This is a genomic window from Streptomyces sp. NPDC107562, assembly GCF_055657325.1.
Map to the genome: position 1 here is coordinate 505,161 of NZ_JBVKBE010000001.1, position 57,139 is coordinate 562,299.

Genomic DNA, 57,139 nt, shown 5'->3' on the forward strand with positions numbered 1-57,139 from the left:
CGGCACCGCGCCGCTCGGCAACATGTTCCGCGAGATCCCCGACGACGAGGCGAGGGCCACCGTCGAGGCCGCCTGGGACCAGGGCATCCGCTACTTCGACACCGCCCCCTTCTACGGTGCGGGCCTGTCGGAGCTCCGCCTCGGCGAGGTGCTGGCCGGCCGTCCGCGCGACGCGTACGTGCTGAGCACCAAGGTCGGCCGCATCGTCCAGGACGAACTGGAGGACCCCGCCGCCCGCGATCTGGGCGAGAAGGGCGGTCTGTTCGCGCACGGCCGACCCCACAAGATGGTCGACTCCTACACGGCGGACGCCACCCTGCGCTCCGTCGAGGACAGCCTCAAGCGCCTGAGGACGGATCGTCTCGACATCGTGTGGGTGCACGACGTGGCCCAGGACTTCCACGGCGACCAGTGGCTGTCCCAGTACGAGACGGCCCGCACCGGCGCCTTCCGCGCCCTGCAGCGCCTGCGCGACGAAGGCGTCATCAAGGGCTGGGGCCTGGGCGTCAACCGGGTCGAGCCGATCGAACTGACCCTGGACCTCGACGAGCCGCGGCCCGACGCGTTCCTGCTGGCCGGCCGCTACACCCTGCTCGACCACGAGCGGGCCCTGCAGCGCCTGCTGCCGGCCGCCACCGAACAGGGCGTCGACATGGTCGTGGGCGGGCCCTACAGCTCCGGCATCCTCGCCGGTGGCCGGCACTTCGAGTACCAGGAGGCGCCGGCCGGGATCATCGCCAAGGTCGAGCGGATCAAGGGGCTCGCCGCCGAGCACGGCGTGAGCGTCAAGGCCGCTGCCCTGCAGTTCGCGCTGGCCCACCCGGCCACCGCCGCGGTGGTTCCGGGCGCCACCCGCCCGAGCCGTATCGCCGAGGACGTCGCCGCCGTCGGCGAGCGTGTCCCGGCGGCCTTCTGGTCGGCCCTGCGCGAGCAGTCGCTCATCGCCCCGGACGCTCCCACGCCCTGACCGTCACCCCACCCCTGCGGCCCCACCACCACGCGAAAAGGAACAGCACCATGGCCACCACCAGCGCCTCCGTCGACGTCCCCCGGTCCGCCGACGACGTCTGGCGCCTCATCGGCGGGTTCGACGCCCTGCCCGACTGGCTGCCCTACATCCCGAAGAGCGAACTCGACGAGGGCGGTCGTATCCGTCGTCTGACCAACGGTGACGGCGACGTCATCGTCGAACGGCTCAAGGCCTTCGACGACGAGAAGCGGACGTATTCCTACGCCATCGAGCAGGCGCCCTTCCCGGTCACCGGCTACCTCTCCACGCTGACCGTGCACGCCGTCACAGGGGCACCGGAAGCGGCACGGGTGGAATGGTCCGGCACCTTCACCCCCGTCGGTGTCGGCGACGCCGAGGCCGAGGCCCTCTTCCACGGCATCTACGCCGACGGACTGTCCGCGCTGCTCAGGGCGCTGGACGGGTGAGGGCCACCGCCCGGCACGGCAACCTGCCCCGGCGACGTCCGCGTCGCCGGGGCAGGGCCGTCCGCGCCCCGGCCGGGATCAGCCCGCCGGGACCTCGTCGACGAAGGACGTGCCCGCGCCGCGGTACCCGGCCACCTTGGTGGCCACCTGTGCCGGGGTGAGGACCTGGTCCTTGATGTGCAGGACGTAGTCGACCTGCTGGTCGTACGCGCGCGGCGTGGTCGAGGTCTGGCCGTTGAGGTCGATCAGCCACTGGTTGAAGTTGATCGACATGGGCCGCTCGGGGAGGTACGCGGCGTCATGGGTGCCGAAGTGCACGCCGTCGACGTAGTACGTGATGGCGTTGTTGTCGATGGTCACGACCAGGTCGTGCCAGCCGGCGAAGCTGGTGCGGCTCTCGCTGTGCTGGTTGACGGCCTGCCAGGGGTCGGGGTTGTACGTCTCCCACGAGGTCGTGTAGAGGATGTTCGCGGGCTCGCCCCAGCCCCCGTTGGGCAGATACTCGAAGTCGTACTCGGCGTAGTCGTCGGCCATCGGGGCCTTCAGGTCGTTGATGGTGAAGAAGGTCTGCACGATGTGGTCGCCGTCGGGTCCGGACTTCGGCGCGTCGGAGAACTTGACCCGGGCCGCGTACGTGCCGTTCCTGAACTTCGTCGCCCGGGTGAGGACTTCGGTGTGCCGGGTGGTCGCGCCCGTGCCCGCGGTGGAGGTCTCCATGTTCATCACCGTGTTGCCCGACTGGTTGACGAAGGTGACCTTGGAGGGGTCCCAGACGGCCCCCGGGACGCCGGGGCCGCCGGAGTTGGAGCGCACGCTCCAGCCGTGCGCCGAGAGGGCCGGGTCCGTGTGCCCGCTGTAGGAGAAGTCGTCGAAGAGCGCCTGGCCGCCGCCGGGGGGGTCGGTCGGATCCGTCGGGTCGGTCGGGTCGGTGGGGTCGTTGCCCTCGGGGGCGGTGCCCCACACGGTTGTTCCGGCGAGCTGGGCGGTGACCTTGGTCCAGTCGGCGTACGAGGTCTGGGCCGCGCCGAAGGAGTAGTCGTCGCTCTGCCGGAGCGTCTGCCAGGTGGACTGGTGGAAGCGCAACTGCATGTCGCCGGTGTCGGCGCCCGGTGCCAGCGTGCCGGCGGCCGAGGTGAAGCCGATCTCCAGGTAGCGGTCGGCCGTGGCGGTGGGGTGCGCGAGGGTTCCGAAGGTGCCGGTGATGCCGGCGCAGCCGCGCACGGCCCAGGAGCAGGCGAAGCGGTAGGAGGCGCTCGCCGAGTCGGCCTTGAAGTAGTAGCGGATCTTGACCTGGCTCAGCTGGACCGTCCCGGAGCCGGTGTTGCGCACCTTGAACCACGGCTCGCTCTGGTCCGCGGTGGCTCCCGAGGCGCTGGTGCGGTACTGCACGGCCACCCCGTCGGCGGCCGCGGAGGCCGTCGTGACGGGCAGGGTGGCGAGGGCGGCGCACCCCGTCAGCGCCGTCAGGGCGAGGGCCACGCGGGTGCGCAGACCGGTGGGGCGAGTGGGGGAACCAGGGGTGGGGCGAGAGGTGGGGCGAGTACTCATCCGTGGTCCTTTCGGTGACTCCCGCGCGCCGCGGGAGGGCAGGAGGTGGTGCACGGCGGTTCGCTGTGGTGCGGTCGGTGTGGCCGGGTCAGACGGCCGCGGAGGCCGGGCGGCTCGGCGGGACGGCGTGCGGCACGCCCAGCGCCGCGAGGCGGGCCTGGTGTCCGGTGAGCCGGCTCCGGAAGTCCGGCCAGTCGGAGGCCGGGTCCCACACCCGTTCGGCGAGGGCGCACAGGCGGGGGAAGCTGAGGTACTCGATGTGCGCGGGGGTCGTGACGAACTCGGTCCACAGCTGCCCCTGCGCGCCCAGGATGTGTCCGCTCAAGGCGGGTTCACCGGACGGCGGAGTGAGGTCCAGGGCGTGCACGGTGGCGAGGTCGACGATCAGACCGGGCTGGGCGGGGGGTTCCCCGGGGCCGGAGGCGCGGGCGTAGTCGAAGTACGTGGCGCGGTGGTCCGCGTACACCACGTCGTGCCCGTCGCGGGCCGCCGCCCAGGCATGGGCGGGGTCCCGCCAGCTCATGACCGTGCACCCGGGGGGCAGGGCCGTGTCGGTCTCCGCCCAGACGACGGGGCGCCGGCCCGCCCGGATCAGGTGCGCCGCGATCCTGGCCAGCAGCCAGCCGTGCAGTTCGCCCGGCCCTGACAGGCCCTCACGTGCCACCCGGGCGGCGGCGTCCGGGCTCGCCTCCCACTCGTCGGCCGGGCACTCGTCGCCGCCGATGTGGACGTACGGGGAGGGGAAGACGTCCAGCACCTCGTCGAGGACGGTACGGAAGAAGTCGATGACGTGGTCGCCCACGCCGAGCACGTTCGGGCAGACACCCCACTCGGTCCACACGTCGAGCCGCCGGCCGGGGCGGTTGCCCAGCTGGGGGTAGGCGGCGAGGGCGGCACGGACATGGCCCGGCAGGCCGATCTCGGGCAGGATCGTGACGCCGCGCTCGGCCGCGTACCGTACGAGTCCGGCCAGTTCGGCGCGGGTGTACGCGCCGCCGTGCGGGCGGCCGTCGAAGCGGTCGCTGCCCGCGGGGCCGACCATCGACTCGGCGCGGTGGCCGCCGACCTCGGTGAGCCGGGGGTACGCCGCCACCGGCATGCGCCAGCCCTGGTCGTCGGTGAGGTGCAGGTGCAGGACGTTGAGCTTGTGCAGGGCCAGCAGGTCGACGTAGCGGCGCAGATAGGACGCGGGCTGGAAGTGGCGGGCCACGTCGAGCAGGGCGCCGCGCCACGGATGGACCGGCACGTCCGTGATCTCCACCCCGGGCAGGTCCACGGGGCCGTGGCCGGCCGTCGCGGACAGGGCGTCGGCGGGCAGCAGTTGGCGTACGGTCTGGACGCCGCGCAGCAGGCCGGTGGCGCGGGCGGCGCGCAGCAGGACGCCGTGCGGGCCGACGGTCAGTCCGTAGCCCTCGTCGCCGAGTCCGGTGAGCGTCGCGTCCAGGGCCAGGACGAACGTGCCGTCGTCGGCGTGCTCCAGGCGTTGCCCGGTGGCCGGCGCGAGGTAGCCGCGCAGCAGGCGGGCGGCCGCCTCGGCGCCGGGGGTGACGCGCAGCCGGGTGGTGTGGTCGATGCGGTAGCGGCCGGGGCGTGGGGACAGTTTGCGGGGGCGGGGTACCAGGGAGAGTTCGGGGCGTGGCAGGTCCACGGGGTGCGTCTCCGATGGTCGGCGGGGCTCGTCGGGCGGGGGCATCGGTCTCTTGGTGAGGGTGACGGCGGTGGGGGTGGCGGTGACGGCCGCGCCGGCGTCGGCGGTGGCGCGCTGTCCGTCGTGGTGCCGTCCCCGTCCCCGGGGCCGGGGGCGGAACGCGGGTGTGTCATCCCTTGACCCCGCCGGAGGCGAGGCCGGAGGTGACGTGGCGTTGGAGGGCGAGGAAGACGATCAGCGCGGGCAGCGCGAAGAGGGTGGCGGCGGCCATGGTGGCCCCCCAGTCGGTGCCGAAGGTCGACTGGAACGAGGACAGCCAGACGGGCAGGGTGCGGCTGTCCTGCTGCTTGATGATCAGGAAGTTGGCGTAGGTGAACTCGTTCCACGCGGTGATGAACCCGAACAGCGAGGTGGCCATCAGACCGGGCGCCAGCAGCGGGAAGGCCACCCTGCGGAACGCGCCGAGCCGCGTGCAGCCGTCGACCTGTGCGGCCTCCTCCAGTTCCGGCGGGATGCCCGCGATGAACCCCCGGAGCACCACCACGGTGAACGGCAGCGTGATCATGAAGTAGATCAGGGTGAGGGTGGGCAGCCGGTCGAGCATGCCAGTGTCGCGGGAGATGATGTACACCGGGATGATCAGCGACTCCCAGGGAGCCATCTGCGCGAGGAACACCGCCAGCATGAACTGCCGGCGGCCGCGCCAGCGCAGCCGGGCCACCGCGTAGGCGGCACCGAGAGCGACGAGCAGGGCGAGCAGCACGGCGCTGAGGGTGACCAGGACGCTGTTGCGCCAGAACAGCCCGAAGCCGTCGGCCTGCACGGCGCGCCGGAAGTGGTCGAGTGTCCACTCCCGGGGGACCAGGCGGGGCTCGTACGACTGGATGTCGCGGGAGGGCTTGAGTGCCGTCGACATCATCCAGTACACGGGGAACAGACAGACCAGCACGGTCAGGGCGGCGGCGGCCCGCAGCGGAAGCCGGCGCAGCGCGCGGTGCGCGGCGTTCCGGCGTGCGGACGGGTGCGTCGTGGTCACAGGTGCTCCCCCTCCTGTCGGAACAACTGGCGGAAGTAGAGGACGAGGACGCCGCCCATGAGCAGGACGGTGACCATGGAGGCGGCCGAACCGAGGTCGTAGCGCTGGTTGGCGAGGGCGGTCTGCACGGCGTAGACGGGCAGGATGGTGGTGGCGTCGCCGGGCCCGCCGCGGGTCATCACCCAGATCTGGACGAAGGCCTTGAAGGTCCAGATGACTTCGAGGGACAGCACGAGCATGAACAGCGGGCGCAGGAGCGGGAAGGTCACCGAGCGGAAGATGCGGGCGGCGCCGGCGCCGTCGATGCGCGCCGACTCGTACAGCTCGCCGGGGACCGTGGTGAGGGCCGAGTAGAGCGTGATGGCCGCGAAGGGCACCGACTGCCAGACGATGAGCACCACGACGATGGTGAACGCGGTGCCCCCGTGGGCGAACCAGGGATAGCTCGCGAAGGAGTGGAACCCCAGGCCGGTCAGCGCCTCGTTGACGATGCCGAACTCCGAGTGGAAGAGCCACTGGAAGACGGTGGTGGCGGCCACCACGGGCACCGCCCAGACCAGCACCAGGGAGCTGAGGACCGCGGTCCGGCCGATCCTGCCCAGCCGTTCGATCATGAGGGCCACCAGCGTCGAGATGATCATGATCGCGACGACGCTGACCGCCATGAACACGAAGGTGCGGCGTACGGCCTCCCAGAACCGGGGGTCGGCGAGCAGCGTGCGGTAGTTGCGCAGCCCCACGAACTCGGCGTCGCCCAGGATGAGTTGGCGCAGCCGGAAGTCCTGGAAGGAGATGACGACGGCCCGGGCGAGGGGGTAGAGCAGCAGGTACAGCATGCCGAGGACGGCGGGCGCGATCAGCAGGTAGGGCCACAGGGAGCCGCGGTCGGCGCGGAGGGCCGGGGCGGGGGCGGGCGCGGAGGGGCGCCGTGCCGGGCGGCGGGTGACGGAGCGGGGTGCGGTCCGCTCACGGGCGGTCGACACGGCGTCTCCTTGTCTCGGGGCGCTGGGACGGACGAAAACCGGGGGCTCAGGAGCCGCTGTTGAGGGTCTCGGTGATGGTCCGCGACGCCTCGGTGGCCTCGGTGCGCGGATCGCCTCCGGTGAGTACGGCCGTCATGTAGTCCTTGACGGGGTTCTTGGCCTCGACGGCCGCCCACTGCGGTGTGTTGGGGGTGGCGTGGCCGTTGGCGGCGCCGACGGCCATCGCCGCCGCACCGGGGTCGGAGGCGACGGCACCCGCCAGGGACGTCTTGTTGGGCACGTAGCTCATGGCGAGGGCGAGCTTCTTCTGCCAGGCGTCACCGGCGAGTTCCTTGAGGAAGGTGAAGGCCTCGTCCTGGTGGGCGGCGACGGCCGGCACGACGAGGTCGGAGCCGCCGGTGAAGACGGCGCCCGGGGTGGTCGCGGTCTTGCCCGGGATCGGGAAGAAGCCCAGCTTTCCCTTCAGTTCGGGGTTGCTCTGCACGACGACGTTGGCGCCGCCGGGCGTGGCGATGATCTGGGCGACACTGCCCTTGGCCATCACCTCGGCCTGCGGCGGCTGTGCCTCGTCGGAGTCCTTGGGGCCCTTGCCGAGGACTTGCAGCCGGCGGTAGAACTCCATCGCGCGCAGCGCCTCGGGGCTGTCCAGGCCGCCCTTCCACGCGCCGCCGGACTCGGTGGCGAGGTCGCCGCCCTCGTCCCAGATGAACCCGGCCAGGGCGTACCAGTTCTGGCCCGGCAGGTAGATGCCCTGCGTGTCGCCCTTGTCGAGCTTCTCGGTGGCGGCGACCCACTGCTCACGGGTCTTGATGGCGCCGGCGTCGATGCCGGCCTCCTCGAAGAGGTCGGTGCGGTAGATGACGACGCGGTTGGCGGCGTAGTACGGGATGCCGTACTGCTTCCCCTCGTACGCGCCGGGCTCCGCGAGGCCCTTCAGCCAGGTGTCGCCGCCGAGTTCGTCGACCTTGGCGGTGAAGTCGGTCAGTCCGCCGCTCTGGGCGTACTGGGCGACCTGGGTGTTACCCACCTCGATGACGTCGGGGGCGTCGTTGCTGGCCAGGGCGGCGGTGACCTTCTCGCCGATGCCGTCCCACTCCTGGATCTGGATCCGCACGTCGATCTCGGGGTGGTCCTTCTCGAAGCCGGTCTCGAACTCCTTCTGGAAGTCCGCCGAGACGCTGTCGCGCATCAGCCAGACGTCGAGAGGGGTACGGCCGCCGGCGGCGTCGGCGGACCCGCTTCCGGACGAGGAACAGGCGACGAGCCCGGCGCTCAGCAGCATCGCGCCGATCAGGGCGGGGGAGCGGTGTTTCACGGTTCACCTCTGGAGAGCCTGGAGTCGGGAGGGGCACGCGACACCGACTTGACCAGTAGGCCGCCAGGGCTTTACCAGTCGGTGCGGGGATGAAAATGGCATGGACCAATGAAGGCGTCAACCCTCCCCGCAGAAACGGAAATTCGGCCGTGGATGCGGTTTCGTGCGAAGGGATCACCTGGAGGTGAGCTGTCCGGGCCGGGTTGACCAGCAGACCAGTTACGATGACCAGTGACCGTCCCGACGACGAACGAGGGTCCGTATGGAGATCGACGCCGCCGCATCCGGTGCGATGCTCAAGCGCGAGCGGGTCCGCGACGCGATCCTCGAACTCATCGAGGCGCGGCGGCCCGGCGACGCCATTCCCTCCGAGCGTGTCCTGTGCGGTGAACTCGGGGTCTCGCGCCCCACGTTGCGTGCGGCGGTCGACGAACTCGTGGTGGCCGGGCTGCTGGTCAGGGAGCACGGCCGGGGCATGTTCGTGGCCGCGGAGAAGATCACGCAGGAACTGATCTCCGACCGCAACGCGTTCAGTCTTCCGCAGGCCGGCGGCGTCTGGACCAGCCGGCTGCTGGAGTTCCGCACGCTGCCCGCCGGCGCCCGGGTCGGCCGCAAACTGCGGATCTCCCCGGCGGCGGAGATCCGGTACGTGGCGCGGCTGCGGCTGGTCGACGGCTCGCCCATGGCGATCGAGCACCTGCATGTCAGGGCGGACCTGGTGCCCGACCTGACCAGTGACGAACTGGAGCAGGGGGATCTGTACGAGCATCTGCGCGACCAGCACGGGGTTCAGGTCAGCGAAGCGGTGCAGTCCATCGAGCCCACCGTGGTCACGCGTGCCGAGGCCGACCTGCTCGACGTGCCGGAACTGTCCCCGGCGCTGCTCTTCGAACGCCTCACCACGGACACCCGTGACCGGCCGGTCGAGTACGTGCACTCGCTCTACCGCGGCGACCGCTACCGCATCGTCTCCCGCCTCGCCCTGGGCCCCCGCATCGAGACCCCCGCCCCCCGCGAGGGCCACCACCCCGGCATCCCCCCGGGCGACTTCACGGGCGGCGCCCCGGTCACGTTCTCCACCCGGGGCGTGGTCCAGCAGGGGTTGTGAGGGCGCTGACGCCCTCGGTCATCGCCCCAGGGCGCTCGGGGTCGGGTGGTGGGGGGCCGGTTGGGCTGGGTGGATGGGTCGGGGGGACCGGGGGGACGGGGAAGGGGGTGGGGTCGGGGGTGTGGACGTGATCGGGGGGCTGGGGCGGGTCGCGGGGCCTGTGCGGGGGGCGTCCCCGAGGACGCGGGGGAGTGCCAGGGCCGCGGCGACGAGGACCGCGGCGAGGGCGAGGAGCGCGGCGGGTCGGAGGCCACGGCGCAGGGGGCCTCGGGGCAGTGCCCGCGGCGGGTGCGGGTGCCGCAGCCGGCGGTAGGTGACCGAGGAGGCCTTCGCCGCCAGGGCGGCACGCAGGCGGTCCTCCGCGGACGCCGTCGCGGAGGTCGGGTCGGACGTCGTGCCGGAACTCATGCCGGATCCTCCAGTCGCCGTGCCAGGGCCGCGAGTGCGCGGCTGGCGGTGGACTTCACCGCGCCCCGGGACAGCCCGAGGGTCTCGGCGATCTGCGCCTCCGACAGGTTCGACCAGTAGCGCAGCACCAGCACCTCCCGCTGCCGTGTCGTGAGCCGGCCCAGGGCGCGCAGCACTTCCTCGTGTTCCTCCTTCAACAGCACGTGTTCCTCCGGCGGCGGCGCGGGACGCGGCCTCGGGGGCACGTGGGCGCGCACCGTCCTGCGGCGCCGCAGCACCGAGCGCGCGCCGTTGACGACGCTGCGCCGGACGTACGCCTCCGGGTCGTCCAGGCCGGTCAGTCGCGCCCCGTGGCGCCGGTAGAGCGCCGCGAACGCGTCCTGGACGACGTCCTCGGCCGTCGGGACGTCGTCCACGAGGAGCACCGCCAGCCGCACGAGTTCGAGCCTGCGGTGGTGGTAGAGCTCGTCGATCTCGAAGGCGGCGCGGGGGCCGGAGACCGGCTCGACCACGACGGCGGGGGTGGGTGCCCTGCTGCTGGAGAGGCGGCGCAGGAGCCCCCGCACGCCCAGGGCGGGGCGTACGGGGGTCCAGGGGTGGGTCGCGGACACTCAGCGCCCGGCGGGTGCGGGTGTGGGTGCGGGAGAGCCGTGCGGGGGCACCGGCGCCGGGACCGGACGGGGCTCACCCGGTGCGTAGACGCCGGGAGCCGCGGGCCGCGGTACGGGCCGGACGGGCGCGGGGGCCGGGGCCGGTGCGCCCTCGGCGGGCACCGGCTTCGCGGAGGCGGGCACCGAGGCCACCGGCTCGGGCTTCGCCGGCGCGGGTGCGGGCCTGGCGGGTACGGGGGCGGGCTTCGCCGGTACCGGGGAGGGCTTCGCCGGTGCGGGCGCGGGGGCCGGCTCGGCGGGGGCCGGAGCGGGCGCGGGGGCCGGGCCGTCGGCGTAGGACGCGGCCGTGCCGCCGATCGCCAGGGCCGCGGTGACGGTGGAGAGGGCCACCATGATCCGGGTCCGCCCACGCAAGGGGCGCGGGAGCGCCCGGTGCTTGCTGTCTGACATCAGTGCCTCGTCTTCGTGGTCTTCGTGTCCGTGGTCGTGATCGTGAACGGGCGCGGCCGTGAGCCCGTGCTTCCGGCCCCGCCCTCGCTGTGACAGACGTGCGTCCCCCGGTCAGGTTGCAGGTGCGGGGACGGAAATTCCTCACCTGTCGGGCGTACGGTGGTCAGGAGGCGGCACGAAGCGGAACGGAGTTTTCACGAGGGGAGCGGGCAGGAGATCCCGAACGTAGAGGTGTGCATGCGGAGGGGGTCCTGTGGAATCCGAGCGGAACGAGGCGTCGACGAAGTACGGCACCGGCTCAGACGAGACGGAGAAGGAACTCCTCGACGGTCTCCGAGTGGACGAGCAACGGCCCGAGAGGCCGATCCTGCTGAACGAGGACGGCACTCCCGTCGAGACCTGGCGGGACAACCATCCCTACGACCGCAAGGTGCGCAGGGCCGCGTACGAGCGGCAGAAGCGCATCCTGCAGATCGAACTGCTCAAGATGCAGCGCTGGGTCAAGGACACGGGTCAGCGGATCGTCGTGCTCTGCGAAGGCCGGGACGCGGCCGGCAAGGGCGGGACGATCCAGCGGTTCACCGAGCGACTGAACCCGCGCGGCGCCCGGGTCATCGCACTGGAGAAGCCGACCGAACGAGAGGCCGGCCAGTGGTACTTCCAGCGCTACGTCACCCACCTGCCCGCCCGCGGAGAGATCGTCTTCTTCGACCGGTCCTGGTACAACCGGGCCGGCGTCGAGCGGGTGATGGGCTTCTGCACGGACGACGAGTACCGTCAATTCCTCGTCCAGGCCCCGTCGTTCGAGAAGCTGCTGACGGAGGACGGCATCATGCTGGTGAAGTTCTGGTTCTCCGTCTCCCGGGCCGAGCAGCGCACGCGGTTCGCCATCCGCCAGGTGGACCCGGTACGCCGGTGGAAGCTCTCGCCGACCGACCTCGCCTCGCTCGACCGCTGGGACGACTACACGACGGCCAAGGTGGACATGTTCCGTGCCACGGACACCCCGCACGCGCCGTGGACGGTGGTGAAGAACAACGACAAGCGGCGCGGACGTCTGGAGGCCATGCGCAGTCTGCTCGACCGCTGCGACTACCCGGCGAAGGACCACGACGCCGTCGGCAAGCCCGATCCGCTGATCGTGGGCGCCGCCGACACCCTGCTGGAGGCCGGTGAGCGACCCACCGACCTGAGTCCCACGCCACTCGTCGGTCACCACGACGGCCCGGGGACCCATCCCGACGGCGGACCCGAAGGACCCCGAGGACAGGATTCAACTGATCCGGCGCTCGGATGAGCCAACCGCCCGGCGCGCACGTAAACGAAAGAGGGAGGGGCTGGTCCCGCCTCGCCCGCGTCGCCCGGCGACGCGCAGCTTGATTCGAGGAGAACCTTTCGATGAGTGCCGTACCCCTGCATGACCGGCTGGCCGGATACCAGCCTCTCGTCCTCGGCGCGTTCCGCATCGTCCTTGGCCTGCTCTTCACCAGTGAGGGAGTCGCCACCCTCTTCGGTGTCCTCGGCCGGGAGGCGAGTCCGGTGGGCGACTGGCCGTTCTGGTACGCCGGGGTGATCGAGTTGGTGTGCGGTGTCCTGGTCCTGCTCGGGGTGGCGACGCGCAGCGCGGCGTTCGTCAGCTCGGGCATCATGGCGTTCGCGTACTTCACCGAGCACCAGAAGGACGGCCTCTTCCCCTTGCAGAACGGCGGGTTGTCCCCCGCCCTGTTCTGCTGGGGCTTTCTGCTGCTGGTCTTCTTCGGCCCCGGCGCGCTGTCGCTGACCGGCCGGGCCCGGCGGGAGCGCGCGGCGGACGGCGCGCGGGTGCCCGGACCGGCTGTCTGACGCGCGCCGACTCCGGTGCCGTGAGCAGGTGACCTTCGGCGCGGCGAAGGGCGCGAAAGGGAGCGGACGGCGTGCTTGTGTGAGCCCTGTACGCGCCCCCCGCCGAAGGGATTGTCTTACCGCGGGGCAGGTGGCCGTTTCACGCCACGTACTGCTCCGATCCGGTCGTGCGGGGAAGGCAGGTGGTCGCTGGTGTTGTTGCGTGTGCCGACGTCTGTGTCCGAGGCGAGGGAGTGTCTGGCCGAGGGGGCCGTGCTGATCGGCGGGGCGACGCTCTTGTGGGCCACGTGGCAGCGGGACGGCTTCCCCGCGCTGGCGATGTCGCTGCGTGAGGTGCCCGAGGCCAACGTGCTGGAGCCGACCGCCCTGGGCGGCGCCGTGGTGCTGCAGCGGGTGGACGACCGGGTCCCCGACGCGCTGCGGCTGGCCGCCGCCCGCGTCGGCACCGGTGCGGTCCGGCGCAGCGCGACGGTCGGCGGCAACATCGTCGGCAGCACCCTGCGCTGTCTGCTGCCCGCGGCGCTCGTCCTGGACGCGCGGGCGACGGTGCTGGAACCGGACGGGGTCCGCGAGACGGACCTCGCCGAAGCGGTGGCCAAGCGTCCCGTCCTGCTCAGCCTGCGTTGGCGTACGCCCGTCACCAGCGCGTTCTTCAAGGTGGCCGGGGACGCGGGCGCGGAGCCGCCCCTGGTGATCGCGTCGGCGGTGCACGTCGAGGACGACGGCAGTCACCGCCTGCGCGCCGCCGTCCGGGACGGCTACGACGTGCTCGACGGCAGCGTCACGCGCACGGACGACGTCGAGGAGACGCTCCATGCGCTGCGGGCGACGGCCCTCGGAGACCTGCCGCCCGCCGCCTGGGACGTCGTGCACGCCCACATCGCCGCCTCGCTGCCCTGACCGGGGCGGCGTGCGGGCGCGTGCCGGTCGTCAGCTCATGCTGCCGGTGCGGGCCTGCTGCCACAGGTCCACGCTGCCGGAGATGAGGGCGTGGCCGTCGATCTCGGAGAGTTCCTCGTCCGTGAAGGAGAGGTTGTCCAGCGCGGCGACGTTCTGTTCCAGCTGCTCGACCCGGGAGGCGCCGATGACGAGGGAGGTGACGCGCTCGTCGCGCAGGGCCCAGGCCAGCGCCATCTGGGCCAGGCTCTGGCCGCGCCGCGCGGCGATGTCGTTCAGGGCGCGAAGACGCCCGAGGGTGTCGTCCGTGAGCCAGCCGGTGTCGAAGGACTTGTCCTGGGTGGCCCGGGAGTCGTCGGGGATCCCGTCGAGGTAGCGCCCGGTGAGCAGGCCCTGGGCGAGGGCGGTGAAGCCGATGACGCCGAAACCCTCCTCCGCGGCGACGTCGAGCAGGCCGTCGGTCTCGATCCACCGGTTGAGCATGTTGTAGGAGGGCTGGTGGATGAGGAGCGGAGTGCCCAGCTCACGCAGGATCGCGGCGGCCTGGCGGCTGCGCTCGGCGTCGTAGGAGGAGATGCCGACGTAGAGGGCCTTGCCCTGCCGGACCGCGGTGTCGAGCGCGGTCATGGTCTCCTCCAGCGGCGTGGTGGCGTCCAGCCGGTGGGAGTAGAAGATGTCGACGTAGTCCAGACCCATCCGCGTCAGCGACTGGTCGAGCGAGGCGAGGACGTACTTGCGTGAGCCGCCGCCCTGGCCGTACGGACCGGGCCACATGTCCCAGCCCGCCTTCGTGGAGACGATCAGCTCGTCGCGGTAGGGCCGCAGATCCTCGCGCATGAGCCGGCCGAAGTTCAGCTCGGCGGCCCCGTAGGGCGGGCCGTAGTTGTTGGCCAGGTCGTGGTGGGTGATGCCGAGGTCGAAGGCGCGCAGCGCGATCCGGCGCTGGGCCTCGAACGGTTTGTCGTCACCGAAGTTGTGCCAGTAGCCGAGCGAGAGGGCCGGGAGGTCCAGGCCGGAGCGGCCGGTGCGCCGGTAGTGCATGCCGCCGTCGTAGCGGCCGGCGTCTGCGACGTAAGTGGACATGAGGAGCGTCTCCAAGGTGCGCGGGCAGGGGTGAACGCCCTGATCAGCGAGTGGTTACCACCTTGCGGCACCGCGATGGCGAAGTCCAACGCGTCCCGTCCATCACACTGTGCGCTCCCATTTCTCAATGCCCGCGGGCACCCCGGCGCGATGCGTTCACGTCCGTCGGTACGCCGCCGTGCCCCCGGCAGTCCGTGCCGCGTTCTCCGATGCGAAGGGGGAACCCTGTTCAGCAACGGCGTTGACGCCGGGAAACCGACTTCCCCCAAGCCGTCATGCCCGCACCGGCCCGGAGGCTCTGCCGATGAACCACCGCACGCATCCCGATCCAGACCGCGATCCGGCCCGGCCGGAGAGCGCCCGCCTCCCGGAACCCGTCGCACCCGGCACCGTGACCGCGGACACGACCGCCCTGGACCTCTTCCGTCACATCGCTGCCGCGCTCGGGCCCGACGGCACCGAGGCCACCCCGCCGACGGCGTCCGACGGGAGGCCGCGGCGGTGAGCGCCGGCCGATGGGTGGGGCTGGCCCTCCCGCTGCTGTTTCTGCTCGCCGCGGCCGTCATGGCCGTCATGGTGGTGCGCGACGGACGGAAACAGGGCCGGCGGGACGACGAACACGGTGACTGACCGCGTCCGGGTCCGTGCGGCACGGTCGCGGACGGTGACGCCGGGAGGGGTGCGCGCGGCGCCGTGATCGACATGCGCGCTACTCCATTCGAATGCAGACTTGATCCGACAGAGCCGCCCTGAGAAAGCCCGCCCACTCTCCCCCCGGGAGGTGCCGTGGTCTTGATCGCGTTGCTGGTCCCGGCCCTACTACTGTTACTCCTTCTTGCGATGGAGGCCTTCGAGGACCTCGTGTTCCCGCCGCCGAAGACACCGCCGGCGGAGGAGGGCCTGGAGGATCTGCCGGAAGATCCGGTGTCCACGTGAACCGCCGAGCCCCCGCACCTCCCGCGTGCGGGGGCTCGTCGGCGTCGAACATGTGATCGCCTCTCGGGAGACCCCCTCCGGAGAAGAGGCGGGTGTGTGAGACTCCGCTCATGACAACCGTGGCTCAACTGCGCAAGGCCGCGCTGGCGCTGCCGGAGGTCGAGGAGGGCACCCACTTCGGCATGGTCGCCTTCTCGGTGCGGGGCAAGGGCTTCGCCTCGGTGACAAAGGACGGCCGGGTCCAGCTGCACCTCCCGGACCAGGAGGCGGAGGCCGCCGTGGCCGCGCACCCGAGCGGCGAGCGCCTGGTCCGGATGGGCACGCCGATCGGCTTCCTGGTGCCACTGGCCGACATCGGCGGCAAGGAGCTGAACGCCCTGGTGCGGGCGGCGTGGTTCGGTCGTGCCCCGAAGCGTCTCGCCGCTTCCCTGGCACACGCCGAGGCGTCGGCCGGCGGACCCGGCGTGGACCTGCCCGCCGGTATCGGCAGGCCGGCCACCCAGGCCCTGCTCGGGGCGGGGCTGGCGACGCTGGAGCAGGTGGGGCGACGCACGGAGGCGGAACTGCTGGCGCTGCACGGGGTCGGCCCGAAGGCCGTACGCATCCTGGCCCAGGCCCTGGAGGAACGCGGGCTCACCTTCCGGAGCTGACGGGACGCCGGCTCCGGGAACGGGCGGCCACGCTGCCCGTACACCCACGTGAACCGCTGTGGATGACGCATGCCGACAGCACCCTTGCCGCAGCCGGAAACCACCTGCTTCCATCTGGTTAGGAAAGTTTCCTATCGGTCACGCCAATGAACGGAGTTCAGATGAAACTGAGGCTCAACCTGTTACGCCCGGCCGCGGTGGCAGCCGCGATCGGCGGCGCGCTGCTCCTGACCACGGCCGTCGTCCCCGCCGCCTCCGCCGGCCCGACGGCGCATCAGACGGCCGCGCCGGTCGGCCGGTCGGCCTCCGACGACTCCACCGCGCGCGCCGCGGCGGACACGCCGGTGTCCCTCAACGGACAACTCCGGGTCTGCGGCACCAAGCTGTGCAACAGCCGTGGAAACCCCATCCAGTTGCGCGGCATGAGCACCCACGGCACCCAGTGGTACCCGCACTGTGTGACCAGCGGCTCCCTCGACGCCCTGGCCCAGGACTGGAAGGCCGACGTCCTGCGGGTCTCGACCTATGTGCAGGAGGGCGGGTACGAGACCAATCCCACGCACTTCACCAACCTGGCCAACTCCCTGATCCAGCAGGCGACCGACCGCGGCATGTACGTGATCGTCGACTGGCACATGCTCACCCCGGGCGACCCCCACGCCAACCTGAGCAACGCGCGGAAGTTCTTCACCGACATCGCCAACCGCAACAAGGCGAAGAACAACATCCTCTACGAGATCGCCAACGAGCCCAGCGGCGTGAGCTGGTCCCGGATCAAGAGCTACGCGGAGCAGATCATCCCGACGATCCGGAACATCGACTCCGACGCGCCCGTCCTGGTCGGGACACGCGCCTGGTCCTCGTTCGGTGTCTCCGAGGGCGCGAACGAGTCCGAGGTGGTGAACAACCAGGTCAGGGCGTCGAACATCATGTACACCTTCCACTTCTACGCCGACTCGCACCGCGACGAGTACCTGGCGACCCTGTCCCGTGCCGCCGACGCCCTCCCCGTCTTCGTCACGGAGTTCGGCACCCAGAACTACGCCGGTGAGGGCAACAACGACTTCGCCATGTCGCAGCGTTACCTGGACCTCATGGCGAGCAAGAAGATCAGTTGGACGAACTGGAACTTCTCCGACGACCACCGCACCGGCGCCGTGTTCAAGACCGGGACGTGCAACAACCCCGGCTCCTGGGTCGGTACCGCACCGCTGAAGCCCGCCGGCGTGTGGATCCGTGAGCGCATCAGGACTCCCGACGCCTTCCCGGTCGGCTGACCCTGATCCCGCGCGGGCGTCACCCTGCCGAGGACAGGGTGGCGCCCGTCAGGCCTCGCCCCCCGCCGCGATGCGAAGCCGGAGGGTGCGCGCCTCGGGGCGCAGCACGAACTCCGGCGACACGTCCGGGCCGCAGGCCCGTGAACCGAGCCCGTGCTGGGCCGCGTCGACGAACAGGTGGGTCGTCGTGCTGCCGGGCAGCTCGTGGGGATGCGCGGCAGCGGCGATCTGCTGCGAGGTGTGCCGGCTGAGGGTGAAGCCCGGGCGACGGCCGTGCACGTCGGGGACGGCGACCACCCGGAGGACCTCGGTGGCCCCGCTGGTCAGCGACAGGGAGCGCAACTGGGAGCGGTGCCCGGTCTCCTGCGGACGTGCGTAGTCCACCGAGAGCTCCCCGACGGTCGAGGAGAAACGGCCCGTACGGGCCGCGCGCATGCTGTCCGGGTAGGACTCGAGTGGGCCGAGGCCGAACCACTCGGCGCCGTCCACGGGAGCCGCGCCGTCGGGCAGCGCGAAGCCGATGCCGATCCGCGGCCACACCGTCCGCCAGCCGCTCGACGGCTCGATCTCCACGCGCAGTTCCAGTTCACCGTCCTCGAGCGACCAGACGGACTCGACCGTCACCGACAGGGCGGAGTTCGCCGCGGAGACCTTGTCGACGGTACGCAGGGCGCCCGGGGCCCGCTCCACCGAGACGCGCCGGGTGACCAGCCGGTCGAGACCGTCGCCGCGCCACAGGTCGGCGTCGGACGCTCCGGCCGGGCCGGCGTCGGTGTTCTCGACCCCCTCGGAGGGACTCGCGTCGTTGTCGGTCGGCGCGCGGAACAACTGCAACCGTGGTCCGCTCACGTCGCGGCCGGCCAGGCGGACCAGCGACCCGCCGGTGAACTCCGCGATGCCCAGGGACAGCGTTCCGTCAGTCGGCCGCCAGTCGGTCCGTGGTCGCACCGCGGGAACGGCGACACGTGTCGAGCGGTCCTGCTGGGCGGTGGCGACCACATGCCCTTGCGGTGCCCAGTCGCTCGCCTTCGCCAGCACCGCGTCGAGCGTCAGCCAGGTCTCGGCGTCGGAAGCCACCACGACCCGGGGCAGCCGCACCACCGCCGACTCGCCCGCGGCGACGGCGGGTACGTCCAGTTCCCCGGAGTCCACGAGGATGCCGTCGTGCTCGACACGCCAGTGGAAGCGCAGGTCACAGGTGTCGGTGGAGTGCCGCAGGTTGGTGATCGTGACCTCGTCGGTGTCGAAGCCGAAGCGGAGCGGCTGCACCACGGCCTTGAACTCGTGCAGGCTGGGCGTCGGTTCGTCGCTGCTCAGCAGCATGCCGTCCATGACGAAGTTGCCGTCGTGCACCACCTCCCCGAAGTCGCCGCCGTAGGCGTAGTACGGCGTGCCGTCGTCGGTCGTGGTCAGGATGCCGTGGTCGCGCCACTCCCAGACGAACCCGCCGTGCAGCCGCGGATACGCGTGGACCAGGGCCTCGTACTGGTCGAGCCCGCCCGGGCCGTTGCCCATCGCGTGGGCGTACTCGCACAGCAGGAACGGCTTGGAGCGCTGCCGGGCACTCTGTGCGGGAGTGCAGCCGAACAGCACGGACGGCGCGCCGTCGGTGCCGATCCGCTCGGTCTCCGGGACCGAGGCGTACATGCGCGAGTAGACGTCGGTGTACTCGCCCGTGTGGTCACCCTCGTAGTGCACCGGGCGTTCGGCGTCACGGGCGTGGACCCAGGCGGACATGGCGGCGAGGTTGGCGCCGGTGCCCGCTTCGTTGCCGAGCGACCAGATGACGATGCCGGGGTGGTTCTTGTCGCGCTCGACGGTGCGCTGGACACGGTCGAGGTAGGCCGCGCGCCACGCCGGGTCGTCGCTCGGGTTGCCCGCCCAGCCGACCTTGTCGAAGCCGTGGGTCTCCAGATCGCACTCCAGGACGACCCAGAAGCCGAGTTCGTCGGCGAGGTCCAGCAGCCGGGGATGCGGGGGGTAGTGGCTGGTGCGGATCGCGTTGACGTTGAAGCGCTTCATCCGCGCCAGGTCCTCGCGGGCGTGGTCCTCGTCGAAGACCCGGCCGCGCTCGGGATGCGTCTCGTGGCGGTTGACCCCGTGGAACACGACGCGGCGGCCGTTGACCAGGAAGCGGTCGCCGCGGATCTCGACCGTACGGAATCCCACCCGCAGCGCGATACTCTCCGTGGCCGACGACACGGTGGCGTCGTACAGCCGCGGCCGCTCGGCGGACCAGGGCTCCACCTCGGCGACGTCCAGCGGGGCGACGTCCTGCGCCGTCGCCCAGACCTGTTCGACCCCGAGTTCGGGGATGCGCAGGGTGACGGGGAACGCCGTCGCCCCGGCCGTGACCTCCGGGGTCACGAGTCCCCGTCCGGCGTCGAATCCGGTCCGCAGCCAGACGTCCTCGATGCCCCCGGCCGGCCGGGCCAGCAGGGTGACGTCGCGGAAGATGCCCGGCAGCCACCACTGGTCCTGGTCCTCGACGTAACTCGCCGCGGACCACTGGTGCACCCGCACGGCGACGACGTTGTCGCCCGTGCGCAGCGCGGACGTGACGTCGAACTCGTGAGTCAGCCGGCTGCCACTGGCGCTGCCGATCTCGATGCCGTTGACCCACACCTTGAAGAGCGACTCGACGCCGTCGAACCGCAGCACGACACGTTCGGCGTCCGACCAGTTCGCGGGCACCTCGAAGTGCCTGCGGTGGTCGCCGGTGGGATTCTCGTCCGGCACGTGGGGCGGGTCGATCGGGAACGGGAACTGGATGTTCGTGTAGATCGGCCGGCCGTAGGCCCCGTCGCCCTGGAGGACCCAGTGCGAGGGAACCGGGATGCTGTCCCAGTCGTGGTCGTCGAAGTCGTCGGCCGCGAAGTCCTCCGCCACCGACGCCACGGGTGAGTGACGAAAGCGCCAGGACCCGTTCAGGGAGAGCGAGGGGGCGTCGGAGTGCAGCCACGAACGGGCCGGGCGCAGCGCACCTCGCGCGGGAGTGATGTCCGAAACGTACGCGGAAGGCTCGGATGACAAGGAGTCGCAACTTTCGTCATAGCAAGGGGGGTTGGTCGTACTGGCCGTGCGGGAGGGCTACCGGAGCACGACCGTGCGGATCTCCCAGGGACCGAGGACGAGGTCGAGCCCGTCCGGCGCGGACGTCCGGGACAGCGGCCGGCCGAGCAGGTCGACCGTGGTGGCCTCGGTGAACGGGCCGCTCACCCGGACCGTCGACGTGGTGTCGCTCATCGCCGCCATACGGACCTCGACGCCGGCCCCGTGGTCGTCGTCGGTCACCCGGCGGATGCCGGAGACGAGGACGTCGCTGCCGTCCACCCGCACGCCACTCGCGTCGGGGGGCAACTGGCCCGCGGCGGCCGCGGTCCCGCGGGTGACGAGCACGTCGTTGCGGAACTCCTCGGCGAGGGCGACTGCGTCGGCCCCCTGCCAGCCGGTCGCCGACGGCAGAACGGCGAAGCGGTTCTCGATCCGCATCCCGAGGTCCTGCGCGCCCGGTGCGGGGATCTCGCTCGCCGCCGGTTCGTCGCGCAGCGGGTGGATGTTGACGCTGATCGACCCGATCGCGCGCAGCAGGGTGAGGGCGAGCGCGGACCCGTCGTCGACGAGTTCGTACTCGCTGGAGTGGTCGAGGAGCACGTTGGCGGCTCCGGCCGACACGAACGAACTCGCGGGGAAGGTCGGGAGCGGGTATTCGCCCCAGCCGCCCTCGGCGGTGAGGCCGCGCTCGGTGACGGCGAACTGCCCGGCGGAGGCCGATGTGGTGACGGGCTCGGGCAGCGGCACGTGGAGACGCAGCCGGTGGTCGGCGCTCCGGTTCAGGAACGACGTGGTGATCCGGACGAACGGCTCACCCGCGCGCACCTCCACCAGCATCTCCACCGGCGTCGGCACGGTCCGCCCGCCGCGCACGTCACGGTCGGACGAGAGCGCCTCGGGCCAGTCGTAGACCCGGGTGACCTTGAGCCGGGAGCGCAGCGGGCCGCTCTCCAGGAGGTCGACGGCGACCCGCGCCGGCTCCGACACGAGTACGTCCCGTGCCGGGGGCGCGTAGTTGTAGCTGTCGCCGCGGTCACCACCGTCGACGAGGCGGCCGACTCCGCTCAGCACGGTCCCGTCGACGCCGGTCACGCTCAGGGTCCCGTCGGCGGCCACCTCGACCTCGACCAGGCCGTTCGACAGCGAGCCGGGCGTCGCCGTGGCCGGCGTGAGACGCGGGGCCGGGGCGGCCGGCAGGTCGCTCGCCCCGACCCGGAAGCTCGTCAGGCCGGACGGGGGGACGCGCACGGGCACCAGCGCGGTGGCGCGGGCCTCCGCCAGCGTCCGTACCCGCCATTCACCCGGGTGGGCGGCGGCCGCGGCGGCGACCTCGCGACGCAGGATCAGCAGGTCGAAGGGCCCGCCCGTCGGCACCTCGGCGAGGTGGAAGACCAGTTCCCCCGCGGTGAGTTCGTAGCGGTCGATCAGCAGGCCGAACAGCTCACGGCGGTGGATGCGGCGCAGCACCCGCTCCAACTGGGAGGCGTCCATGCGCTCGTCGCTGAGCACGGTGGGGGCCTGGGAGATCAACTGCACGGGATGCGCGGAGCCGTCGGCGGCGGTCGCGACCAGGGTGGTCCCCTCCGCCGGGGCGACGACGTCGACCTCCACCAGCGCGGTACGCGCCGAGGGCAGCGTGCTGGCCACCAGGTGGCCGTCGCTCGGTACGCGGGCGGCGGGCTCCGCGAGCGCCGCGTCCCGGACGGCCCGTGCCGTCTGCGCGGCTTCGGCGAGCCGGGCCTCCACCTGGTCGCAGGTCTCGTCGGTGCCCGAGCCGACCACCGAGTCGTGCGCCGTCGACTCGATGATCTTGTGCCAGGCCAGCGTGAGGAAAGGCGCGTCGTCACGCCCGGACCACAGGGCGTTCACCCGCTCGGCGTGGTCGACGGTGCGCTCGGCGAGGGCCATGCGCTGCTTGAGCCCGAGCCGCACGGACAGCACGCCGGGGAGGATGTTGCCGCGCACATGGCTGCGCAGTTCACCGGTGACGACGGCGGTCACCTCGTCCCGCACATGCGTCCGGATGTACTCGTCGAGCGTGGCGACGGTGATGGCGCGTCCCTCACCCGCGGCCTGCCGCAGCCAGGACGTCAGCCGCGGGTCGGGCGCGTTGTGGTCGGTGCCGGCCATGGCCAGCACCGGATCGCCGCCCCAGCGCCCGGCCGTCATCTCGGCGTACTCACCGAGCGCGCGGCCGATCTGGTCGGGCACCAGCAGGACGTCGAGGCCGTTGTCGTAGCCGTCGAAGAGGAACTCGGTGCGCACCTCGGAGCCGTCGGGGGCGCGCCAGCGGAAGGCGTGGCCCTCGACGGAGCCGGGCACACCCCGCCACAGCGCCGCGTGCTCGATGCCGGCCCGCGCGAGGATCTGCGGCATCTGCGCGACATGGCCGAACATGTCGGGCAGATAGCCGATGGGCATCGCGCCGCCGAGGGCCTGCGCGGCCGCCCAGCCCATCTGGAGATTGCGCACGATGGTCTCGCCGGAGCACAGGAACTCGTCGAGCAGGATCAGCCACGGGCCGATGGCCAGTCTGCCCTCGCGGACCAGGGCCACGACGCGGTCCCGGTTCTCCGGCCGCATCTCCAGATAGTCCTCGATCGCGGCCATCTGACCGTCGACGGTGAACCGGAAGTCCGGGTGCGTCTCGGCCGTCTCCAGCACGGTGTCGAGGGCGGCGACGAGCCGGTGCCGGAACACCTGGAACGGCTCGTACCACTCACGGTCCCAGTGGAAGTGGGGCACGAAGACGGCGGGGTTCTGCATGGGGAGAGGGACCTTCTGTGCTGACGGAGGCGGAAGGACGGTCACTTGAGGGATCCGGCGGCGAGTCCGGTGCGCCAGAACCGCTGAAGGAGGATGAACACGATGATCACGGGCACGATCGAGACCAGCGAGCCGGTGATCACGGACTGTTGCAGGAGCGGGGCGCGGGCGGTCTGGCCGTTCCACTGGTAGAGGCCGAGCGTGATCGGGAAGAGCGATTCCTTCTGGAGCATCACCATCGGCAGGAAGAAGTTGTTCCAGATGGCGACGAACTGGAACAGGAAGATCGTCACCAGCGCCGGTGTCATCAGCTTGAACGCCACCGAGAAGAACGTGCGGAACTCTCCCGCACCGTCCAGCCGCGCCGACTCGATGAGTTCCTGAGGCACCGCGGCGTTGGCGAAGATACGCGCGAGATAGACCCCGAACGGGCTGACGATGCTGGGCAGGAAGACCGCGAGGTAGGTGTTGACGAGCCCGGTCGCCGAGAACAGCAGGAACAGCGGGAGCGCCAGCGCCGTGGTGGGAACCAGCACACCGCCGAGGATGACCGAGAACAGGAACTCGCGCCCCCGGAAGCGGAACTTGGCGAGCGCGTAGCCGCAGAGCGCGGAGATCAGGGTGCCGACGGCGGCGCCCAGCACCGCGTAGATGACGGTGTTCAGGGCCCACCGGCCGAAGATGCCGTCGCTCCGGGTGAACAGGATGCGCAGGTTCTCGAAGAGGTTGAAGTCCGAGAACAACAGCCCGTTGGTGGACGCGAGGTCGCCCTGCGGCTTGGTCGCCGCGACGATCAGGAAGTAGACCGGCAGCAGGAAGTAGACGGTCAGCAGGAGCATCAGCGCCATGACGGCCGTGCGGCTGACGCGGCTTTCGCGGATCGCGGGTCGGTCGCTCACAGGCCCGCCTTCTTGGAGGTCAGTCGCATGAACCCGAAGCTCAGGACGAAGGTGAGGACGGCGATGACCACGGAGATCGCCGCTGCCTGCTGGTAGTTGTTCCCGGACGCCACCGCGTAGGCGAGCATGTTCGGGGTGAACGTGCTGGAGATGTTCGAGGAGATCTGGCGCAGCACGGCCGGCTCGGCGTAGAGCTGCAGGGTGCCGATGATCGAGAACACCGTGGTCAGGACGATGGACGGGGCGATGATCGGGACCTTGATCCGCCACGCGATCGTCCAGTTGCTCGCGCCGTCGATCTTGGCGGCCTCGTAGAGCTCCTGCGGTATGGACTGCAGCGCCGCGTACATGATCAGCATGTTGTAGCCGGTCCACAGCCACGTGGAGACGTTCGCCGCCGACCACAGCACGGCACCCGGGCCGAGGAAGTCGGGCTCCAGACCGATGCCCTTCAGCAGGTCGACCACGGGGCTGAGCTGCGGCGAGTAGAGATACGACCACATGATCGCGGCGATGACCCCGGGCACGGCGTACGGCATGAAGGCGGTGATCCGGAAGAAGGACTTGAGCCTCAGCAGCGGGGTGTCCAGGAGCAGCGCGATGATCAGCGCGACGAACAGCATGACCGGCACCTGCACGACGCCGAAGAGCCCGATGCGCCCGACGCTGGCCCAGAACTCGCTGTTGCGGAAGACCTCCGCGTACTGCTCGAAACCGCCGAAGGTCGTGTACGACGTCCCGTACTGGCCTCCGGTGCGGCGCACGACGCGCACGCTCTGCCAGAGCGCGTAGCCCACCGGCACCAGGTAGAACAGCACGAACGGGAGGAAGAAGGGGATCAGGAACGCGACGACGGTGCCCGCCCGGGGGCCGCCGCCGTTGAGGCGACGGCGACGGCCTTCGGACGGCGCCACCGCGCGGGTCGCGCGGGGTGCGATGTCGGTCATGCCTGCGGTCACTTGCCCGCCGCGGCCGGGATCGCCTGGTCCTGCATCGACTTCAGCGCCGCCGCCTGGGCGGCCGCGAGCGCGTCGGTGAGCTTGCCGTCACCGGCCGCCGCCTTGGCCATCGCGTCCTGAAGTGCCAGGTTCACCGTCTTCTGCGTCGGACCCCAGGTGAAGCTGGTGTCGACCTGCTTGGACGACTCGGCGAAGACGTCGAATATCTTCTGGCCGCCGTAGTACGGCACACCCTTGGAGAGCGCCGGGAGTTCCAGTCCCGCGGTGGCCGCCGGGTAGAGGCCGCCCAGCTCGTTCTCCAGCGCGAGCGCCTCCGGGTCGGTGGTCAGCCAGGTGTTGAACTTGACCGACTCGTAGAGGTGCTTGCTGTCCTTCATGAAGGCGACCGTCGAACCGCCCCAGTTGCCGGACGTGCCGTTCGCGCCCCAGGTCGGCATCGGGACGATGGTCCACTTGCCGGCCTGCTTCGGGAGGTTGTCGCGGAACATGCTGTAGCCCCAGGCGGCGCCGATGTAGCTGGCGATCTGGTCCTTCTGGTACGCGGCGTACATCTGGGTGGAGCCGTGGGCGAGGTCGGTGCGCACCACGTCCTCGGAGATCAGCCCCTGCCAGTAGTCGGCGACCTGCTTGCTCTGCTCCGACTCGACGGTGACGCGCCACTTGTCGTCGGCGTAGTCGTACATCTTGGCGTTGTTCTGCCAGAGCAGTCCGTTGAACCACTCGGCGTTGTTCGGGTCGAAGTACGTGATGGTGAGGTCGGAGTCCGCCTTGTGCAGCTTCTCCCCGGCCGCCGCGTACTCGTCCCAGGTCTTGGGGATGTCGACGTCGTACTTCTTGAACAGGTCGTTGCGCACGAACAGGGCCATCGGGCCGGTGTCCTGCGGCATGGCGAACACCCCGGTCTCACCGAAGCTGGTCTGCGACCAGGTCCACGGCACGAACTTGGACTTGGCCGCGGCGGCGTCCGCGCAGGCCGAGGCGTCGACGAAGGCGTCCTGGGTGCGCAGGTTGGGGAGCTGGTCGTAGCCGACCTGCGCGAGGTCGGGAGCCTTGCCCGCCTTGAGCGCGTTGCCGAGGGTGCCGTACTGGTCGTTGGAGATGTTCTTGGTCTCGACCTGGATGTCCGGGTTCTTCTTGTTCCACAGGTCGACGACCTTGTCCATGCCCGGAACGGTGTTCCAGTACTGGAGCGTGACCTTGCCCTTCGCGGGCTCGCAGGAGCCCGCGGACGCGTTGTCGGACGAGGGGGATGAGGAGCACCCGGCGAGCACGGTGATGCCCGCCGCCGCGGCGGCGACGACGAGGCGGGTGCGTGTGACTGTCCTGCTCATATCTTCCGTTCCAGAGAGCGCCTGGCGGCGAGTGCTAGGCGGGTCGACGTTGACACCTGAGGCGGATTGCCTTCTGGTTGGAATCAGGTTCCGTGAGCGGTAACGTGAGCGCTCACGGGAGCGGTAACGGCGGGATGACGGGGGAGTTGTTGCGAAGTGATTGGGAGTGTGCGCTTCGGTGCGGCCAGGTGTCAAGGAATCGGCGCTCAGGCGTCGACGATCACGCGGAGGTGAGTGATGGCGGCGTCGGGGACGGGCCCTCGCAGGGTGACCATCGACGATGTGGCCCGGTCCGCCGGGGTGTCCCGGCAGACGGTGTCGAGGGCTCTCAACGACAAGGACGAGATCGGGGACGCCACCAAGCAGCGCGTCCTGGACGCCGCACTGGAGCTCGGGTACCGGCCGAGCAGGTTCGCCCGGGGACTCGTCCGGCAGGACACGATCAGCGTCGGGCTGGTGATCCCCGATCTGCTCAACCCGTTCTTCACCGAGGTCGCCGCCGCCGCGCTGGACGCGGCGCGGGCGCGTGGCTGGCATGTCGTCGTGTACGACACCGGGGACCGCATCGAGGAGGAGCGGGGCACGCTGGAGGTGATCGCCTCGCAGGTGGACGCCGTCGTGGGATACCTGAGCCAGACCGAGGCCGAGATCGACAGGCTGACCCGAGGGATGCCCGTGGTGCTCATCGACCGTGAGCACGACGCCGAGCGGTTCAGCGCGATCCGGATCGACGGCCGGGACGGCGTGCACGCGGCGATCAGGTATCTGGCCGAGTCGGGCCACCGGCGCATCGGCATGCTCGACCACGCGGGCCGGTCCGAGCCGAGCATCCGCCACGAGTGGTTCGCCGACGCCATGGCCGCCTGCGGACTGGACGCCGGGTCGGTCAGCCGCGCGGACCAGAGCGTCGAGGGCGGGGAGAACGCGCTGCGGGACCTCCTCGCCGCGCATCCCGACGTCACCGCCGTGTTCACCTTCAACGACATCGTCGCCATAGGAGCACTGCGCGCCGCGCGCCGGCTCGGGCGGTCGGTGCCGAAGGACCTCGCCGTGATCGGCTTCGACGGCCTGCAACTGGGCGAGCTGGTCGAACCGCCCCTGTCCACGGTCGCCCTGGACACCCGGCAGCTCGGCGCGCTCGCGGTCGAACAGACGGCCCGCCTGCTGACCGGAAGCGGCCGGCTGAGCGGGGACGAGCTGGTCGTCCGAGCGGAACTGCGCCGACGGGAGTCGGCGTAGACGGCGTCGGCCGGCCCGCCGGCGGCACCGGGAGCGCGGCTCCGCCACCCGCCAAGTGCCCCCGGCGGGAGCCCTGTCGGCGCCCGGGGAGGCGGACACCGAGGCCGGAGGAGAGGTTCGGCGGGCCGTGGCGGTCGTCAGGGAGCGCGGGCGCATAGGGTGACCGCATGTCTGCCTCTTTGAGCCCTGCGAGAACCCGTGCGGCACTGCGTGCCTCGGCGCGTATATCGGCGGAGCTGCTGCTGGTCCTCGTGGGGACCGCGGTGGTGCTCTGGCTTCTCGGCCGGATGTGGCCCATCGTCTGGCCCCTTGTCATCGGTCTGCTCCTCACCACGCTGACCTGGCCCGTGGCCCGGTTCCTGCGCCGGCACGGCTGGCCGCCGGCGCTGGCCGCGTCGGCGGTGACCGTGCTCTTCCTCGCGGTCGCCGCGGGAGCCGTGGCGCTCATCGCGGTTCCGGTCGCCTCGCAGTCGGGTGAGCTGACCGACGGCGTGGTCGAGGGCATCCAGCGGGTCCGGGAGTGGGCCGCGGGCCCGCCGCTGAACATCGGCGACGACCAGATCACCACCGCCCTGGACACCACGACCGACCGTCTCCAGAACAGCGTCGGCAGCTTGGTGACGACCCTCGCCACCGGTGTGGGCACCGTGGTCAACGGGGTGGTGACGGCCGTACTCGCCCTGTTCCTGATGTTCTTCTTCCTCAAGGACGGGCCGCGCTTCCTGCCCTGGCTCGCCCGTCAGCTCCCCGGGCGCCTCGCGACCGACGTCCCCGCGGTCGCCGAACGCGGCTGGGACACCCTCGGGGCCTTCGTCCGCTCGCAGGCGGCGGTCGGTCTGCTGGACGCCGTCCTCATCGGCATCGGGCTCTGGGTCCTTGACGTCCCGCTGGTGCTCCCGCTGGCCGTGCTCACCTTCGTGTGCGCGTTCGTGCCGATCATCGGCGCCCTCTTCGCGGGCTTCGTCGCCGTGCTCATCGCCCTGGTGTCGAACGGTCTGACGGACGCCCTGATAGTGCTGGCGATCATCGTCGTCGTCCAGCAGTTGGAGGGCAACGTCTTCCAGCCCATGATCCAGAGCAGGGGGCTCGGCCTGCACGCGGCGGTCGTCCTGCTCGCGGTGACCCTGGGCGGCAGCCTGGCGGGCATCGTGGGCAGCCTGCTCGCCGTCCCGGCCGCCGCACTGATCGCGGTGGTCTGGAACTACGTGCGCGAGCAGCTGTCCGAGCCGCCGCACGACCCGGTGGGCGTCCCCGGCCCCGGCCGCGGCACCGACCCGGAACCGGCGGCCGCACCGCTCGCCGGCTGACGGGCCTCGCCGCCCCGTCCACGCACAAGGGCCCTGCCGTTCCCGGCAGGGCCCTTGTGCGTGCTGAGGTGGACCGACCGCATCGGGCCCGGACGGTGCCACCGGCTCCGTGGCGACAGGACCCGGTGACGATTCCGCGTCAGCCCCTCACCACGGTCGTCATCGGGCGGGCTGTGGCGTGAGCCGGCTGGTCAGGAGGTGAGAGTCCAGCAGGGTGAGGTCGCCGGTGCGGGCGGCCTTCGCGTACGCCGTGAGCATGCGTTTGGTCAGGACGAGTGCCTCGGGGGAGCGCCGGGCGAGGGGTTTCGTCCAGGCGGCGACGACGTCGTCCAGCTGCTCGACCGGTGCCACCTTGTGGAGCAGCCCGAGCTGGTGGGCGGTGGCGGCGTCGAACACGTCGCAGGTGAGCATGAGTTCACGGATCCGCGCGGCGCCCGCCTCCCAGATCAGGCGACCCATGGCGCCGCCCCAGGCAGGTGCGAGACCGATGCCGACCTCCGGCATGCGGAACTGCGCGGTGTCCGCACCGGCACGGAGGTCGCAGTGCGCCGCCAGTGCGAGTCCGGCTCCGATGACCTTGCCGTGCAGGCGGGCGATGGTGACGGCGTGGGTGGACTCCAGGGCCTGGCACAGACGGTGGGCCTTGTCCGCGACGCGCCGCAGCGCCCCCGCGGTCGGGTCCGAGGCCAACGCCTCCTGGAATTCCCGGCGATCGGCTCCCAGGCAGAAGTCCTCGCCGGACGAGGAGAGCACCAGGACACGTATGTCCGGCCGTTCATGGAGGCTGTCGAGGACGTCGATGAGTTCGTCCAGGACGGCGGCGCTCAGCGTGTCGTCCTGGAGGAAGGGGTTGAGCCGGACGTGGAGGACGGGGCCGGTCTGCGTGACGTCGAGGGACGTGTGCGCGGACAGGGGGGCGGCGAGGGCGGGGGCGATCGAGGTGTTCATGCGAGGGCGACATCCAGGTTCAGCAGGCGCCGGAACGCGACGCGTGGGGCACGGGCGGGCCGGCGGGCGAGGGCGAGTCGGGGCAGGCGGGAGACGGTCCGGCGCAACAGGGTCTGGGCCTCCAGCCTGGCCAGCGGCGCTCCGAGGCAGTAGTGGATGCCCGCGCTGAACGCCAGGTGGGCGGGCCCCCGGTGGGGGTCGAACAGTTCGGGGCGGACGAAGCGGGCGGGGTCGCGCTGGGCGGCTCCCACCATCAGGTGGACCATCTCGCCCGCGCGCACCTCGACGTCCTCCAGGAGGCAGTCGGACGCGGCGATCCGGCTGATCACATGGGTCGGGGGGTCGTAGCGAAGTGCCTCCTCCACGAACGCCGGCACGAGGTCGGGCTGCTCGGTGAGCAGCTGCCATCTGCCGGGTTGTTCGACGAGGTGGAGCGTCATCGTGGACAGCAGGGTCGAGGTCGTCTCCAGGGCGGCCAGCAGGACGAACAGGGCGAGGAAGTAGACCGCCTCGTCCGCCTTGTCCTGGTCCGGTTCCATGGCGTCCCAGGTGCTGATCCACCGGGACACCGGGTCCTCGCCCGGATGGGCGCGCCGCTCGCGCACCAGGTCGAGGAAGTAGGCCCGCAGTTCGGCCATGGCGACGTCGGAGCGGGCCAACTGGCTGGCGGAGGGGAGCAGTTCCTGGGTGAACACCTGGTCGTGGGTCAGTTCGCGCAGGCGGGGCCAGTCCGCGCTCGGCAGTGCGAGCCAGTCGCCGACGGTGGCGACGGGCAGCTCCTCGCAGACCAGGGCGCCGAAGTCCGCCTCCCCGCCGTGCAGACGTTCGCGCACGCTGTCGAGGAGGCGGTCGACGATCTGGTTCACCCGGTGGCCGAGGCGGGTGATGGTGTGGCGGTCGAAGTTGCCCGCCGACCGGCGCACCCGGGTGTGCTCCGGCGGGTTGAGCGCGGGAAGGGTGCGGCTGATCTCCCGGGAGGAGGAGGCGCTCCAGCGGGTGCGTTCCCCCTGCCGTTCCCGCCAGCTCGTGTCCGGTTCGAGCCAGGCGCCGCTGCGCAGCACCTGGTCGCACGTGCCGAAGGTGGTGACGAGGAAACCGCCCCAGGGAGCGGGGCTGACTCCACCCCGGGCTCGGAGCTCTTCGTAGATCGGGAAGGGATCGGCCTGTCCTTCAGCCGTACGGAGGCGGGAGAACAGGGAGACGGTGGCCCGACGGTCGGCCGAGCTAGCCGTGGCAGTCCCCACGATGACGGCTCCTTTCTGAGGATCAGCCGCCATACGTACCCGTGGGGTGCTTGAAGCATCCAATAACACTGTGGTTTCTTATGGTTACTTACATCACTCGCCCCTCACCCATGCCCGGAAGCGGCTGAACATCCCGCCCTTGTGCTGGGTCGCCTCCTGGGCCGAGCGAGGCGCGGTCGTCTGCGGTGCGGCGGCGGACGGCTGAGGCGTCCGGCCGGGCGCCGAGGCCGTGGCCGCGGAGGCGGCCGCCGAGGGGACGGCGCGCGGCGTGAACCGGATCGGCACGGCCGTCAGGGAGCGGCTCCACGGCGCCGGTACCCAGGCGAGTTCCTTGAAGGGGACGCGCACCTCGATGTCCGGCAGGCGGTTGAGCAGGGACTCGACCGCCGTGGCCGCGATCATGAACGCCGGGTCCTTGGCCGGGCAGGCGTGAGGGCCGGCACCGAAGGCCAGGTGGGCCTTGGCGCTCAGCTGCTCGCGGTGCTCCGTCAGCTTCGGGTCGGTGTTGGCCGCCGCGAACGAGATCAGCACCGGGTCGTTGGCGCGCAGCGTCCTGCCACCGAGCTCGACGTCCTGAGTGGGGTAGTGCGCCGCGTAGTTGGCGATCGGCGCGTAGTTCCACAGCGTCTTCACGACCGCGTCCTCGATCGGGAGACCGGCAGGCCACTCCTCGCTGAGGTACAGGGCGCTGCTGGTGCCGATCGCGGCGGCCAGGGGCGCGGTTCCGCCGGACAGCAGGGTCACGAGCTGGTGCAGCACCTCCTCGTCCGTCAGCCGGGCGGAGTGCACCATCAGGCGGGTGGTGAGGTCCTCGCCCGGCTGGCGGCGCTTGAGGGCGATCAGTTCGGCGAGCGCGCCGCCCAGTACCTCGTCGGCCCCCGGGGCGCCCTGGAAGATTCCGGTGATTCCGGTGATGACACGGTCGCCGAGCTCGGGCGGACAGCCGAACAGGTCGCCGAAGACCAGCAGCGGCAGCGGCTGGGCGTAGGAGCTCATCAGCTCGGCCTCGCCGCCCGGGTCGGAGCTGAACCGGCTGATCAGGTAGTCGGCCGACTGCTGGACCAGGCGTACGAGCCGTACCTGGTCGACCGTGGCGAGACTGTCCGTGACCGCCTGCCGCAGCCGGGCGTGCGCCGCGCCGTCACTGAACAGGGCGTTGGGGCGGTAGCCCATCATGGGCAGCGCCGGGCTGTCGGCGGGGACGCGCCCCTCACCCAGCGCCTTCCAGCGGCGGGAGTCGCGCACGAACACGCCCGGGTTCTGCAGGATGTAGAGGCTCGCGTCGTAGCTCGTCACGAGCTCGACCTGGACACCCGGGGCGATGTCGACGGGGGCGCTGTGCCCCTGGGAGCGCAGTTCGGCGTAGTGGCGCTCGGGGTCGGAGCCGAACTCGGGTCCGTACAGCGGGGTGTTGCCGTGCGCGGGGCAACCGGCGGGTATGCCGGTCGGGTCGGACTGCTGGTGCATGCCGTGGCTCCTAGCCAAGTATGGACATGAGGTGCTTCACGAGGGTGATGAGGGAGTGCGCCGCCGAGTCCTGGCTGCGGACGTCGCAGTGGATGATGGGGGTCTCATCGGAGAGGTTGAGTGCCTCGCGTACCTCGTCGAGCGGGTAGTCGGGGGTCCCGTCGAAGCGGTTGACGCCGATGGCGTAGCCCAGGCCGAACTGCTCGACCAGGTCCAGGATGGGGAAGCTCTCGTGCAGTCGCTCGGGGTCCACCAGCACCAGCGCGCCCAGCGCGCCCCGGGACAGGCCTTCCCACATCTCCTTGAAGCGTTCCTGCCCCGGCGTACCGAAGAGGTAGAGGACGAGGGTGTCGCTGAGGGTCAGACGCCCGAAGTCCATGGCCACGGTGGTGGTCGTCTTGTCCGGAGTGCCCGACAGGTCGTCGAACCCCTCGCTGGCCTCGGTGATCTCCTCCTCGGTCTGGAGGGGTTCGATCTCGGAGATGCTTCCGATGAACGTGGTCTTCCCGACCCCGAAGTGGCCCATGACGAGGATCTTCACGGAACGGGAGACGGCTGGATCCAGATACACGCTTACGCTCCGAATCGTGTCTTCAGGCCGTCGAGCACGGCGGTGAGCAGTTCACGGTCGACACGTTCGGCCCGTGGCGCCGGGTTCCTCACGAAGATCAGGCCGTCCTCCGCCATCTGCGCCAGCAGGATGCGCACGATGCCGAGAGGCAGCCGCGTGTAGCCGGAGACCTCGGCCACGGACAGGAAGCCGTCGGCGATCAGGTCCATGACCGTACGGGCTTCCGGCGACAGGGTGCGAGCGGCGGCCGAGGCCCCTTCCTGGGCGGTGACGAGCGTGGTGTGCTCGTACTCGTGCTCCGCGGGCAGGCCACGCCCCTTCGCGATGACGAAGAGAGGGACTAAGGCCGACGTCAGCTCCAGTTCGCCGTCCGGTTGCTCAGGCATCGCCGGCCCTTCCTCCCTGCGGCACCTGCCGCGCCACCAGCGCAGGTATCGCGTCGCTGAGGCGCGTGGTGAACTCCTCGATGTCACAGTCGTGTTCGGCGGCGGCCGCCAGGAACGCGCCGGACCCGGCAGCGATCAGGAAGATCCAGCCGTGCCGGAACTCGATGACCGTCTGCCGCCACTCGTCGTCCCGCAGGCCGCCCGCGAACGGCGCCGTGGCGCGGCTGTAGGCGTGGATGCCGGTCATGGCCGCGGAGATGGTGTCCGCCAGGTCCCTGCCGATCCCGCTGCTCGCCCCCCGGGGCAGACCGTCGGCCCCGAGGAGCAGGGCGTGACGGGCGCCGCGCACGGAGGCGATCACCTTGTCCAGCTCGGCCAGGACGAATCCCGAACCGCCCGCCTCCTCGCGCCGCGTGGCGCCGCCGCCCCCCGCCAGGGCCGCGTCCGGGGCGCTCACCCGCGGCGCGGAGGTCAGGTTGTTGCCGAGCCGGGCGACCAGGCGGTTCATCCGGAACGAGATCTGCTGCATGTCGACGTCGGGCTCCGCGGCGGCGGCCAGATAGGCCCCCTGGCCCGCCCCGATCAGGAACACCCAACCGTGCGAGAACTCGACGATCGTCTGGTTCCACTGCCGGTCCTGCGACGGTCCGGCGAAGTGGGCGGTGGCCCGGCTGAGCGACTGCATGCCCGCCATCGCGGCGGAGATCGTGCGCACGTCCTTCTGGCTCAGACCGTCCGTCGCCCCGCGGGGAAGCCCGTCCGCGGACAGCACCACGGCGTGCCGCGCCCGGGGGACGTTGTCCACGATGTCCTGGACCATCCACGACATGTCGGTAGTTGTCATGCGTCTTCGGACCCTTCAGGCGTCGGGGCTTCGAGGTCACGGCCCGACAGCGTGCCGCGCTGGAATGCCCCCAACCCACCGCCGGAAGGGCGGGAGCCCCTCCTGGGCGTCTGCTCACCGCCGGAGGCGCTCCCGTCGGAGGGCACACTGGCGATGGGCGACTTACGGGCGCCACGCTTGGGCAGGCCGTGCATCGTACGCGCGGACTGCTCGCGGTTCTCACCGCGTCGAATGCTGCTCACCTGCGCCTCGGTGGCCGGCGGGGTGGTCTCCTCCATGGTCCACAACTCCTCGGGCAGCAGGACGACGGCCCGGACGCCGCCGTACCGGGAGACTCCGGTGACGTCGACCTTGAAGCCGTACTGACGAGCGATCAGACCGATGACGGGGAAGCCGAACTTCGGCTGCGTGCCCAGCTGGGACAACCGGGGGACGGCGTCGCCGGCGAGCAGCGCGGTCGCCTTCTGCCGGTCCTCGTCGCTCATGCTGACGCCGGCGTCGTCGATGACGATGCACAGGTTCTTCTGCACCCGCTGGAACGTCACCTCGATCGGCGCGTCCGCCTGCGAGAAGCTGGCGGCGTTGTCGAGCAGTTCGGCGACGGCCAGGGCGACCGGCGCGACGGCCGACGACTTCAGGGCGATGCCGCTCGGCTGCATGATCTCGACCCGGTGGAAGTTCCGGATCTGGCTCTGGGCGCTGCGGACGACGTCGTAGACGCTGGCGGGCTGGTTGCGCCGGCCGAGCGGCGCACCGCACATGACCGCGATGCCCTGGGCCTTGCGGGCCATCTGCGCGTTGGCGTGGGTGACCTCCATCAGATCGGACAGGACGGTGTGCCCGCCGTACTTGCGCTGGATCTCGTCCAACAGCACGGTCTGCTCGACCGCGAGGCTCTGCAGGAAGCGGGCGGCACCCTTGAGGACCGCCTTGGTGCTCTCCTCCGCGGCCTGCTCGGCCTCCTGGATCACACCGTCCTGCTCGCTCCGGACCTTCGCCAGCTCGTGCTGCACGCGGGTGAGTTCGGCCTCGGTGTAGTTCAGCCGCTGTCCCAGGGAGGCTTCGGACTCCCTCTTCCTCACCCCCAGCGCTCTGTTGCGAAGTACGAGAGCCACGACCGCGGCAAGTGCTGTCACCGCTATCGCAACCAGGCACCAAAGAAGCACGTCTTGAGTCATGGAAACCTTTCTCGGCGCATGGCAAGCAGGCGTCGACGGACCTCGCGAAGGTCCGCGACCCCGTCACACAGGACCACGTTGTCGCTGGTGCGGAAGAGCACCTCAGGTCGGCACCCGAACAAAGTGGATCAAGGTCGCAGACGGCGGAATGCTATCACCGTCAACTCGGCGCGCCGTCGCCGCGCCGGGCGTCTCCACAGGATCAACAAGGCCTCCCGCAACGGCGGTTGACGACGACGCACCTCCGCCCGCGCGCATGTCGCCTCTGCGACATGACGCCAAGACGACAGCCCGGTGACCTCGACGCGACCCCGCGACGGCGCGAATCATTCGTCGTCGGCGTTCGCCGACCCGCTCGTTCATGTCCAGCTATGTGAGGAGCTCCTTTGCCTGGCTCACCCATACGCGGCCGGAGGGTGCTGGCGCTCGGTGTCGCGCTGGCCCTGCTGCCGTCGCTCGGCGCGGTCACGGCCTCCGCGACCGGTTCCCCCGCGACCGGTTCCCCCGCGCCCGGTTCCGCGCTCCCGGCGGGCGTGACGGCCTCCGACGGCAGCGGCGTTCCGCGGACCGTCACACTGATCAACGGCGACAAGGTGACCGTGACCGGCGCCGGCGGGACGGCGGTCACCTCGCTGGAGGACGCACAGGGCCGGCCAGTGGCGGCGTACACCTTCACCCACGAGGGCGAGACCTTCGTGTACCCGCAGGAGGTGCTGCCGTACGTCTCGGCCGGTGTCCTCGACGAGGACCTGTTCAACGTCACACGCCTGCTCGCCGACGGTTACGACGACGCCCACAGCGACCACGTGCCGCTGATCGTCCGCTACGCCGACGCCACGCGCGCCCGAAGCGCCGCACCGCTGCCCCGGGGCGCCGTACGCGTCCGCACGCTGACCAGCGTCCAGGGCGCCGCGGTCGCGGAGAAGCACGGCGAGGCCGCGAAGTTCTGGGACGCGCTCACCGAGGACGTGAACAGCTCCGCCCTCCTGCGAAGCAGCACGCTGGGCGGGGCGGTGACGGCGAAGCGCGCCGCCCCCCCGCTGCTCGCCGGCGGCATCGAGCGCATCTGGCTGGACGGCAAGGTGAAGGCCGACCTGGCCGAATCGGTGGCGCAGATCGGCGCGCCCGAGGCATGGCGGAGCGGCAACACGGGCCAGGGCGTCGACGTGGCGGTGCTGGACACCGGCGTCGACGCCCAGCACCCGGACCTGGACGGGCAGGTCGCCGCCGCGACCAGCTTCGTCCCCGACGACGAATCCGCCGTCGACCGCCATGGCCACGGCACCCATGTGGCGTCGACCATCGCCGGTACGGGCGCCGCCTCGGCGGGCAAGGAGAAGGGTGTCGCCCCCGGTGCCCGGCTGCACGTCGGCAAGGTCCTCGACGACCAGGGCTCGGGTCAGTTCTCCTGGATCCTGGCCGGCATGGAGTGGGCGGCCCGGGACCAGCACGCCGCGGTCGTGAGCATGAGCCTGGGCGGCGACCCGAGCGACGGCACCGACCCCCTCAGCGAGGCCGTCGACACCCTCAGCGCCGAGACCGGCACCCTGTTCGCGATCGCCGCGGGCAACAGCGGCCCGCACGGATCGGTGAGCGCGCCCGCCGTCGCCGACGCGGCCCTGGCCGTGGGCGCCGTCGACTCCGCCGACCGGCTGGCCTCCTTCTCCAGCCGTGGCCCGCGCGTCGGGGACGGCGCGCTCAAGCCGGAGATCACGGGCCCCGGTGTCGACGTGCTGGCCGCCCGGTCGCAGCACGCGCCCGGTGAGGGCGCCTACACCACCATGAGCGGTACGTCCATGGCGACTCCGCACGTGGCGGGCGCCGCCGCGCTGGTCGCCGCCGCGCACCCGGCCTGGACGGGGCAGCAGATCAAGGACGCCCTGGTCAGCACCGCCAAGGCCACGCCCGCCCACTCGGCCTTCGACGCGGGCAACGGCCGGGTGGAGGCCGCCGCGGCGGCCCGGACCACCGTGCGCGCCACCGGTGTGGTCGACGCCTTGCAGGAGTGGCCGCCCGCGCCGGGCGCCCGCGTCGACCGTGAGGTGACGTACACCAACGACGGCGACACCCCCGTCACCTTCGACCTCTCGGTCGAGGCCTCAAAGGCCCCCGCGGGCATGTTCACGCTGTCTGCCCGGCAGGTGACGGTGCCCGCGCACGGGACCGCCACGGTCACCGTGACCGCGCGCCCGGACCGCGCCGAGGAGGGCATGCTCTACGACGCCCGTGTCGAGGCCTCCGCGGGCGGCTCCGTCCGGCTCGGCACGGCCTTCGGCTACGTCACCATGTACGAGCTGCACGACCTCACGATCAACGCGAAGGACCGCTCCGGCAAGCCCGTCACCGGCGAGTACTACGTCATGCTCCAGCAGGGCAAGCGACCCGGGATCACCCTCGGAGGAACGGTCGCCGGATCCACCACCGTGACCCTGTACGCCGGGCCCTGGTCGGTCGTCGCGGCGATCCCGGTGGAGGGTGCCCACGGCACGCACTCGCGTGGCCTGGCCCTGGTCGCCGACCCGGAGTTCCGGCTCGACGCGGACGGGACGTACACGTTCGACGCCTCCAGAACCCGGCAGGTCACGGCGGTCACACCGAAGGAGTCCGTCACCACCGACATGCGGGTGGACTACCGGCGCACGCTCGACGCCACCGGCACCCACAGCATGTCCCTGTACCCGTGGCCCCGCTACGACAGCGTCTGGGCCCTGCCCACGGGGGAGAAGGCCACCGAGGGCGAATTCACCGTCAGGACGCGCTGGCGCAACGAGCAGCCCCCGCTGAAGATCGCCTCCGGGCGGGAGTCCGTCGACGACATCCTCGTACGGCGCGGCGCCACCCCTGTGCGCAAGGGCACGAGCCGGCTCGACGCGGTGTACGCCGGACAGGGCGCGGCAACCGACTACGAGGGCCTGCGCGTTCGCGGGAAGGCCGCCGTCGTCGTGCGCAACGACGCGGTGCCCGCGCAGGAACAGGTGGCCGCGGCCGCCGCGGCCGGAGCGGAACTGCTCCTCGTCGTCAACGACGGCGAGGGACGGCTCGACCCCCGCACCGAGGCCACCCCGCCGCTGACCGTCGTCACCGTCGGCAAGGACCAGGGCGACCGACTGATCCGCCTCGCCTCCGCGCGCGGCGGGACCTCGCTGAAGGTGTTCTCCCACCCCACCACCGAGTACCTCTACGACCTGGCGAACGCCTGGGACGGCGCGGTGCCCGCGGACACGGTCCACCGGCCGGGCCCCAAGGACCTGGCGAGGATCGACGTCGCGTTCAAGAACTACCGGCAGGGCGACGCCCGCGAGTACCGCTACGACGTCTGGCCCGACGACACCACCGCCCGCCTCGGCACCGAACTCCCGCTCCCGGCACGGGGAGTGCGCACCGACTGGGTCTCCACCGGCTCCGGCGTGCAGTGGGCGCAGGCCGCCACCGTCCTCGGCGAGGTCAGGATCCTGGCCCCGCCGCGCGGGTACAAGGGCGGCACCGCCACGAAGGACCAGTGGTTCGCCCCCGTCAGCAGGCCGCGGATCACCGGCGCCCTGCCCGACGCCTTCGCCTTCCGGCAGGACGACTGGCTGGCCGTCGACGTCCCCGCCTGGGGCGACGCCGGCACCCGCCGCGTGGGCTACCCGATCACGCCGGACGCGCAGGCGAAGGCCTCGCTCTACCGGGGTGACACCCTGCTCGCCGGCATGAACGGCTCTTTCGTGATCGCCGACGGGCTCGCGCCGCAACGGCAGTCGTACCGGTACGTGCTGGAGACCGCCCGCGGCAAGTGGGCCAACCCGTACAGCACCCGGACCCGGACGGAATGGGGCTTCACCTCCGCCGCCGGTGCCCGGTACCAGGGCCTGGCCCTGCCGTTGATCCAGCTCGACTACGGGGTCGAGACGGACGGGGACGGAAGGGCGCGCCGCGACGCGGGCCTGACGGTCACCGCGACCCACCCGACGTCGTCCGACCCGGAGCAGGAGCTGCCGCCCACGTCGGCCATCGGCAAGGTCGCGGTGGAGCTCTCCTACGACGACGGCAGGACCTGGCTCAAGGCCGAGGTCACCGCGTCCGGCGGAGGCTGGCGCACCACGCTCGACGCCCCGCGGAAGGCCTCCTACGTCACCGTCCGGGCCACGGCCGCCGACGACCGGGGCAACACCGTCCACCAGACCGTCACGAGGGCCTTCGGCCTGAGGTGACGGACGAAGACGCTGCCGCCCACCGTCGAGGTGGGCGGCAGCGCCGCGTGCGGTGACCGTCGGACGGTCACGCACCCGTCAGGAGGAGCGGACCACTCCAGGAGCGATGTCCTCGGTGAACCCCTCGTCGTCGGGGGCCGTGAACTTGTCCGCCTTGGCGACGGCGGTGCCGCAGAAGGCGGCCTCCAGCGTGCCGCCGAGGATGGTGTTCACCGTCCCGTTGTTGGAGGTGTTCGCCATGGACGTCATGCTGCGCTTGCCGTCCGCCGTGGTGAAGGCGTACGTGTAGTAGCCCTGGACGGTGCCCGTGTGGCCGTAGACCGTCACGCCGCAGGAGAGCTTGCGGCCCCGCAGACCGAGCCCGTACGACTGGGTGCCGTCCGCGTTGACCGGCACCGTGCTCATCATCTCCCGCAGCTGCGCCTCGGGCAGCAGCTTGCCGGAGACGAGGGCGGAGAAGAACCTGTTGAGATCGGCCGAGTTGGAGATGACCGCGCCCGCCGACTGCGCCCACGACACCGTCTGCTCGGTGGAGTCGACCAGCGGCAGCGTGGTGTCGTCCTGGCGCAGGTAGCCGCGGGCGTAGGAACCGGACAGCGTGGTGCTCGGGTGCACGTAGGAGGTGTTCCTCAGGCCCAGCGGCCCGAAGATGCGCTGTTGGTAGTGGGTGGCCATCGGCACGCCGGTGACGTGCTCGACGAGCCGGCCCAGCACCACGAAGTTGGTGTTGGAGTAGCTGTAGGCGGCTCCCGGCTCGTTGTTCACCTTGTGGGCCGTCGACAGGTCGATCAGCTCCTGGTAGGTGAACACCTTGTTCCGTACGGACTCGAAGCCTGGAACGGTGTAGTAGAACATGTCGTTGGTGTAGTCCCACAGGCCGCTGCGGTGACTGAGCAGGTGCCGCACGGTGATGCGGTCGTCCGGCAGCGCCTTCGGGAGGTAGCTGTTCGCCGAGGCGTCGAGGTCGACACGGCCCTCCGCGACGAGCTGCATGAGCACCACCGTGGTGAAGCTCTTGCTCACGCTGCCGACCCGGAAACGACGGTCGGCGTCCATCGCGGTGCGGGCGGCGGTGTCCGCCTGCCCCGACGAGATGCGGTAACTGGAGTTGCCCGAGTCGATGCGGGTGAGGGCGCCGGGCGCCCCCGCCGACATGGCCTGCTGCTGCACCTTGAGGACCGAGGTGACGGAGGGGTGGGGGAGGGTGGAGGTGGCTGCGCCGGCCGGGGAGGCGGCCAGCGCAGCCAGCACGGTGGATCCGGCGAGCACGACGCTCACGTACTTGATGCGCATCCGAGACTTTCTGGTACGGGATCAGGTCGACGCCGCCCGGTCCGGGGCGACGCTGGAGGCATCGTAATACTGTGACAAGGTGTTGAACGTGCCCGGGCTGGTCACACCGTCTCACACTCCCTGGGCGTCCCGGTCGGTCCGGACCGGGGTCTACTCGTGTCCGACGGAGCGGCTCGCGGTCGCCGTGTTCAGGTGGGACTGGGAGTCACGCTCGGCCGGCAGCGGTCCCGAGACGGTGAAGTAGCGCCGGCCGGCGACGAGCAGCTCCTCCGCGGGGAACTTCGTGATCACCTCGCACCCTTCCGCCGTCACCACCAGTTCCTCCTCGATCCGGGCCGCCCCCCAGCCGTCCTTCGACGGCCAGTACGTCTCCAGCGCGAACACCATGCCCTCCTCGATCACCTCGGGGTGCTCCATGGAGACCAGCCGGGAGAAGACCGGCTTCTCCCAGATCGACAGCCCGACGCCATGGCCGTACTGCAGGGCGAAGGCCGCCTCCTCGTCGGGGAAGCCGAACTCCTGCGCCGTGGGCCAGACCGACACGATGTCGGCCGTCGTGGCTCCCGGGCGGACCAGGCTGATCGCTTCGTCCATATACTCACGGCACCGTGTGTACGCGTCCCGCTGGGCCGAGGAGGCGCTGCCGACGGCGAAGGTGCGGTAGTAGCAGGTGCGATAGCCGTTGTAGCTGTGCAGGATGTCGAAGAACGCGGGGTCCCCGGGGCGCACGATGCGGTCGGAGAAGACGTGCGGGTGCGGTGCGCACCGCTCGCCGGAGATGGCGTTGACGCCCTCGACGAACTCCGAGCCGAGGTCGTACAGGGTCTTGGCGACCACCCCCACGCACTCGTTCTCCCGCACGCCCGGCCGCAGGAACTCGTAGAGGTTCTCGTAGGCGGCGTCGACCATCGAGCAGGCATGGGTGAGCAGGTGGATCTCGTCACGCGTCTTGACGCGGCGGGCCTCCAGGAACACCTGCTGGCCGTCCACCACGGTGATGCCCGCGTTCTGGAGGGCCATCAGGACCGGGAGTTCGACGACGTCGACGCCGAGCGGCTCGTTCTGGAGCCCGTAGAGTTCGAGCTCCCGCTTCACCTTGCGGGCGACGGAGTCGGCCATCCCCACCAGCGGGTTGATGGCGCCGCGCAGCGTCGAGATGCCGGCCCGGGCGCCACTCGGATTGCGGGCGTCGGCCCCGTGGTGGGCGCCGTGCGGATCGCCGTCCGAGTGCGCCGCCGAGTAGTCCAGCCAGGGGTTGTACAGCTGGTGGTGCCTGGCGGCCGAACCGAAGTCCCAGACGATCGGCTCACCGCCCCTGACCAGCAGGGAGAACCGGATCATCTTGTCGATCGCCCAGGTGCCGATGTGGGTCGAGGTCATGTAACGGATGTTGGAGAAGTCGAAGGCCAGGACGGCGCCGACCTCGGACTGCTCCAACGACTCGCGGAGGCGGGCCAGCCGCTCCTCGCGGAGCCGGTTCATGTCGACGCGGGTCTCCCAGTCGACCGCGTTCGGCCCGAATGTCGGAAGCGCCATCACAACTCCTTGCCAGGGGGAAATTCTGCGGGTGGTGGAACGGGACTGCTCGCGTGCCGACTGCACGGGGCAGGACGCGGGAGCGTCGCGGATCACTGGATGCGCGGGTGTCGCCGGCCCGCGGGGCGGGCCGCGGCCTATCAGGTCTGCCGCACGAAGGTCACCTGGACGGGGCTGCCGGTCCGCGCGGCTCCCGCGCCCGCGACCGAACGGTCCTGACACACCCGGAGCCGGCGGGGGTGACCGTCCACGGAGCCGAGGTAGCAGCCCGGCGCGGGTCGGGCGAACCGCGCGGAGATCAGCAGACGCCCCCCGTCGCCGACGACCGCCGGCAGGGCGAGGGCGGATCCCAGCAGTTCACCGGCCGACGCCACGTCGCCCTCGGAGATCAGCCGGCGGATGCGGGTCGACGAGATCGGCTCGCCGGCCGATCCCCGCGTGACGAGCGGGACGACCCGGGTGCTCAGTTCGGGATACCTCTCGAAGGTTCCTGCTGTCCCGGCGCCCCGGGCGCCGAACCGAAAACCCTGGCCGACGCTGACGAACCGCGCGCCGAGCTGCTCGACGACGACCCGCTCGACGAACTCCTCGGCCGTGACCCGGGACCAGGTGTGGTCGAACGGCACGATCGCCACCTGCCGGATCCCCAGGGAACGGAGCTTGTGCAGTTTCTGCCGGCGATCGCTCAGCAGGCTCGGCGCACGGCCCGGGTCGAGAACCTGCCTCGGGTGCGGATCGAACGTGAGGACCGTGTCGCACCCGTCGAGGACCTGACGGTGGCCCAGGTGCACGCCGTCGAACGCCCCGATCGCGACCTTCGCGACCTTCGCGACCTTCGCGGACGACGGGGCGCTGCCGACGCGTACGCCGCCACCGGCGCTCCGCTTCTCGCCCGGTACTTCGAGACCGAGGACCTCCATCACTCACCTCCTTCCTCCTCGGAGCAGGTTCGGTGCCGGCCAGTGTGATCCCCGTGCCGTTAGCCGGGGAGAAAGCGCCGCGCGGCGCTCACAGCAGGATGCGCAGCGGTTCCTCCAGCACCTCGACGAACGCCCTCATCCACTCGGCAGCGGTCGCACCGTCCACGGACCGGTGGTCGACGGCGAGGGTCGTGCGCAGGACGGAGGCGACGGTGACCGCACCGTCCTCGACGACCGCCTCCTGGCGCACCGCGCCGACGGCGAGAATCGCGGCCTGGGGCGGGTTGATGATCGCCGCGAAGTCCTCGGTGCCGTACATGCCGAGGTTGGTGATCGTGATGGTGCCGCCCTCCAGTTCGTCCTGCCGGAGCCGGCGTTCCTTCGCGCGGTCGATCAGGTCCCTGGTCGAGGTGGCGACACCGCTCACCGACAGCGAGTCGACGCCCCGGACCACCGGGGTGACCAATCCGCCGTCGGTGGCGACGGCCACGGCGACGTCGACGTCCGAGAAGTGCCGGACGGAGGTGTCGTTCCACTGCACGTTCATCGCCGGGACGGTCGCATGGGCGCACGCGATCGCCTTGACGAGCAGGTCGTTGATCGACACGCGCGCGACCCGGCCGGCGTTGATCTGCCGCCGCAGGGCGAGCAACGCGTCGACGCGCGCACCGCCGCGAAGATAGAAGTGCGGGGTGTTCTGCTTGCTCTCCGTGAGCCTGCGGGCGATGGCGCCCCGCATCCGGCTGTTGGGCACGTCCACGAACCGGGCGGCAGCCGTGGTGGCCGGCGTGTTCCGGACCTCCGCCGGGGTGCCCGGCGACGAGGCCTCCTCGTGCTGAGCGGGCCTCGCGAGGGCCGCCTCGATGTCCGCCCGGCGGATGCGGCCACGCGGGCCGGTCCCCACCACCGCGTTCAGGTCGACGCCGGACTCACGCGCGAGACGTCGTGCCAGCGGACTCGCGAAGACCCGCTCGCCGCCCCCGTCCCGTGCCGGGTCGACGGACGCGGAGGCGACGGGCGCGGAGGCGACGGGCATGGCGGCGGCGGGCGCGGCGGCGGCGTGGGTGGCGGCGCCGTCCGCAGGTGTCTGCGGTGCCGGCGCGGGTGAAGCCGGGGCGGCCACCGGCGCCGCGCCGCCGCCCAGCGTCGCCACGAGTGCGTCCACCTCCGACGACGACTCGCCCGGCTTTCCCCAGGCGGCGATCGGCGCGCCCACGGCCACCGTCGCGCCCGCCTCCACCAGCAGGCGCAGGAGGGCCCCGTCGCTCTCGGCCTCGACCTCGACGACGGCCTTCTCGGTCTCGACCGTGACGATCGGGTCGCCCGCCGCGTAGGGGGTGTTCACCTCGACGTTCCAGGAGACCAGCACCGCCTCCGTGGTGTTGGCCGCCACCTCGGGCATCCGCAGGAGCTCAGCCATTGTTCTGCCCCCGCGAGAACTCGCACAGCTTGGCGGCGACTTCCTCCGTGGAGGCGAACGCGGCGCGTTCCAGCACCTTGCTGATGCTCGGCGACGCCTCGCCGCCCGTCACCCGCTCGATCGGGGCGTCCAGCCAGTCGAAGAGCCGGCGCTGTATCTCGTCCGCGAGCCAGCCGCCGTAGGAGGTGCCGACGGCGCCCTGCTCGGCGATGAGCACCTGGTTGGTCTTGCGCACCGACCGGCCGATGGTGTCCCAGTCCAGGCTGGCCCGGTCCAGCCAGCGCAGATCGATGACCTCGGCGTCCACACCGGTCTCCGCGACGGCGGCCAGCACGGCCGGGGTCATGGCGAGATAGCTCAGGATCGTCAGGGCCGCGCCCTCGCGTCGTACGGCGGCCTTGCCCACGGGCAGGTAGTGGTCGTAGCCGTCGGGCAGGCCGGGGCCGGTCGCGTTGTACAGGTCGACGTGTTCGAGCACCACGACCGGGTCGTCGCAGGCCAGGGCCGTGTTCATGAGGCCGACGTAGTCGAACGGCGTCGACGGGGCGACGATGCGCCAGCCGGGTGCCGTCGCGAAGACGCCGGCCGGGTCCATCGAATGCTGTGACCCGTACCCGGTGCCCATGGCGATCTTGCTGCGCAGGACGAACGGCACCGTGCCCTCACCGCCGAACATGTGGCGCGCCTTGCCGATCTGGTTGAACAACTGGTCCGCGGCCACCCACATGAAGTCGGCGTACATGAACTCGACGACCGGGCGGAAGCGGCCGTCCAGCGCCATTCCGCCGCCGAGGCCGGCGAACGCGTTCTCCGAGATGGGAGTCCCGAGCACCCGGTCGGGATGGGCCTCGCTCAGACCGCGAGTGGCCCCGTTGGTCCCGCCGTTGAGCTTGTGCACGTCCTCGCCCATCACCACGACGCGAGGATCGGTGGCGAGCCGGCGGCCCAGCACGCCGGCGACGGCCCCGACGAACTTGACGTCGGTCAGGTCGTCGGCGAAGTCCTCGGTGTCGGTGAAGTCGATCCCGGCCAGCTCCGACAGGTCGCCACGGACGCCCTCGTCGACGAACGCCGGGTCCGGCCACTCCGAGGGCACGATGCGCCGCTCACCCGGCTTGCCGCCCGGCCGCGGTTCGAGCAGGACGTCGCCGAGTCCGGACATCAGGGTCCTGGCGCGTTCGATCGTCTCCGCGACGGCCTTCTTGGTGAGGATCCTGCGGCGCACCAGGTGCCGCGCCACGGTGTCGATCGGGTCGCGGGCGCGCCACTCGGCCTCCTCCTCCTTGGTGCGGTACCGGAACGCGGAGCCCGGGAACGGACCGTTCTGGTGGAAGTAGCGGTACACGTCGGCCTCGATCATCGTCGGACCGGCGCCGCCGCGCATGTGCTCAAGGGCCCGCTGCGTCACGAGGTGCACGGCCAGCGGATCCATGCCGTCGACCTTCCAGCTCCGGATGCCGAAGCCCGGACCGCGGCCGGACAGCCGGGGCTCGGCGGTGACTTCGCGGACATGGGTGGAGACGGCGTACAGGTTGTTCTCGACGAAGAAGCACACGGGCAGCGACCAGGCCGCGGCGAGATTGAGGGTCTCCAGAGTGGATCCGATGTTGATCGCGCCGTCGCCGAAGAACGTGAAGGTCACCGCGTCGGTGCCGGCCTTCTTGTGGGCCCAGGCGGACCCGGCGGCGAGCGGCACGCCGCCGCCGACGATCGCGTTGGTCCCGATGGCGCCCGCCTCGTGCCACTGCAGGTGCATGCTGCCGCCCCGGCCGTGGCTGAAGCCCTGGTCCAGCCCGCAGATCTCGCGGAGCGTGCGCAGGAGCACGGCCCGGACGTCCTCGGGGAACGGCTTCGTCGGGTCGATGCCCTTCGGGTGCAGATGGGCGAGCACCTTGGCCAGGAACTGGTGATGGCCGCGGTGCGAGCCGTTCACGGTGTCGTGCGAGGTCAGGGTGTAGCACGCGCCGACCGCGCCGCCCTCCTGGCCGATGCTGGAGTGCGCGGGGCCGTGGATCAGCCCGTCGGCGGCGAGTTCGAGGACGTACTCCTCGAAGGTCCGGATCAGCACCAGTTGGCTGAACATGCCCGTCAACAGGTCCGCGGGCGCGGCGTCCCAGTCGTCCCGGGTGGCGACGAACTCCGACCACGCGGCCTTTGCTTCAAGTGTGTGTTCCACGGGCATCGCTAGCCCCCTCCAGTCGAACGAAGTGCACCGACCCTGCCACAGGATTGGATCCAATAACAAGATGTCACTCGACTTTTGACGGTGACAGGGTCACCATGGAGGCACTTTGGATCCAAAGGAGGTAGGTCATGGCTCTCCCCGGCCTCAGGCGACTCGATCACATCGGCTTCACGGTGCCGGACCTGGAGCAGGCGCACGACTGGCTCGTGGACGTCCTGGGGTGCGAGTACATGTACTCGGTGGGCCCCTTCAGCTCGGCGGAGGACTGGATGTCCGAGCATCTGAACGTCGACCCGCGCACGGTGCTGCGCCAACTGCGCTTCTACCGGTGCGGGGGCCAGGCCGTGTTCGAGGTCTTCGCGTACGAGGCGGAGGGGCGGCGCACGGTCGTCCCGCGCAACAGCGACGTCGGCGGCCACCATGTCGCGCTGTACGTCGAGGACCTGGACGAGGCGGTCGCGTACCTCAGGGCGCGGGGCGTGCCGGTGCTGGGGGAGCCGACCGTCAGCTCGGGACCGTCCCGGGGGCAGCGGTGGGTCTACTTCCTCTCACCATGGGGAATGCACTTCGAGCTGGTGTCCTATCCTGACGGCAAGGCCTACGACCGCGACCCGTCGGAGTTTCAGAGGTGACTGTCCTTGAGTCCTGCGCACGCCCGTGATCCGCGTGGGGCGGACAGTGTCAGGAGTCAGCACATCGCCGGCATCCTCCGCGACGAGATCCTCGCCGGCGATCTGACACCCGGCACGTGGCTGCGCCAGGACGAACTCGCGGCCCGCCTCGGCACCAGCAGGATCCCGGTGCGCGAGGCGCTGCGGATCCTGGAGTCCGAGGGCCTCACCGAGTCGTTCCCCAACCGTGGCGCGCGGGTTCCGGTGCTGAGCGTCGACGACGTGAACACCTACTACCGGATGCGCGAGCGGCTGGAGCCGCTGACGCTGACCGAGAGCCTCGCGCACCTCACCGACGACCACGTGGCACGTCTGGAACGCATCCAGGACGAGATCGAGGGCCAGAGCGACATCAGCCGGTTCCTGGTGCTGGACCGCGACTTCCACATGACGTCCTATTCGGGCTGTCCCAGCGGCCATCTGCTGGCCATGACGGAGCGGCTGTGGAACTCGACCCAGCACTACCGGCGCGCGTTCATGGTGCTCGCCGAACCCGACCGGGCGGCGATCGTCAACGCCGAACACCGGCTGATCCTCGACGCCGTGCGCCGGCGCGACCCGGAGGACTGCGAGCGGTACCTCGCGGGGCACATCCGCCGCACCAGGGTCGAACTCACCGCCCATCCGGAGCTCTTCGTCGACGGTGACGGCAACGGCTCCTGAAATGGATCCAATGAGCCCCTGACAGAGGCTCATCGTCCCCCAAGAGCTCTGGTGCACGCGCGATGCGGTGCCTACGATGGATCCAATCCCCCCTCATCGGTGCCACGTCACGAGGAGAGCCCTGTGCCCATCGCCACCATCAATCCCGCAACCGGTGTGCTCGTCGAGGAGTTCACCCCCCTCACGAAGGAAGAGGTCGAGGAGCGACTGACCCGAGCGGAGGCCGCGGCCGCGGCGCTGCGGGCCACCGACTTCGGTACCCGGGCGCGCTGGATGCGCGCGGCAGCCGACCTCGTCGAGGCCGAGGCCTCCCACACGGCGCGCCGGCTCACGATCGAGATGGGCAAGCCGATCACGCAGGCCCGCGCGGAGGTCCTCAAGTGCGCGCAGGCGATGCGGTTCTACGCCGAGAACGCCGAGAGCATGCTCGCCGACCAGCGCCTGGCCGACCCGGGCACCGTCAAGGCCTCGCTCGCCTACACCACCTACCAGCCCCTCGGCGTGGTACTGGCCGTGATGCCGTGGAACTACCCGATGTGGCAGGTGATCCGCTTCGCGGCGCCCGCGCTGATGGCCGGCAACGTCGGCCTGCTCAAGCACGCTTCGAACGTGCCGCAGACCGCGTTGTACCTCGACACGCTCTTCGAGCGGGTGGGCTTCCCGGCCGGGTCCTTCCAGTCCCTCCTCATCGGGGCGGCGGACGTCGAGACGGTCCTGCGGGACCGGCGCGTCACCGCCGTGACGCTGACGGGTTCCGAGCCCGCAGGCCGGTCGGTGGCGGCCGTCGCGGGCTCCGAGGTGAAGAAGTTCGTGCTGGAGCTGGGCGGATCCGACCCGTTCATCGTGTTGCCGTCCGCCGACGTCGCCGCCGCCGCCCGCACCGCCGTGACCGCGCGCACGGTCAACAACGGCCAGTCCTGCATCGCGGCCAAGCGGTTCATCGTCCACACGGAGGTGTACGAGGAGTTCGTCGAGGCCTTCGTCGCGGGCACGCAGGCGCTGACCGTCGGTGATCCGCTCGACGAGGAGACCGAGGTCGGCCCGATCGCGACGGAGTCGGGTCGGCGCGAACTCCTCGACCTGGTCGACGACGCGGTCGCCGAGGGAGCCGTTCTGCGGTGCGGCGGGTCGGCGGTCGGTACCGAGGGGTGGTTCTTCGCGCCGGCGGTCCTGGAGCAGGTCACCGCGACGATGCGGGTGCACCGTGAGGAGGCCTTCGGGCCGCTGGCCGTCGTCTACCGCGTCGACGACGTGGAGGAGGCCGTGGCGCTCGCCAACGACACCACCTTCGGGCTCAGCTCGTCGGTGTGGACCACCGACCCCGACGAGGAGCGGCTTGTGATCAGCCGTCTCGAAGCGGGTGCAGTCTTCGTCAACGGCATGAGCATCTCCTACCCTGAACTGCCCTTCGGTGGCGTGAAGGACTCCGGCGTCGGCCGCGAACTCGCGGCGGAAGGCATCCGGGAGTTCTGCAACCTCAAGACGGTCTGGAAGAGCTGAGGGCAAGCGCACGCGGAGGGGGCGTCACACGGCATGCCGTGTGACGCCCCCTCCGCGTGCGGTCAGTCGGTGTCCTGGGGAGCTATGTTCTTGTTGAAGCGGAGCAGGTTCTCGGGGTCCCAGGCGGCCTTGACCGCACGCAGCCGCCGATGCTTCGCCTCGCTGCCGTGCACTCCCCGCCGCCACCGCTCACCCAGGTCGTCGGTGAGGTTGGCGTAGCCGTTGGTCAGGGAGTGCGGCCGCATCGCCTCGGTCAGGCCGGTCGCCCACGTGTCGTACCGTCCGTCGGACCCGGGGGCGTCCCACTTGCAGATGGCTTCCCACAGCCAGGCGGCCCCGGCGCGGGAGAAGGCCATGGCGTCCTCGTCGACGTCCTCGGAGATCGCGCCGCCCATGAACGAGAGGTTGACCGACCAGATGTCGCCGGGATCCGCCCGCACGCGGGACACATGCTCCAGCAGCACGTCGACGGCGTCGCCGGACAGGGACGGCAGGTACCCGCCCCGCAGGTTCATGCGCATGCCGTAGGGGGCTACGGCGTCGAGCATGCTGTTCGCCCGCACCCACGTGGTCTTCGTGACCAGGTCGGCCAGGGGCCGGCCGAGCGCGGCGAGCGGCTCGACGACCTCGTGGGCGGTGGCGCCCTCGCCGGAGTGGACCACGACGAGGATCAGCACGGGCTTGCCGTGCACCTCCGCGGGCAGCACCGGCAGGGGCGGGGCAGGAGCGATCGCGACGAGCAGTCCCAGCTCGCGCGGGGCCGCGGCCAGGTGCGCCGAGAGCTTGCGCAGGACCTCGGCGGCCTCGTCGTACGGGAAGATCAGCTGTCCCGCGACGACCTCGGGGCCCACCGGATGCGCGCGGTACTCGAACGAGGTGACGACGCCGAAGTTGCCGCCCCCGCCGCGCAGCGCCCAGAACAGCTCCGGGTTCTCGCTCGCGTCGGCGCGGACCTTGCGGCCGTCGACCGTGATCATGTCGCAGGCCAGCAAATTGTCGACGGTGGCGCCGAAACGGCGCATCAGGAAGCCGATGCCGCCGCCCAGCGTGAGTCCGGCGACACCGGTGCTGCTGACCGTCCCGGCGGGCACGGCGAGGCCGTGCCGCTGGGCGGCGGCGTCCATCTCGCCGAGCTTGACGCCTGGTTCGGCCCGCACCACCCGGGTCCTCGGGTCGACGGTGAGCGCCCGCATCGCCGAGAGGTCGACGACCAGTTCCCCACCCGGCATCGCATAGCCGTCGGAGCCGTGCCCACCGCCGCGCACGGCCACGGGCACGCTCCGGGCGGAGGCGTACCGCAGCACGGCCGTGACGTCCTCCTCGTCGGCGCACTGCGCGATCAGCGCGGGGCCCTCGTCGGCGGCACGGCCTTGGTACAGCGCGCGTGCCGTGTCGTAGCGGTCGTCGCCGGGCCGCAGCACGGCGCCGCGGAACGAGGCCGGGAATTCGGGGTGCGAAAGGTGCTCTGTCGGCACACTCATGGAGGGCTCCTGTTCGAACGATGGATCAGGGGAGGGGGGTTCATGGCCGACGGCTGCCGCCCTCGCCGAGGCGTGTGTCAGAGCACGCGGAGGATGTCTTCGACGCGGTCCTTGGCGTCGCCGAAGAGCATGGCCGAGTTCTCCCGGTAGAAGAGCGGGTTCTGGACGCCCGCGTAGCCGGAGGCCATGGAGCGCTTGAAGACGATGACGTGCTCCGCGTCCCAGACCTGGAGGACGGGCATGCCGGCGATGGGCGAGTCCGGGTCCTCGGTGGCGGCGGGGTTGACCGTGTCGTTGGCGCCGATGACGAGGACCACGGTGGTGCGGTCGAAGTCGTCGTTGATCTCGTCCATCTCCAGCACGATGTCGTAGGGGACCTTGGCCTCGGCGAGCAGGACGTTCATGTGACCGGGCAGGCGCCCGGCGACCGGATGGATGCCGAAGCGCACGTCGACGTCGCGGTCCCTGAGCTTGCGCGTCAGTTCGGCGACCCCGTACTGGGCCTGGGCCACGGCCATGCCGTAGCCGGGCGTGATGATCACCGAGTCGGCGGAGCCGAGGAGTTCGGCGACGCCCTCGGCGGTGATCTCGCGGTGCTCGCCGTAGTCCTTGTCGCCGGCCGGGCCGGCCTCGACGCCGAAACCACCGGCGATCACGGAGAGGAAGGACCGGTTCATCGCCCTGCACATGACGGCGGACAGGTAGGCACCCGACGAGCCGACCAGGGCACCGGTGATGATCAGCAGGTCGTTCTCCAGCAGGAACCCCGACGCCGCGGCCGCCCACCCGGAGTACGAGTTGAGCATCGACACCACGACCGGCATGTCACCGCCGCCGATCGAGGCGACCAGATGCCACCCCAGCGCCGCGGCGACGAGGGTGACGGCGATCAGCAGCCACAGGGCCGGGTCGATCACGAACCAGGTGGTCAGAACGGCGAACGCGACCAGGGCACCGAGGTTGAGCTGGTTCCTGCCGGGCAGCATCAGCGGCGACGACCTGATGCGCGCCGAGAGCTTGAGGAACGCCACGACCGAACCGGTGAAGGTGACCGCGCCGATGAAGACGCCGATGAACACCTCGGCGGAATGGATCCCGAGCAGCCGCTCGGCACGCAGCAGTTCGGCCTCGGCGCTGACCGCGCCGTTCAGGGTGACCTCGACGTGGAGATAGCCGTTCCAGCCCACCAGCACCGCGGCCAGACCCACGAACGAGTGCAGCAGGGCGATCAGTTCGGGCATCGCGGTCATCTCCACCACCCGTGCCCGCCACAGCCCGATCGCCCCGCCGACCGTCATGGTGCCGATCACCAGCGCCAGTCCGACGGCGGAGATGTCGCGGTGGACCGCCAGCGCGATCGTGGCGGCCATGGCCACCGTCATGCCACCGACCCCGAAGGCCTTGCCGGCCTGGGCGGACTCGTGCCGGGACAGCCCGGCCAGTGCCAGGATGAAGAGCAGGGCCGCGACGATGTAGGCGGCCGCCGCGGCCGTCTCGACGGTCATCAGATCCGACATGACGCCCCCTCAGCTTCTCGAGAACATGGAGAGCATCCGGCGGGTCACGGCGAAGCCGCCGACGATGTTGACCGAGGCCAGCAGGATGGCGAGCGCCGACAGGGCGGTGACCACCCCGCCGTTCGGGGTGCCGGTGTGCCCGATCTGCAGCAGGGCGCCGACCACGATGATTCCGGAGATCGCGTTGGTCACGCTCATCAGCGGCGTGTGCAGGGCGTGATGCACCTGACCGATCACGTAGTAGCCGATCACGATCGCCAGCGCGAACACCGTCAGGTGCCCGAGCAGCGCCGACGGGGACAGGGCCGCGCCCAGGAACAGCACCGCCGCGCCGCATCCGACCCCGGTGAACCGTCGCCGGGTCGACAACGGCGGCCGGGTGCGCGCGGTGTTCGGCTTCGCCCCCGAGGAGACGGGAGCGGCCGGTGCCGCGGCGGCGGAGACCTGGACCGGGGGCGGGGGCCAGGTCAGCTCGCCGTCCCGTACCACGGTCATCGACCGCTGCACCACGTCGTCGAAGTCCAGCACCAGCCGGCCGTCCTTGCCGGGGGTCATCAGCTTGACCAGGTTGACCAGGTTGGTGCCGTACAACTGGGAGGCCTGCGCGGGCAGCCGGCCAGGGAGGTCGGTGTAGCCGAGGATGGTCACACCGCCCGCCGTGACCACGGCCTGGTCCTTGACCGTGCCCTCGACGTTGCCGCCGGTCGAGGCGGCCATGTCCACGATGACACTGCCCGAGCGCATCGACGCCACCATCTCCGCGGTGATCAGCGTCGGTGCCGGACGGCCCGGGATCTGCGCGGTCGTGATCACGATGTCCATCTCCGCGATCCGCTCGCTGTACAGCCGCGCCGCACGGGCGTTGTAGTCCTGGGACATCTCCTTGGCGTAGCCCGTCGCCGACACCTGCGCCTCGCCCGTGTCGTCGGCCTCGACCGACAGGTACTCGCCCCCCAGTGACCTGACCTGGTCGGCCACCTCCGGCCGCGGGTCGGTCGCGTACACGACGGCACCCAGGCTTCCGGCCGCCCCGATCGCGGCCAGGCCCGCCACACCGGCACCGCACACCAGCACCTTGGCCGGCGGCACCTTGCCCGCGGCCGTCACCTGACCGGTGAAGAACCGGCCGAAGGTGTGCGCGGCCTCCACCACCGCCCGGTAGCCGGCGATGTTCGCCATCGAGGACAGCACGTCCAGCGACTGGGCCCGTGAGATGCGCGGCACGGCGTCCAGCGCCAGCGCGGTGATCGGCCGCTTCGCCAGTTCCTCCACCAACGCGGGGTCCAGCGCCGGACTCATGACGCCCATGACGGTCGCACCCGGCTTCAACTCGTCGAGCCGCTCGGGCGGCAGCGCGTTCACGCCGAGCACGACGTCCGCCGCGAGCGGGTCACCGACCCGCGCGCCCGCCTCGACGTAGGCCCCGTCCGGGAAGCTCGAGCGCACACCGGCACCCGGTTCCACCACGACTTCGTACCCCAGCCTCACCAGCTGGACCACCGTGGCGGGAGTCGCCGCGACGCGCGTCTCGCCACGATGGGTCTCGCTCACGATTCCTATCAACATGCGCACACTCCAGGTCGACGTTCCAGAGCACTTCGGGCAGGGCCCACGCACCGGCACAACCAGAAGCGCCGTCCAAGGCGACTGCGGGCACTGGACGGCGCTTGCCTGGGGCCTTGCGATCAGGCGACGGGCTTGCTCATCCCGCCGTCCACGCGCAGCACCTGACCGGTGACGTAGGAGGCGTCGTCCGACGCCAGGAACGCCGCCGCGGCACCGATCTCGGCGGGGTCGGCCCAGCGGTTGAGGCGGATCCCGAGCCCCTGGGCCATGCCGGCCCGGACCTCTTCGGCGGTCTTGCCCTGCTGCTTGCCCATCGCCTCGGTCTTGGTGAGCCAGCCCTCGGTCCGCGTCATCCCGGGGGAGATCGCGTTGACCCGGATGTTGTCGGCGGCCGCCTCGGTCGCCAGGTAACTCGTGAGCGCGACCACGCTCGCGTTCACGATGGCCGTCACACCCGCCTGCGGAATGAGCAGGTGGGCGGTGGCGCCGACGACGTTCACGATGCTGCCGCTGCCCGTCCGGCTCAGGTACGGCAGAGCGGCCCGGGCGACGCGGACGTACCCGATCAGCTTGGTGTCGAAGGCGGACGCGATGTTCTTCTCGTCGGCCTTGTCCAGGGGGGACGGCGTGAGCTGCGGTCCCGCGTTGTTCACGACGATGTCGAGGGCGCCGTGCCACGCGTGCACCTCGGCCAGCGCGTTGTTGACGGAGTCCGCGTCGGTGACGTCCGCGACGACGGGAAGCACGTCCTGCGCGCCGGCTCCGGCGGCGAGACGACCGGCGGCGGTCTTGACCGCGGCCTCGTCGCGGGCCGCGATCGCCACCTTGGCACCACGCTCCAGCAGTGCCTGTGCGATGGCGAAGCCCAGGCCTCGACTACCGCCGGTCACGAACGCCGTGCGGCCCTCCAAGTTCCAACCTGCAGCCATGTTCGGCTCCTCCAGTCAGTGATCCGTTCCTTGCTGCGGAGAGTCGAACGGAAGCGCCGAGGACACGGCAAGCGCGGTTAACGGCAGGTTCACACGCCGGCTGCCGGGCCACCTCCCACCTTCCCGGCGGCTAACGGAGTGCGACGCACACTGTGCCGTGCTCAGCCTGCTTTCGAGAGTGAGGGAGGGACGGGTGAGGACGACCCTGACGTGCCCTCCGGGGCAGGGGAGGCCACGGTGAGCCGGCCCGAGCGGGGCACGCGACCGGCGAGGTGCGCCGTCCCCTGGAGTGTGGCACTGCGCGGTGCCGTCCGGGGCGGGGCACTGCTCCAGACGATCGTGGCCGCCTCGTCGGTCGGTTCGGTGCTGTTCATGGTCAATCTGTACGCACAGGTCCGGCAGGGCCCGCTCACCTGGGCACTCGCCGCGCGCATCGTCCTGACCTTTTTCGTGCCCTGGCTCAACGCGACCCTGGGCCTCGCCCTGGGCCTGCGGAAAACCAACCCCGAAGCCGGGCAGGACTCGTAGAAAGGAACTCTCATGTCGCTGGTGCCGCTCCTGACGTCCGCGCAGTTCTCGGCGGACGACCAACCCGCTCTCGCAGGGGCCGTGAAGGCCTACGGCGAAGTGCTGAACACCTGGGCCGGCATCGGGAACAGTCCCGGACTGCTGGGCACCTACCTGCCCTTCCTGAGGCAGCTCAACGGCCCGGGCGCACTGGAGATCCGTGTGAAGGACCTGGTCGCCGTGCGCGTGGCCGTGCTCAACCACTGCCGCTACACGGCGAGTCACCGCTGCACGTCCGCGCTGGCTCAGGGGATCGAGGTCGACGAACTGGCGGCCGTCGCCGACGGGGAGCTCGAAGGCTTCACCGCTCGGGAGCGCCTGGCCCTCCTGCTGGCCGAGGAGATGACGGTCGCCCTGCCGGACGTCGCGGTGGCGGAAGTCCCGACCGGCGTGCCGGCGAGCCTCCGCGAGGAGGCGCAGCGGATGTTCAGCCCCGCGGCGCTGGTGGAGCTCGTCATGTGCATCAGCATGTGGAACGCCCTGTCGCGCTTCCACCGTGTCATGGACTTCGAACTGGACATGCCGAAGCCGCCGGCGGCGGTCGAGGCCCGGCTCTGAGACGTCCGGGGTCCGGCGCGGGGCGTCGCCGACGCCCCCGGTGACGGCGTCACTTCACGATTAACGCCGCACTAACAACTCATGGCTAGCCTCGGGGGAATCAGCTGAATTCCTTCCGATGCCTTGAGAGAAATTTCACCCACGAGACTCGCGGTGAATTCCGACGACAGCCTGTCGACCCGAATTCGACCGACGAATCACAGAACAATCCCTGCACGAAAGTGCCTGGGTCAAGTGGAGAAGGTGGCATTTGATGCGAACCGGCGACCAGTACTTGGAGTCTCTCAGGGACGGGCGCGTTGTCTGGGTCGGGGGGGAAAAGATCGACGACATCACGACCCACCCGCTGACCAGGGCGGCGGCCCAGCGCATCGCGAAGTTCTACGACCTGCACCACGAGCCCGAGATGCAGGACGTCATGACCTTCGTCGACGACGAGGGTATGCGTCGTTCGATGATGTGGTTCCGGCACACGGACTTCGAGGGACTGCGGCGCAAGCGCGAGTACCTGGAGACCATGATCCGGGAGCTCGACGGCGGCTCGATCGGTCGGACCCCGTGCGCGAACAACTACGGCCTCATCACCTACGAAGAGGACCCGCAGCCCTGGAGCGACCAGTCCGTGGGCACTGACGGGCGCGACCTGACCGTGGGTATCCGCAAGTTCCTGGAGCAGGTGAAGGAGGGGGACCTCAACTGCGCCTTCGCCTTCATCGAC

At 70.9% G+C, this 57,139-nt stretch carries 49 protein-coding genes (2 of these 49 only partly in view); 20 read left to right on the forward strand and 29 right to left on the reverse strand.

Annotated features, from left to right (window positions below; all coding sequences use genetic code 11):
- Both ACZ7LV_RS02340 and ACZ7LV_RS02345 read left to right on the forward strand, forming a co-directional pair.
- On the forward strand, positions 1-967 hold the 3' portion of the coding sequence (locus ACZ7LV_RS02340; RefSeq protein WP_471934909.1) for an aldo/keto reductase. It extends 38 nt beyond the left edge of the window; only the last 967 of its 1,005 coding nucleotides appear in the window; its start codon lies beyond the left edge, outside the window; it ends in the stop codon at positions 965-967.
- Positions 968-1,017: 50 nt separating this feature from the next.
- Complete coding sequence (locus ACZ7LV_RS02345) at positions 1,018-1,437, forward strand: SRPBCC family protein (protein ID WP_471934910.1); 420 nt, start codon at positions 1,018-1,020, stop codon at positions 1,435-1,437.
- 78 nt (positions 1,438-1,515) lie between these two features.
- Here the strand turns inward: ACZ7LV_RS02345 and ACZ7LV_RS02350 are convergent, their stop codons facing one another.
- The 5 genes from ACZ7LV_RS02350 to ACZ7LV_RS02370 all read right to left on the reverse strand — a co-directional run bounded on the left by ACZ7LV_RS02350 (position 1,516) and on the right by ACZ7LV_RS02370 (position 7,967).
- Positions 1,516-2,985: a cellulose binding domain-containing protein gene (locus tag ACZ7LV_RS02350; protein WP_471934911.1), complete on the reverse strand. Its 1,470-nt coding sequence runs from the start codon at positions 2,983-2,985 to the stop codon at positions 1,516-1,518.
- 88 nt (positions 2,986-3,073) lie between these two features.
- Positions 3,074-4,633: a beta-N-acetylhexosaminidase gene (locus tag ACZ7LV_RS02355; RefSeq protein WP_471934912.1), complete on the reverse strand. Its 1,560-nt coding sequence runs from the start codon at positions 4,631-4,633 to the stop codon at positions 3,074-3,076.
- Positions 4,634-4,802: 169 nt separating this feature from the next.
- The gene (locus ACZ7LV_RS02360) at positions 4,803-5,669 is read right to left on the reverse strand and encodes a carbohydrate ABC transporter permease (protein WP_471934913.1); all 867 of its coding nucleotides are present in this window, start codon (positions 5,667-5,669) and stop codon (positions 4,803-4,805) included.
- Positions 5,666-6,652, reverse strand: a complete 987-nt coding sequence (locus ACZ7LV_RS02365) for a carbohydrate ABC transporter permease (protein WP_471934914.1) — start codon at positions 6,650-6,652, stop codon at positions 5,666-5,668. Before ACZ7LV_RS02365 ends, ACZ7LV_RS02360 begins: the two co-directional genes overlap by 4 nt.
- Before the next feature lie 46 nt (positions 6,653-6,698).
- A complete protein-coding gene (locus ACZ7LV_RS02370; protein WP_471934915.1) occupies positions 6,699-7,967 on the reverse strand; it encodes an extracellular solute-binding protein in 1,269 nt (422 codons plus the stop codon).
- A 262-nt stretch (positions 7,968-8,229) separates the two neighbouring features.
- On the opposite strand from ACZ7LV_RS02370, the gene ACZ7LV_RS02375 reads away from it, so the two are divergent.
- The gene (locus tag ACZ7LV_RS02375; protein WP_471934916.1) at positions 8,230-9,075 is read left to right on the forward strand and encodes a GntR family transcriptional regulator; all 846 of its coding nucleotides are present in this window, start codon (positions 8,230-8,232) and stop codon (positions 9,073-9,075) included.
- A 404-nt stretch (positions 9,076-9,479) separates the two neighbouring features.
- Here the strand turns inward: ACZ7LV_RS02375 and ACZ7LV_RS02380 are convergent, their stop codons facing one another.
- Together ACZ7LV_RS02380 and ACZ7LV_RS02385 are read right to left on the reverse strand one after the other, a co-directional pair.
- Complete coding sequence (locus ACZ7LV_RS02380; protein WP_471936069.1) at positions 9,480-9,995, reverse strand: SigE family RNA polymerase sigma factor; 516 nt, start codon at positions 9,993-9,995, stop codon at positions 9,480-9,482.
- A gap of 99 nt (positions 9,996-10,094) precedes the next feature.
- Positions 10,095-10,544, reverse strand: coding sequence for a hypothetical protein (locus ACZ7LV_RS02385; RefSeq protein WP_471934917.1), 450 nt, complete (start codon positions 10,542-10,544; stop codon positions 10,095-10,097).
- 253 nt (positions 10,545-10,797) lie between these two features.
- Here ACZ7LV_RS02385 and ppk2 point away from each other — a divergent pair, with 253 nt between their 5' ends.
- The 3 genes from ppk2 to ACZ7LV_RS02400 all read left to right on the forward strand — a co-directional run bounded on the left by ppk2 (position 10,798) and on the right by ACZ7LV_RS02400 (position 13,286).
- Positions 10,798-11,841, forward strand: coding sequence for a polyphosphate kinase 2 (gene ppk2, locus ACZ7LV_RS02390; RefSeq protein ID WP_471934918.1), 1,044 nt, complete (start codon positions 10,798-10,800; stop codon positions 11,839-11,841).
- Positions 11,842-11,942: 101 nt separating this feature from the next.
- On the forward strand, positions 11,943-12,386 hold the full coding sequence (locus ACZ7LV_RS02395; protein ID WP_471934919.1) for a DoxX family protein: 444 nt from the start codon (positions 11,943-11,945) through the stop codon (positions 12,384-12,386).
- Positions 12,387-12,578: 192 nt separating this feature from the next.
- Positions 12,579-13,286: an FAD binding domain-containing protein gene (locus tag ACZ7LV_RS02400; protein ID WP_471934920.1), complete on the forward strand. Its 708-nt coding sequence runs from the start codon at positions 12,579-12,581 to the stop codon at positions 13,284-13,286.
- Positions 13,287-13,316: 30 nt separating this feature from the next.
- Here the strand turns inward: ACZ7LV_RS02400 and mgrA are convergent, their stop codons facing one another.
- Entirely contained in the window at positions 13,317-14,366 is a 1,050-nt protein-coding gene (gene mgrA / locus ACZ7LV_RS02405; protein WP_471934921.1) for an L-glyceraldehyde 3-phosphate reductase, read from the reverse strand.
- A gap of 304 nt (positions 14,367-14,670) precedes the next feature.
- Here mgrA and ACZ7LV_RS02410 point away from each other — a divergent pair, with 304 nt between their 5' ends.
- From ACZ7LV_RS02410 to ACZ7LV_RS02430, 5 genes are all read left to right on the forward strand, one after another.
- Positions 14,671-14,871: a hypothetical protein gene (locus tag ACZ7LV_RS02410; protein ID WP_471934922.1), complete on the forward strand. Its 201-nt coding sequence runs from the start codon at positions 14,671-14,673 to the stop codon at positions 14,869-14,871.
- On the forward strand, positions 14,868-14,996 hold the full coding sequence (locus ACZ7LV_RS02415; protein WP_401667644.1) for a hypothetical protein: 129 nt from the start codon (positions 14,868-14,870) through the stop codon (positions 14,994-14,996). The genes ACZ7LV_RS02410 and ACZ7LV_RS02415 overlap by 4 nt, the downstream gene beginning before the upstream one ends.
- A 162-nt stretch (positions 14,997-15,158) precedes the next feature.
- On the forward strand, positions 15,159-15,302 hold the full coding sequence (locus tag ACZ7LV_RS02420; protein ID WP_471934923.1) for a hypothetical protein: 144 nt from the start codon (positions 15,159-15,161) through the stop codon (positions 15,300-15,302).
- Positions 15,303-15,412: 110 nt separating this feature from the next.
- Positions 15,413-15,952 carry an MmcQ/YjbR family DNA-binding protein gene (locus ACZ7LV_RS02425; protein ID WP_471934924.1) on the forward strand — a complete coding sequence of 180 codons (540 nt, stop codon included), beginning with the start codon at positions 15,413-15,415 and terminating at the stop codon, positions 15,950-15,952.
- Between the two features lie 161 nt (positions 15,953-16,113).
- Positions 16,114-17,229, forward strand: coding sequence for a glycoside hydrolase family 5 protein (locus ACZ7LV_RS02430; protein ID WP_471934925.1), 1,116 nt, complete (start codon positions 16,114-16,116; stop codon positions 17,227-17,229).
- Between the two features lie 48 nt (positions 17,230-17,277).
- On the opposite strand, the gene ACZ7LV_RS02435 is transcribed toward ACZ7LV_RS02430, so the two are convergent.
- The 5 genes from ACZ7LV_RS02435 to ACZ7LV_RS02455 are packed head-to-tail and all read right to left on the reverse strand — an operon-like array spanning position 17,278 to position 26,238.
- Entirely contained in the window at positions 17,278-20,262 is a 2,985-nt protein-coding gene (locus ACZ7LV_RS02435; RefSeq protein ID WP_471934926.1) for a glycoside hydrolase family 2 TIM barrel-domain containing protein, read from the reverse strand.
- A 57-nt stretch (positions 20,263-20,319) separates the two neighbouring features.
- Positions 20,320-23,049 (reverse strand): glycoside hydrolase family 38 N-terminal domain-containing protein, encoded by a 2,730-nt coding sequence (locus tag ACZ7LV_RS02440; RefSeq protein ID WP_471934927.1) that lies wholly within the window; start codon positions 23,047-23,049, stop codon positions 20,320-20,322.
- A 41-nt stretch (positions 23,050-23,090) separates the two neighbouring features.
- A complete protein-coding gene (locus tag ACZ7LV_RS02445; RefSeq protein WP_471936071.1) occupies positions 23,091-23,897 on the reverse strand; it encodes a carbohydrate ABC transporter permease in 807 nt (268 codons plus the stop codon).
- Between the two features lie 47 nt (positions 23,898-23,944).
- Positions 23,945-24,895, reverse strand: a complete 951-nt coding sequence (locus tag ACZ7LV_RS02450) for a carbohydrate ABC transporter permease (RefSeq protein WP_471934928.1) — start codon at positions 24,893-24,895, stop codon at positions 23,945-23,947.
- Positions 24,896-24,903: 8 nt separating this feature from the next.
- Positions 24,904-26,238: an ABC transporter substrate-binding protein gene (locus ACZ7LV_RS02455; protein ID WP_471934929.1), complete on the reverse strand. Its 1,335-nt coding sequence runs from the start codon at positions 26,236-26,238 to the stop codon at positions 24,904-24,906.
- 237 nt (positions 26,239-26,475) lie between these two features.
- Between ACZ7LV_RS02455 and ACZ7LV_RS02460 the strand changes: the two genes are divergently transcribed.
- Together ACZ7LV_RS02460 and ACZ7LV_RS02465 are read left to right on the forward strand one after the other, a co-directional pair.
- Positions 26,476-27,477: a LacI family DNA-binding transcriptional regulator gene (locus ACZ7LV_RS02460; RefSeq protein WP_471934930.1), complete on the forward strand. Its 1,002-nt coding sequence runs from the start codon at positions 26,476-26,478 to the stop codon at positions 27,475-27,477.
- Positions 27,478-27,644: 167 nt separating this feature from the next.
- The gene (locus ACZ7LV_RS02465; protein WP_471934931.1) at positions 27,645-28,784 is read left to right on the forward strand and encodes an AI-2E family transporter; all 1,140 of its coding nucleotides are present in this window, start codon (positions 27,645-27,647) and stop codon (positions 28,782-28,784) included.
- Positions 28,785-28,943: 159 nt separating this feature from the next.
- On the opposite strand, the gene ACZ7LV_RS02470 is transcribed toward ACZ7LV_RS02465, so the two are convergent.
- The 7 genes from ACZ7LV_RS02470 to ACZ7LV_RS02500 are packed head-to-tail and all read right to left on the reverse strand — an operon-like array spanning position 28,944 to position 35,422.
- Complete coding sequence (locus ACZ7LV_RS02470; protein ID WP_471934932.1) at positions 28,944-29,732, reverse strand: enoyl-CoA hydratase/isomerase family protein; 789 nt, start codon at positions 29,730-29,732, stop codon at positions 28,944-28,946.
- The gene (locus tag ACZ7LV_RS02475) at positions 29,729-31,009 is read right to left on the reverse strand and encodes a cytochrome P450 (RefSeq protein ID WP_471934933.1); all 1,281 of its coding nucleotides are present in this window, start codon (positions 31,007-31,009) and stop codon (positions 29,729-29,731) included. The genes ACZ7LV_RS02470 and ACZ7LV_RS02475 overlap by 4 nt, the downstream gene beginning before the upstream one ends.
- Before the next feature lie 60 nt (positions 31,010-31,069).
- The gene (locus ACZ7LV_RS02480) at positions 31,070-32,443 is read right to left on the reverse strand and encodes a cytochrome P450 family protein (protein ID WP_471934934.1); all 1,374 of its coding nucleotides are present in this window, start codon (positions 32,441-32,443) and stop codon (positions 31,070-31,072) included.
- 10 nt (positions 32,444-32,453) lie between these two features.
- On the reverse strand, positions 32,454-33,014 hold the full coding sequence (locus ACZ7LV_RS02485; protein WP_471934935.1) for a GTP-binding protein: 561 nt from the start codon (positions 33,012-33,014) through the stop codon (positions 32,454-32,456).
- Positions 33,015-33,016: 2 nt separating this feature from the next.
- Positions 33,017-33,400: a DUF742 domain-containing protein gene (locus tag ACZ7LV_RS02490; RefSeq protein ID WP_471934936.1), complete on the reverse strand. Its 384-nt coding sequence runs from the start codon at positions 33,398-33,400 to the stop codon at positions 33,017-33,019.
- The gene (locus ACZ7LV_RS02495) at positions 33,393-34,220 is read right to left on the reverse strand and encodes a roadblock/LC7 domain-containing protein (protein ID WP_471936073.1); all 828 of its coding nucleotides are present in this window, start codon (positions 34,218-34,220) and stop codon (positions 33,393-33,395) included. The genes ACZ7LV_RS02490 and ACZ7LV_RS02495 overlap by 8 nt, the downstream gene beginning before the upstream one ends.
- 20 nt (positions 34,221-34,240) lie before the next feature.
- Positions 34,241-35,422 carry an ATP-binding protein gene (locus ACZ7LV_RS02500; RefSeq protein ID WP_471934937.1) on the reverse strand — a complete coding sequence of 394 codons (1,182 nt, stop codon included), beginning with the start codon at positions 35,420-35,422 and terminating at the stop codon, positions 34,241-34,243.
- Positions 35,423-35,808: 386 nt separating this feature from the next.
- On the opposite strand from ACZ7LV_RS02500, the gene ACZ7LV_RS02505 reads away from it, so the two are divergent.
- Entirely contained in the window at positions 35,809-39,615 is a 3,807-nt protein-coding gene (locus ACZ7LV_RS02505) for a S8 family serine peptidase (RefSeq protein ID WP_471934938.1), read from the forward strand.
- 78 nt (positions 39,616-39,693) lie between these two features.
- Here ACZ7LV_RS02505 and ACZ7LV_RS02510 read toward each other — a convergent pair whose 3' ends face one another.
- From ACZ7LV_RS02510 to ACZ7LV_RS02530, 5 genes are all read right to left on the reverse strand, one after another.
- Positions 39,694-40,908: a serine hydrolase domain-containing protein gene (locus tag ACZ7LV_RS02510; RefSeq protein WP_471934939.1), complete on the reverse strand. Its 1,215-nt coding sequence runs from the start codon at positions 40,906-40,908 to the stop codon at positions 39,694-39,696.
- Between the two features lie 150 nt (positions 40,909-41,058).
- Positions 41,059-42,444, reverse strand: coding sequence for a M24 family metallopeptidase (locus tag ACZ7LV_RS02515; protein WP_471934940.1), 1,386 nt, complete (start codon positions 42,442-42,444; stop codon positions 41,059-41,061).
- 140 nt (positions 42,445-42,584) lie between these two features.
- Positions 42,585-43,364: an FAD synthetase family protein gene (locus ACZ7LV_RS02520; protein ID WP_471934941.1), complete on the reverse strand. Its 780-nt coding sequence runs from the start codon at positions 43,362-43,364 to the stop codon at positions 42,585-42,587.
- Positions 43,365-43,452: 88 nt separating this feature from the next.
- Positions 43,453-44,784 (reverse strand): dihydrolipoamide acetyltransferase family protein, encoded by a 1,332-nt coding sequence (locus ACZ7LV_RS02525; protein WP_471934942.1) that lies wholly within the window; start codon positions 44,782-44,784, stop codon positions 43,453-43,455.
- The gene (locus ACZ7LV_RS02530) at positions 44,777-46,966 is read right to left on the reverse strand and encodes an alpha-ketoacid dehydrogenase subunit alpha/beta (RefSeq protein WP_471934943.1); all 2,190 of its coding nucleotides are present in this window, start codon (positions 46,964-46,966) and stop codon (positions 44,777-44,779) included. Before ACZ7LV_RS02530 ends, ACZ7LV_RS02525 begins: the two co-directional genes overlap by 8 nt.
- A gap of 131 nt (positions 46,967-47,097) precedes the next feature.
- On the opposite strand from ACZ7LV_RS02530, the gene ACZ7LV_RS02535 reads away from it, so the two are divergent.
- The 3 genes from ACZ7LV_RS02535 (at position 47,098) to ACZ7LV_RS02545 (ending at position 49,803) form a co-directional block, all read left to right on the forward strand.
- Complete coding sequence (locus ACZ7LV_RS02535) at positions 47,098-47,601, forward strand: VOC family protein (RefSeq protein WP_471934944.1); 504 nt, start codon at positions 47,098-47,100, stop codon at positions 47,599-47,601.
- Between the two features lie 6 nt (positions 47,602-47,607).
- Positions 47,608-48,303 carry a GntR family transcriptional regulator gene (locus ACZ7LV_RS02540; RefSeq protein ID WP_471934945.1) on the forward strand — a complete coding sequence of 232 codons (696 nt, stop codon included), beginning with the start codon at positions 47,608-47,610 and terminating at the stop codon, positions 48,301-48,303.
- A gap of 123 nt (positions 48,304-48,426) precedes the next feature.
- Positions 48,427-49,803 carry an NADP-dependent succinic semialdehyde dehydrogenase gene (locus tag ACZ7LV_RS02545; protein WP_471934946.1) on the forward strand — a complete coding sequence of 459 codons (1,377 nt, stop codon included), beginning with the start codon at positions 48,427-48,429 and terminating at the stop codon, positions 49,801-49,803.
- Positions 49,804-49,865: 62 nt separating this feature from the next.
- Here ACZ7LV_RS02545 and ACZ7LV_RS02550 read toward each other — a convergent pair whose 3' ends face one another.
- From ACZ7LV_RS02550 to ACZ7LV_RS02565, 4 genes are all read right to left on the reverse strand, one after another.
- Entirely contained in the window at positions 49,866-51,284 is a 1,419-nt protein-coding gene (locus ACZ7LV_RS02550; protein WP_471934947.1) for an FAD-binding oxidoreductase, read from the reverse strand.
- Between the two features lie 77 nt (positions 51,285-51,361).
- Complete coding sequence (pntB, locus tag ACZ7LV_RS02555; RefSeq protein WP_471936075.1) at positions 51,362-52,789, reverse strand: Re/Si-specific NAD(P)(+) transhydrogenase subunit beta; 1,428 nt, start codon at positions 52,787-52,789, stop codon at positions 51,362-51,364.
- 21 nt (positions 52,790-52,810) lie between these two features.
- A complete protein-coding gene (locus tag ACZ7LV_RS02560; protein WP_471934948.1) occupies positions 52,811-54,367 on the reverse strand; it encodes a Re/Si-specific NAD(P)(+) transhydrogenase subunit alpha in 1,557 nt (518 codons plus the stop codon).
- A 119-nt stretch (positions 54,368-54,486) separates the two neighbouring features.
- A complete protein-coding gene (locus ACZ7LV_RS02565; RefSeq protein ID WP_471934949.1) occupies positions 54,487-55,296 on the reverse strand; it encodes an SDR family NAD(P)-dependent oxidoreductase in 810 nt (269 codons plus the stop codon).
- Positions 55,297-55,587: 291 nt separating this feature from the next.
- On the opposite strand from ACZ7LV_RS02565, the gene ACZ7LV_RS02570 reads away from it, so the two are divergent.
- From ACZ7LV_RS02570 to ACZ7LV_RS02580, 3 genes are all read left to right on the forward strand, one after another.
- Positions 55,588-55,824, forward strand: a complete 237-nt coding sequence (locus ACZ7LV_RS02570) for a hypothetical protein (RefSeq protein WP_471934950.1) — start codon at positions 55,588-55,590, stop codon at positions 55,822-55,824.
- 12 nt (positions 55,825-55,836) lie between these two features.
- Entirely contained in the window at positions 55,837-56,421 is a 585-nt protein-coding gene (locus ACZ7LV_RS02575; protein WP_471934951.1) for a carboxymuconolactone decarboxylase family protein, read from the forward strand.
- Between the two features lie 253 nt (positions 56,422-56,674).
- Positions 56,675-57,139, forward strand: partial view of a 4-hydroxyphenylacetate 3-hydroxylase N-terminal domain-containing protein gene (locus ACZ7LV_RS02580; RefSeq protein WP_471934952.1) — the 5' portion only. It continues 1,065 nt past the right edge of the window; 465 of the gene's 1,530 nt are visible here — the first part of the coding sequence; it begins with the start codon at positions 56,675-56,677; the stop codon falls past the right edge of the window.

Excerpts from the sequence above, each read along its gene's own strand:
- ACZ7LV_RS02560 (WP_471934948.1), bottom strand. The coding sequence starts at position 54,367 with ATGTTGATAGGAATCGTGAGCGAGACCCATCGTGGCGAGACGCGCGTC.
- ACZ7LV_RS02425 (WP_471934924.1), top strand. The coding sequence starts at position 15,413 with ATGACAACCGTGGCTCAACTGCGCAAGGCCGCGCTGGCGCTGCCGGAG.
- ACZ7LV_RS02375 (WP_471934916.1), top strand. The coding sequence starts at position 8,230 with ATGGAGATCGACGCCGCCGCATCCGGTGCGATGCTCAAGCGCGAGCGG.
- mgrA (WP_471934921.1), bottom strand. The coding sequence starts at position 14,366 with ATGTCCACTTACGTCGCAGACGCCGGCCGCTACGACGGCGGCATGCAC.
- ACZ7LV_RS02465 (WP_471934931.1), top strand. The coding sequence starts at position 27,645 with ATGTCTGCCTCTTTGAGCCCTGCGAGAACCCGTGCGGCACTGCGTGCC.
- ACZ7LV_RS02565 (WP_471934949.1), bottom strand. The coding sequence starts at position 55,296 with ATGGCTGCAGGTTGGAACTTGGAGGGCCGCACGGCGTTCGTGACCGGC.
- ACZ7LV_RS02445 (WP_471936071.1), bottom strand. The coding sequence starts at position 23,897 with ATGGCGCTGATGCTCCTGCTGACCGTCTACTTCCTGCTGCCGGTCTAC.
- ACZ7LV_RS02550 (WP_471934947.1), bottom strand. The coding sequence starts at position 51,284 with ATGAGTGTGCCGACAGAGCACCTTTCGCACCCCGAATTCCCGGCCTCG.
- ACZ7LV_RS02520 (WP_471934941.1), bottom strand. The coding sequence starts at position 43,364 with ATGGAGGTCCTCGGTCTCGAAGTACCGGGCGAGAAGCGGAGCGCCGGT.
- ACZ7LV_RS02480 (WP_471934934.1), bottom strand. The coding sequence starts at position 32,443 with ATGCACCAGCAGTCCGACCCGACCGGCATACCCGCCGGTTGCCCCGCG.
- ACZ7LV_RS02525 (WP_471934942.1), bottom strand. The coding sequence starts at position 44,784 with ATGGCTGAGCTCCTGCGGATGCCCGAGGTGGCGGCCAACACCACGGAG.
- ACZ7LV_RS02395 (WP_471934919.1), top strand. The coding sequence starts at position 11,943 with ATGAGTGCCGTACCCCTGCATGACCGGCTGGCCGGATACCAGCCTCTC.
- ACZ7LV_RS02385 (WP_471934917.1), bottom strand. The coding sequence starts at position 10,544 with ATGTCAGACAGCAAGCACCGGGCGCTCCCGCGCCCCTTGCGTGGGCGG.
- ACZ7LV_RS02515 (WP_471934940.1), bottom strand. The coding sequence starts at position 42,444 with ATGGCGCTTCCGACATTCGGGCCGAACGCGGTCGACTGGGAGACCCGC.
- ACZ7LV_RS02455 (WP_471934929.1), bottom strand. The coding sequence starts at position 26,238 with ATGAGCAGGACAGTCACACGCACCCGCCTCGTCGTCGCCGCCGCGGCG.
- ACZ7LV_RS02490 (WP_471934936.1), bottom strand. The coding sequence starts at position 33,400 with ATGCCTGAGCAACCGGACGGCGAACTGGAGCTGACGTCGGCCTTAGTC.
- ACZ7LV_RS02350 (WP_471934911.1), bottom strand. The coding sequence starts at position 2,985 with ATGAGTACTCGCCCCACCTCTCGCCCCACCCCTGGTTCCCCCACTCGC.
- ACZ7LV_RS02475 (WP_471934933.1), bottom strand. The coding sequence starts at position 31,009 with ATGGCGGCTGATCCTCAGAAAGGAGCCGTCATCGTGGGGACTGCCACG.
- ACZ7LV_RS02530 (WP_471934943.1), bottom strand. The coding sequence starts at position 46,966 with ATGCCCGTGGAACACACACTTGAAGCAAAGGCCGCGTGGTCGGAGTTC.
- ACZ7LV_RS02450 (WP_471934928.1), bottom strand. The coding sequence starts at position 24,895 with ATGACCGACATCGCACCCCGCGCGACCCGCGCGGTGGCGCCGTCCGAA.
- ACZ7LV_RS02500 (WP_471934937.1), bottom strand. The coding sequence starts at position 35,422 with ATGACTCAAGACGTGCTTCTTTGGTGCCTGGTTGCGATAGCGGTGACA.
- ACZ7LV_RS02575 (WP_471934951.1), top strand. The coding sequence starts at position 55,837 with ATGTCGCTGGTGCCGCTCCTGACGTCCGCGCAGTTCTCGGCGGACGAC.
- ACZ7LV_RS02345 (WP_471934910.1), top strand. The coding sequence starts at position 1,018 with ATGGCCACCACCAGCGCCTCCGTCGACGTCCCCCGGTCCGCCGACGAC.
- ACZ7LV_RS02460 (WP_471934930.1), top strand. The coding sequence starts at position 26,476 with ATGGCGGCGTCGGGGACGGGCCCTCGCAGGGTGACCATCGACGATGTG.
- ACZ7LV_RS02495 (WP_471936073.1), bottom strand. The coding sequence starts at position 34,220 with ATGGTCCAGGACATCGTGGACAACGTCCCCCGGGCGCGGCACGCCGTG.
- ACZ7LV_RS02470 (WP_471934932.1), bottom strand. The coding sequence starts at position 29,732 with ATGAACACCTCGATCGCCCCCGCCCTCGCCGCCCCCCTGTCCGCGCAC.
- ACZ7LV_RS02410 (WP_471934922.1), top strand. The coding sequence starts at position 14,671 with ATGAACCACCGCACGCATCCCGATCCAGACCGCGATCCGGCCCGGCCG.
- ACZ7LV_RS02430 (WP_471934925.1), top strand. The coding sequence starts at position 16,114 with ATGAAACTGAGGCTCAACCTGTTACGCCCGGCCGCGGTGGCAGCCGCG.
- ACZ7LV_RS02535 (WP_471934944.1), top strand. The coding sequence starts at position 47,098 with ATGGCTCTCCCCGGCCTCAGGCGACTCGATCACATCGGCTTCACGGTG.
- ACZ7LV_RS02510 (WP_471934939.1), bottom strand. The coding sequence starts at position 40,908 with ATGCGCATCAAGTACGTGAGCGTCGTGCTCGCCGGATCCACCGTGCTG.
- ACZ7LV_RS02440 (WP_471934927.1), bottom strand. The coding sequence starts at position 23,049 with ATGCAGAACCCCGCCGTCTTCGTGCCCCACTTCCACTGGGACCGTGAG.
- pntB (WP_471936075.1), bottom strand. The coding sequence starts at position 52,789 with ATGACCGTCGAGACGGCCGCGGCGGCCGCCTACATCGTCGCGGCCCTG.